The 57114-nt window shown below is 69.0% G+C and carries 48 protein-coding genes and 1 tRNA gene (1 of these 49 only partly in view); 27 read left to right on the top strand and 22 right to left on the bottom strand.

Annotation, left to right across the window (positions count from 1 at the left end):
- Positions 1–24: 24 nt before the first annotated feature.
- The 4 genes from U8331_RS10560 to U8331_RS10545 all read right to left on the bottom strand — a co-directional run bounded on the left by U8331_RS10560 (position 25) and on the right by U8331_RS10545 (position 2990).
- Entirely contained in the window at positions 25–1815 is a 1791-nt protein-coding gene (locus U8331_RS10560) for an acyl-CoA dehydrogenase C-terminal domain-containing protein (protein ID WP_481130994.1), read from the bottom strand.
- A 73-nt stretch (positions 1816–1888) separates the two neighbouring features.
- Positions 1889–2374, bottom strand: a complete 486-nt coding sequence (locus U8331_RS10555) for an LEA/WHy family protein (RefSeq protein ID WP_481130993.1) — start codon at positions 2372–2374, stop codon at positions 1889–1891.
- A gap of 72 nt (positions 2375–2446) precedes the next feature.
- Positions 2447–2680 (bottom strand): hypothetical protein, encoded by a 234-nt coding sequence (locus U8331_RS10550; protein ID WP_481130992.1) that lies wholly within the window; start codon positions 2678–2680, stop codon positions 2447–2449.
- 234 nt (positions 2681–2914) lie between these two features.
- A tRNA-Phe gene (locus U8331_RS10545) sits at positions 2915–2990 on the bottom strand.
- Positions 2991–3155: 165 nt separating this feature from the next.
- On the opposite strand from U8331_RS10545, the gene U8331_RS10540 reads away from it, so the two are divergent.
- Positions 3156–3611, top strand: coding sequence for a DUF6491 family protein (locus U8331_RS10540; RefSeq protein WP_481130991.1), 456 nt, complete (start codon positions 3156–3158; stop codon positions 3609–3611).
- Here U8331_RS10540 and U8331_RS10535 read toward each other — a convergent pair.
- The 4 genes from U8331_RS10535 to ftsY are packed head-to-tail and all read right to left on the bottom strand — an operon-like array spanning position 3590 to position 7661.
- Complete coding sequence (locus U8331_RS10535) at positions 3590–3862, bottom strand: oxidative damage protection protein (protein WP_481130990.1); 273 nt, start codon at positions 3860–3862, stop codon at positions 3590–3592. The genes U8331_RS10540 and U8331_RS10535 overlap by 22 nt on opposite strands.
- 18 nt (positions 3863–3880) lie before the next feature.
- Entirely contained in the window at positions 3881–4996 is a 1116-nt protein-coding gene (gene mutY, locus U8331_RS10530) for an A/G-specific adenine glycosylase (protein WP_481130989.1), read from the bottom strand.
- The gene (locus U8331_RS10525; protein ID WP_481130988.1) at positions 4989–6263 is read right to left on the bottom strand and encodes an AsmA family protein; all 1275 of its coding nucleotides are present in this window, start codon (positions 6261–6263) and stop codon (positions 4989–4991) included. The genes mutY and U8331_RS10525 overlap by 8 nt, the downstream gene beginning before the upstream one ends.
- Positions 6264–6275: 12 nt before the next feature.
- Positions 6276–7661, bottom strand: coding sequence for a signal recognition particle-docking protein FtsY (gene ftsY / locus U8331_RS10520; protein ID WP_481130987.1), 1386 nt, complete (start codon positions 7659–7661; stop codon positions 6276–6278).
- Between the two features lie 67 nt (positions 7662–7728).
- On the opposite strand from ftsY, the gene rsmD reads away from it, so the two are divergent.
- From rsmD to U8331_RS10485, 7 genes are all read left to right on the top strand, one after another.
- Complete coding sequence (gene rsmD / locus U8331_RS10515) at positions 7729–8415, top strand: 16S rRNA (guanine(966)-N(2))-methyltransferase RsmD (protein ID WP_481130986.1); 687 nt, start codon at positions 7729–7731, stop codon at positions 8413–8415.
- Positions 8412–8915: a pantetheine-phosphate adenylyltransferase gene (gene coaD / locus U8331_RS10510; protein WP_481130985.1), complete on the top strand. Its 504-nt coding sequence runs from the start codon at positions 8412–8414 to the stop codon at positions 8913–8915. The genes rsmD and coaD overlap by 4 nt, the downstream gene beginning before the upstream one ends.
- Positions 8912–9445, top strand: coding sequence for a hypothetical protein (locus tag U8331_RS10505; protein WP_481130984.1), 534 nt, complete (start codon positions 8912–8914; stop codon positions 9443–9445). Before coaD ends, U8331_RS10505 begins: the two co-directional genes overlap by 4 nt.
- A 177-nt stretch (positions 9446–9622) precedes the next feature.
- Positions 9623–9874 carry a YfhL family 4Fe-4S dicluster ferredoxin gene (locus U8331_RS10500; RefSeq protein ID WP_481130983.1) on the top strand — a complete coding sequence of 84 codons (252 nt, stop codon included), beginning with the start codon at positions 9623–9625 and terminating at the stop codon, positions 9872–9874.
- Positions 9875–9889: 15 nt separating this feature from the next.
- On the top strand, positions 9890–11614 hold the full coding sequence (gene ggt, locus U8331_RS10495) for a gamma-glutamyltransferase (protein ID WP_481130982.1): 1725 nt from the start codon (positions 9890–9892) through the stop codon (positions 11612–11614).
- 76 nt (positions 11615–11690) lie between these two features.
- A complete protein-coding gene (locus tag U8331_RS10490; protein WP_481130981.1) occupies positions 11691–12581 on the top strand; it encodes an MBL fold metallo-hydrolase in 891 nt (296 codons plus the stop codon).
- On the top strand, positions 12578–13303 hold the full coding sequence (locus U8331_RS10485) for a TMEM43 family protein (protein ID WP_481130980.1): 726 nt from the start codon (positions 12578–12580) through the stop codon (positions 13301–13303). Before U8331_RS10490 ends, U8331_RS10485 begins: the two co-directional genes overlap by 4 nt.
- A gap of 37 nt (positions 13304–13340) precedes the next feature.
- On the opposite strand, the gene U8331_RS10480 is transcribed toward U8331_RS10485, so the two are convergent.
- Both U8331_RS10480 and U8331_RS10475 read right to left on the bottom strand, forming a co-directional pair.
- Positions 13341–14849, bottom strand: a complete 1509-nt coding sequence (locus tag U8331_RS10480; protein WP_481130979.1) for a catalase — start codon at positions 14847–14849, stop codon at positions 13341–13343.
- A gap of 194 nt (positions 14850–15043) precedes the next feature.
- Positions 15044–16564, bottom strand: coding sequence for an aminotransferase class III-fold pyridoxal phosphate-dependent enzyme (locus U8331_RS10475; RefSeq protein WP_481130978.1), 1521 nt, complete (start codon positions 16562–16564; stop codon positions 15044–15046).
- 240 nt (positions 16565–16804) lie between these two features.
- Here U8331_RS10475 and queA point away from each other — a divergent pair, with 240 nt between their 5' ends.
- The 5 genes from queA (at position 16805) to secF (ending at position 22319) form a co-directional block, all read left to right on the top strand.
- Positions 16805–17857, top strand: coding sequence for a tRNA preQ1(34) S-adenosylmethionine ribosyltransferase-isomerase QueA (queA, locus tag U8331_RS10470; protein ID WP_481130977.1), 1053 nt, complete (start codon positions 16805–16807; stop codon positions 17855–17857).
- A 5-nt stretch (positions 17858–17862) separates the two neighbouring features.
- Positions 17863–18966, top strand: a complete 1104-nt coding sequence (gene tgt / locus U8331_RS10465) for a tRNA guanosine(34) transglycosylase Tgt (protein ID WP_481132958.1) — start codon at positions 17863–17865, stop codon at positions 18964–18966.
- A 107-nt stretch (positions 18967–19073) separates the two neighbouring features.
- Positions 19074–19409: a preprotein translocase subunit YajC gene (yajC, locus tag U8331_RS10460; RefSeq protein ID WP_481130976.1), complete on the top strand. Its 336-nt coding sequence runs from the start codon at positions 19074–19076 to the stop codon at positions 19407–19409.
- 56 nt (positions 19410–19465) lie between these two features.
- Complete coding sequence (gene secD / locus U8331_RS10455; RefSeq protein ID WP_481130975.1) at positions 19466–21331, top strand: protein translocase subunit SecD; 1866 nt, start codon at positions 19466–19468, stop codon at positions 21329–21331.
- A 19-nt stretch (positions 21332–21350) separates the two neighbouring features.
- A complete protein-coding gene (gene secF, locus U8331_RS10450) occupies positions 21351–22319 on the top strand; it encodes a protein translocase subunit SecF (protein ID WP_481130974.1) in 969 nt (322 codons plus the stop codon).
- Positions 22320–22633: 314 nt separating this feature from the next.
- On the opposite strand, the gene U8331_RS10445 is transcribed toward secF, so the two are convergent.
- Positions 22634–23461: an inositol monophosphatase family protein gene (locus U8331_RS10445; protein WP_481130973.1), complete on the bottom strand. Its 828-nt coding sequence runs from the start codon at positions 23459–23461 to the stop codon at positions 22634–22636.
- A 159-nt stretch (positions 23462–23620) separates the two neighbouring features.
- Here U8331_RS10445 and U8331_RS10440 point away from each other — a divergent pair, with 159 nt between their 5' ends.
- The 3 genes from U8331_RS10440 (at position 23621) to U8331_RS10430 (ending at position 27606) form a co-directional block, all read left to right on the top strand.
- Positions 23621–24376, top strand: a complete 756-nt coding sequence (locus U8331_RS10440; RefSeq protein WP_481132957.1) for an RNA methyltransferase — start codon at positions 23621–23623, stop codon at positions 24374–24376.
- Between the two features lie 135 nt (positions 24377–24511).
- Positions 24512–25426, top strand: a complete 915-nt coding sequence (locus U8331_RS10435) for a phosphate/phosphite/phosphonate ABC transporter substrate-binding protein (protein ID WP_481132956.1) — start codon at positions 24512–24514, stop codon at positions 25424–25426.
- A complete protein-coding gene (locus tag U8331_RS10430) occupies positions 25423–27606 on the top strand; it encodes a putative bifunctional diguanylate cyclase/phosphodiesterase (RefSeq protein WP_481130972.1) in 2184 nt (727 codons plus the stop codon). The genes U8331_RS10435 and U8331_RS10430 overlap by 4 nt, the downstream gene beginning before the upstream one ends.
- Before the next feature lie 10 nt (positions 27607–27616).
- Here U8331_RS10430 and U8331_RS10425 read toward each other — a convergent pair whose 3' ends face one another.
- Complete coding sequence (locus U8331_RS10425; RefSeq protein WP_481130971.1) at positions 27617–28252, bottom strand: exopolysaccharide biosynthesis protein; 636 nt, start codon at positions 28250–28252, stop codon at positions 27617–27619.
- On the bottom strand, positions 28236–29585 hold the full coding sequence (locus tag U8331_RS10420) for a hemolysin family protein (RefSeq protein ID WP_481130970.1): 1350 nt from the start codon (positions 29583–29585) through the stop codon (positions 28236–28238). Before U8331_RS10420 ends, U8331_RS10425 begins: the two co-directional genes overlap by 17 nt.
- Before the next feature lie 306 nt (positions 29586–29891).
- Between U8331_RS10420 and U8331_RS10415 the strand changes: the two genes are divergently transcribed.
- Both U8331_RS10415 and U8331_RS10410 read left to right on the top strand, forming a co-directional pair.
- Positions 29892–30518, top strand: coding sequence for a DUF47 domain-containing protein (locus U8331_RS10415; RefSeq protein WP_481130969.1), 627 nt, complete (start codon positions 29892–29894; stop codon positions 30516–30518).
- 10 nt (positions 30519–30528) lie between these two features.
- A complete protein-coding gene (locus U8331_RS10410) occupies positions 30529–31656 on the top strand; it encodes an inorganic phosphate transporter (protein WP_481130968.1) in 1128 nt (375 codons plus the stop codon).
- A 141-nt stretch (positions 31657–31797) separates the two neighbouring features.
- Here the strand turns inward: U8331_RS10410 and U8331_RS10405 are convergent, their stop codons facing one another.
- The gene (locus tag U8331_RS10405; protein WP_481130967.1) at positions 31798–32208 is read right to left on the bottom strand and encodes a hypothetical protein; all 411 of its coding nucleotides are present in this window, start codon (positions 32206–32208) and stop codon (positions 31798–31800) included.
- A gap of 40 nt (positions 32209–32248) precedes the next feature.
- On the opposite strand from U8331_RS10405, the gene U8331_RS10400 reads away from it, so the two are divergent.
- Both U8331_RS10400 and U8331_RS10395 read left to right on the top strand, forming a co-directional pair.
- The gene (locus U8331_RS10400) at positions 32249–32581 is read left to right on the top strand and encodes an MGMT family protein (protein WP_481130966.1); all 333 of its coding nucleotides are present in this window, start codon (positions 32249–32251) and stop codon (positions 32579–32581) included.
- A gap of 121 nt (positions 32582–32702) precedes the next feature.
- Positions 32703–33359: a rhomboid family intramembrane serine protease gene (locus tag U8331_RS10395; protein ID WP_481130965.1), complete on the top strand. Its 657-nt coding sequence runs from the start codon at positions 32703–32705 to the stop codon at positions 33357–33359.
- A gap of 108 nt (positions 33360–33467) precedes the next feature.
- On the opposite strand, the gene U8331_RS10390 is transcribed toward U8331_RS10395, so the two are convergent.
- Positions 33468–35570, bottom strand: coding sequence for a M13 family metallopeptidase (locus tag U8331_RS10390; RefSeq protein ID WP_481130964.1), 2103 nt, complete (start codon positions 35568–35570; stop codon positions 33468–33470).
- Positions 35571–35842: 272 nt separating this feature from the next.
- On the opposite strand from U8331_RS10390, the gene U8331_RS10385 reads away from it, so the two are divergent.
- From U8331_RS10385 to U8331_RS10375, 3 genes are all read left to right on the top strand, one after another.
- Positions 35843–36760, top strand: a complete 918-nt coding sequence (locus U8331_RS10385) for an ABC transporter ATP-binding protein (RefSeq protein ID WP_481130963.1) — start codon at positions 35843–35845, stop codon at positions 36758–36760.
- Positions 36761–36772: 12 nt separating this feature from the next.
- Positions 36773–40393, top strand: coding sequence for an ABC transporter permease/M1 family aminopeptidase (locus U8331_RS10380; protein ID WP_481130962.1), 3621 nt, complete (start codon positions 36773–36775; stop codon positions 40391–40393).
- Positions 40394–40706: 313 nt separating this feature from the next.
- A complete protein-coding gene (locus U8331_RS10375) occupies positions 40707–42044 on the top strand; it encodes a DEAD/DEAH box helicase (RefSeq protein WP_481130961.1) in 1338 nt (445 codons plus the stop codon).
- Between the two features lie 71 nt (positions 42045–42115).
- On the opposite strand, the gene U8331_RS10370 is transcribed toward U8331_RS10375, so the two are convergent.
- From U8331_RS10370 to U8331_RS10355, 4 genes are all read right to left on the bottom strand, one after another.
- A complete protein-coding gene (locus tag U8331_RS10370; protein ID WP_481130960.1) occupies positions 42116–44044 on the bottom strand; it encodes an LTA synthase family protein in 1929 nt (642 codons plus the stop codon).
- Positions 44045–44158: 114 nt separating this feature from the next.
- On the bottom strand, positions 44159–44515 hold the full coding sequence (locus U8331_RS10365) for a diacylglycerol kinase (protein ID WP_481130959.1): 357 nt from the start codon (positions 44513–44515) through the stop codon (positions 44159–44161).
- 26 nt (positions 44516–44541) lie between these two features.
- The gene (locus tag U8331_RS10360) at positions 44542–46212 is read right to left on the bottom strand and encodes a phosphoethanolamine transferase (protein WP_481130958.1); all 1671 of its coding nucleotides are present in this window, start codon (positions 46210–46212) and stop codon (positions 44542–44544) included.
- Positions 46209–46892 carry a phosphatase PAP2 family protein gene (locus tag U8331_RS10355; RefSeq protein ID WP_481130957.1) on the bottom strand — a complete coding sequence of 228 codons (684 nt, stop codon included), beginning with the start codon at positions 46890–46892 and terminating at the stop codon, positions 46209–46211. Before U8331_RS10355 ends, U8331_RS10360 begins: the two co-directional genes overlap by 4 nt.
- A gap of 206 nt (positions 46893–47098) precedes the next feature.
- Here U8331_RS10355 and U8331_RS10350 point away from each other — a divergent pair, with 206 nt between their 5' ends.
- The 4 genes from U8331_RS10350 (at position 47099) to U8331_RS10335 (ending at position 53319) form a co-directional block, all read left to right on the top strand.
- On the top strand, positions 47099–47791 hold the full coding sequence (locus tag U8331_RS10350) for a response regulator transcription factor (RefSeq protein WP_481130956.1): 693 nt from the start codon (positions 47099–47101) through the stop codon (positions 47789–47791).
- Positions 47791–49077: a sensor histidine kinase gene (locus U8331_RS10345; RefSeq protein ID WP_481130955.1), complete on the top strand. Its 1287-nt coding sequence runs from the start codon at positions 47791–47793 to the stop codon at positions 49075–49077. The genes U8331_RS10350 and U8331_RS10345 overlap by 1 nt, the downstream gene beginning before the upstream one ends.
- A gap of 465 nt (positions 49078–49542) precedes the next feature.
- Positions 49543–50595, top strand: a complete 1053-nt coding sequence (locus U8331_RS10340; RefSeq protein WP_481130954.1) for a DUF3800 domain-containing protein — start codon at positions 49543–49545, stop codon at positions 50593–50595.
- Between the two features lie 99 nt (positions 50596–50694).
- The gene (locus U8331_RS10335; RefSeq protein ID WP_481130953.1) at positions 50695–53319 is read left to right on the top strand and encodes an AAA family ATPase; all 2625 of its coding nucleotides are present in this window, start codon (positions 50695–50697) and stop codon (positions 53317–53319) included.
- Positions 53320–53396: 77 nt separating this feature from the next.
- On the opposite strand, the gene U8331_RS10330 is transcribed toward U8331_RS10335, so the two are convergent.
- The 3 genes from U8331_RS10330 to U8331_RS10320 all read right to left on the bottom strand — a co-directional run.
- On the bottom strand, positions 53397–54911 hold the full coding sequence (locus tag U8331_RS10330) for an acetyl-CoA hydrolase/transferase family protein (RefSeq protein WP_481130952.1): 1515 nt from the start codon (positions 54909–54911) through the stop codon (positions 53397–53399).
- 152 nt (positions 54912–55063) lie between these two features.
- Positions 55064–56893, bottom strand: a complete 1830-nt coding sequence (locus tag U8331_RS10325) for a DUF885 domain-containing protein (RefSeq protein WP_481130951.1) — start codon at positions 56891–56893, stop codon at positions 55064–55066.
- A gap of 134 nt (positions 56894–57027) precedes the next feature.
- Positions 57028–57114, bottom strand: the 3' end of a protein-coding gene (locus tag U8331_RS10320; RefSeq protein ID WP_481130950.1) for a queuosine precursor transporter. 684 nt of this gene lie beyond the right edge of the window; 87 of the gene's 771 nt are visible here — the last part of the coding sequence; its start codon lies off the right edge, out of view; it ends in the stop codon at positions 57028–57030.

Below are 57114 nucleotides of genomic sequence, written 5' to 3'. Positions count from 1 at the left end.
CGCCGGGTGCGCGGATCGGCAGGCTCAGGCGTCGAAGTGCGCGGCGTCGAGCGACATCAGCGGGCCGGCACCGCTGCGGATCGCCGCCGCGTGGGCGAGCGTACGCGGCAGGATGCGCTGGAAGTAGAACCGTGCGGTGTCGCGCTTGGACGCCTTGAACGCCTCGGACCGGTCGGATGCCTCGGCGGCCGCCACGCTGCGCGCCCACCAGTAGGCGAGCGTCATGTAACCCGAGTACATCAGGTAGTCGTACGACGCGGCGCCGACCTCCTCCGGATTGCCGGCGGCGGCCTTGGCGACGGAGACGGTCAGCGCCTCCCACTGCGTCGCGTGCTCCGCCAGCGGGCCGACCAGGTCGGAGACTGCCGGGTTGGCGGCGTTGTCCCGGCAGAAGGCGGCGATCATCGTACCGAATGCCTTCAGCCCGGCGCCCTGCAGCTTCAGTACCTTGCGTCCGACCAGGTCCAGCGCCTGGATGCCGGTGGTGCCTTCATAGAGCGTGGTGATGCGCGCATCGCGGGCGAGTTGCTCCATGCCGTGCTCGGCAATGTAGCCGTGCCCGCCGAAACACTGCAGCGCGTGGTAGGTGCATTCGATGCCCCATTCGGTGAGGCACGCCTTGACGATCGGTGTCATGAACTCGACCAGCGCGTGCGCCTGCTCGCGTTCGGCCGGATCGGCCGCGCCTTCGCTGGCATCGACCATCAGCCCGGCGTGGTACGCCATCACCCGGCCGCCCTCGACCAGCGCCTTGCAGGTCAGCAGCATGCGGCGCACGTCGGGGTGGACGATGATCGGGTCGGCCGGCTTCTCCGGCAGCTTCGGACCCGAGAGCGAGCGCGACTGCAGCCGTTCGCGCGAGTAGGCCAGTGCGTTCTGCAGCGCGCGCTCGGAGAGCCCGAGCCCCTGCAGCCCCACCGCCAGCCGCGCGGCATTCATCATGGTGAACATGTGCGACATGCCCTTGTGCGGCTGCCCCACCAGGTAGCCCTCGGCGCCGTCGAAGTTCATCACGCACGTGGCCGAGCCGTGGATGCCCATCTTGTGCTCGAGGCTGCCGCACGTGACGGCGTTGCGCTCGCCGACGGTGCCGTCGCGCGACACCCGGGACCTGGGCACCACGAACAGCGAAATGCCCTTGCTGCCGGCCGGTGCATCGGGCAACCGGGCCAGCACCAGGTGGACGATGTTCTCCGCCATGTCGTGCTCGCCGGCGGTGATGAAGATCTTGGTGCCGGAGATCGAATACGTGCCGTCGGGGCCGGGTTCCGCACGGGTCTTGAGCAGGCCGAGGTCGGTACCGCAGTGCGGTTCGGTCAGGCACATGGTGCCGGTCCAGCGGCCTTCCACCAGCGGCTTGAGGAATACCTCGCGCTGCCAGTCCTCGCCGTGGTGGCGCAGGGCTTCGCTGGCGCCGTGGCCGAGCAGCGGGAAATTGCCCCAGGCCAGGTTGGCGCTGTCGATCATTTCCTTTTGCACGAAACCCAGCACCTGCGGCAGGCCCTGGCCGCCGAACTCGGCCGCCGCGGTCAGGCCGGCCCAGCCGCCTTCGACGTACTGCGCATAGGCTTCCTTGAAGCCGGTCGGCGTGGTCACCGCGCCGCTGGCCCTGTCGTGCGTGCAGCCTTCGCGGTCGCCGACCTCGTTGAGCGGCGCCAGCACCGCTTCGGCAAAGCGCGCGGCCTCTTCCAGCACCGCGTCGACCAGTTCGCGGCCGACCTCCTCATGGCCGAGCCGCGGCAGGGCCTGTTCGATGCCGAGCACGTCATGGAGCGCGAACTGCATGTCGCGCAGCGGGGCTTTGTACTGGCTCATCGATGACCTCGTTGCATGTTTTGCCTGCACGCTGCGATACGGCGCACCGGCGTGTCGGTTTGTGATGGAAGGGTCAGCGCATCACGCCGGGCAGGCCGGGCGCGGGGCTCAGCGCGCTGCGGCGGGACAGGCCGTCGAACACGCGCTGGCGTTCCTCGTCGGGCGTGGCGGTGATGGAACCTTCCAGCGCGTAGCCGAGGCTGCGCCCCGCGGCCAATGCCTCCGCCACCGCGAGCTTTGCGCCCGCGGCCGGTGCCAGGGACACCTGCACCACGTCGGCCGACTCCGGTCCGATCACGATGGCCGGCTGCGCCTGCAGCGCGCCGGCGTCATGGCTGTCGATCTCGAGCTCGAGCCGCAGGGCATCGAAACGCATGGGAATGCTGCTGAAGTTCTCAAGCCGCAGGTCGACCGACCAGTGGCCGTCCGCGCCCACGGTCAGTTGCTGGATCCGCGCCGTCGGCTCGGAGACCCGCCGCACCGGACCACTCGCGCAACCGGCCAGCAGCAACGCCGCGACCGCCAGCACCGTCCACCGCCTCCAGGCCTTCCCCCTCATGCCGAACGCTCCCGTCTTGTGGAGCGTCGAGGATACTACGCCGCATGGTGCACGCCGATGGGCGGCGGTGCGTCAGCGGGAGCACTCCGGCGATGGCTGCCCGACCTCGCCGCTGGCGGCCAGCCGGTCGAGCGGATCGAACACGCGCACGCAGATCGGAACGCACTGCGCGGTGGACTGGAGGCGTGCATCGCGCAAAGCCGCCGTCCATGCCTGATAGAGCGTCGGGTGACGACGTTCGGATGCGGCGCTGGGGACGAGATCGCCGCAGCGGTCACTCTTGCGCAGCTCGATTCGATACTTCATGGGGGGGCACCGGAGCAGGGCCCGCCGGAACCGCCGCGGACCATCCGCTGCGCGCTTCGGCTCCGCGTTTCGAGGCGCGGTGTGGGCGGACACAGGATGCGAGTGACGCGCGTCACATTGCGTCGGTGCAATCCGCGTCGGGCCGTAGGGGATTTCCTACAGCAGCTCCAGAAACAGAAAACCCCGCGTCGGCGTTGGGCCTTGCGGGGTCTTGGATCGCGTTGCCACCAGAGATGGTGGCCGGGGAGGGAATCGAACCCCCGACACGGGGATTTTCAATCCCCTGCTCTACCAACTGAGCTACCCGGCCACAACACGGTCGGGCCGTGCGAGGAGCGGCATGATACTGGCCGGCGCAGGAGCTGGCAAGGCCGGATGCCGACTGAACGCACCAGTGACCGCAGGGTGCAGCCCAACCGACGCACGGCGCATCATGGGACGCACACATGAGACGCCTTGCGGCGAAGGAGTGGACATGAAGCACTTCGTTCTGGCCCTGGCGACGACGGCTTCGCTCGCCGCCTGCGCCACCGGCCCCCGCCTGAGCGATACCGAGCGCCTGTCGCTGTATCGCGAGCACGCCGGTGAGCCGGTCAACAGCTTCCGGTACACGCAGACCTTGATGGGCTGGACCCCGCTCGGCGACAGCGCGCTCGCGGTGCAGACGCGGCCCACCCAGGCCTACCTGCTTGAGCTGGGCGGCCCCTGCCCGAACCTGGAGTTCGCCCACGGCATCACGATCACCAACCAGTTCGGCAGCGTGCAGAGCCGGTTCGACGACGTGGTGCCGCTGGGCAGCGGGTCGATGCAGATTCCCTGCCGGATCGAGGAAATCCGCCCGGTCGACGTGAAGGCGCTGGACGCCGCGGAGGACCGGATGCTCGAACAGGTCGAGATGGTCGAGCGCGGTCAGGCCGACGGCGGGACGTAGCCCGCGGGCCTCTCGGCGTCGCCACCAAACAGGAACTTGAGCATCTCGCGTTCGAGGAAGGCGCGATGCTCGGGGTTCATCGGCGACAGGCGGTTTTCGTTGATGAGCATGGTCTGGTGCGCGAGCCACGCGGACCAGGCCGGCTTGCCCACGTGGGCGTACACCCGCTTGCCGGCCTCGCCCGGCCATGGCACGAAGTCGAGGCCTTCGGTTTCCCGTTTTTCGTATTCGCAGTAGACGGAGCGGGGCATGGCGGTTCCTGTGAGCAGTCAGGTGCCGCTTTCGAGCAGGCGGCGGATCGGTGCGGGGATGCCGAGGGTGTCCAGCTGGGCCGGGTCCACCCAGCGCAGCTCGGGATTGTCGCCGACCACGGCGCGCGGGGCGATGCCGCGCCACCGCAGTGGCCGCAGTTCCAGTCTGTAGTGGCTGAAGGCATGGGCGACCGGTGCCAGACCTGTGGCGGCACCGGCATCGCCTTCCACGTGGCGGGCGAACCAGGCGAGCGCCGCAGCCTCGTCGTCGGCCTGGGGCAACGTCCACAGCGATGCCCAGATGCCGGCGGGAGGCCGGCGCTGCAGGAGGATGCGGCCCTGGGCATCCTCCAGCCACAGCACCTGCGCGTACCGCTGTGGGGTCGGCTTTCCCGGCTTGGGGGTGGGCAGTTCGGCAATACGGCCTTCGATACGTGCGATGCAGTCGTCCTGCAGCGGGCAGAGCACGCACGCGGGGTCGCTGCGGGTGCACAGGGTGGCGCCGAGGTCCATCTGCGCCTGGGTGTAGTCGGCCATGTGCCGGTCGGCGAGGGCGGCGCTCTGCACATGCGTGTGCGCGTGTTGCCACAGGTTCTTTTCGATGGTTGAACTGCCCGGCCAACCGGCAATGCCGTGATAGCGGGCCAGCACCCGCTTGACGTTGCCGTCGAGGATCGCGTGGCGGTCGCCCCAGGCTTGGGATAGGATCGCGGCGGCCGTACTGCGGCCGATGCCCGGCAGCGCGACGAGCGCGTCCAGGTCGCGCGGAAGCTCGCCGCCATGCATTTCCATGCAGCGGCGCGCGGTGGCATGGAGGTTCCGCGCCCGGGCGTAGTAGCCCAGGCCGGACCACAGCGCGAGCACCTGGTCGAGATCCGCGGCGGCGAGGGCCGGAAGGTCCGGAAGTGCGGCGACGAAGCGCTCGAAATAGGGCGTCGCGGTCGCCACCTGCGTCTGCTGCAGCATGATCTCCGACAACCACACCCGGTAGGGCGTGCGCGGGTGCTGCCACGGCAGGTCGTGGCGGCCACTGTGGTCGAACCAGGCGAGCAGGCGCGCGGCGAAATCGTCCGGGGCGGGGTTGGCGCCGCGTTCGGATGGCTGCGATCCGCCGGCGTCCACGCTTTCACTCATCGTCTTCGCCATCGTCGAACTCGATCGAAACGCCTTCCAGCGTTGCGCCGGGCACCTCCAGCGTCGGGGTTAGCAGCGAGCCGTCGATCGGCGGCAGCGGTGTCCCGGTGGCGATCGCGTCGACCCACGCCAGCACGCGCGGCAAGCGGAACCGCGCATCGAGGCGGGTAGCGCCCCTTTGCAGTTGCAGCGCGGTGTTCCCCGACAGGTCCGGCGCGCCGGCATAGTCGAGCACGAACGGCAGTGGCCCCGGCAGTCCGGCGAGCGGCGCTGGCAATGCCGGCCAAGCCTGCGGCCAGTGGGCGAGCGCGCCGTCCAGCTGCAGCACCATCGCGACATCCCAGGCGAAGCGGCCGCGGGCGTCCAGGTGCGGCACTGGTCCATCGCCTCGCACTGCCACTGTGAGCGGCGCGACGAGCAGGCGTCCGTCGCTGTACCGCACCGGCCCGGCGATGCCGAACGCGAAGTGAAGCGGCGCGCCTGAACCCAGGTGCCGCGCGTCGGCGCCGAGGCGGAACCGGTCCAGCCCCAGGCCGTCGTCGCCCTCGTGCAGGCGGCCGGAGAAGGTCGGTCGCATCGGCATCCGCCACTCCGGCGTGATCACGCTGGCGATGCCGGATGCGCCCACGCCGGCATCCATCGCGATCCGGGACAACGCCACCTGCAGGTCGAACGGAACGGCGGTGTTGCCGTTGCGGAAGCGTCCGCCAACCCGGGCCGCCACGGGCTGCCGGGGATGCAGCGAGGCCAGTTCGACGTTGACGCGATCGACCGACCAGCCGTCGCCAAGCACCTCGCCATCGGTGATGTGCAGGCCATCGGTGAGCGTGGGAATGCGCACCGGGTCCTGCGACGGCGGACGCCCTTCGCGCCAGCGCTGGAACGCGGCGAGGTCGAATCGGGGGGCATCCAGCTCCACCCGTTGCACGGTCAGGTCGGCGCCGTGCGCCCGCAAGGTCGACCACGGCAGCGACAGATGGACGCGCTCGGCACGCAGCAGGGTCGCCGGTGCACCCGGCTCGCGCGCGACAAGGTCACGCACCACGAGCGTCGGGGTGCCGCGCAGGCGGTATTCGCTGACACCGCCGGCGGTGATTTCCAGGCCGAGCGCGGCGCCGGCCCGGTCAAGGACAAGGCCCGCCACCCGGGCGGGTTGCGCCACCCACAGCAGTGCCACGGCGATCAGCGCCAGCAGCACGGCGCATATCCCCCAGGCCAGCGCGCGGCGGCTGACGCGGCGGTTTCGCGGCTCCGTCGCGGTGTTCAACGGGCGACCCGGCTAGGCGCCGAGCGTCTCCGGCAGGAGCGCGTCGACAAAAGCCTCGGCGTCGAATACGCGCAGATCCTCGGGGCGCTCGCCGATGCCGGCGAAGCGGATTGGAATGCCGAACTCGCGCGCGAGTGCGAACACCACGCCGCCCTTGGCGGTGCCGTCGAGCTTGGTCACCACCAGGCCGGTCACGCCGACCGCGGCGTGGAACTGGCGCAGCTGGCTCAGCGCGTTCTGGCCGGTGGTGCCGTCGATCACCATCAGCACCTCGTGCGGTGCGGACGGGTCGATCTTCTGCAGCACCCGTTTGATCTTGCCCAGCTCGGCCATCAATCCCTGCTGGGTGTGCAGCCGGCCGGCGCTGTCGGCGATCAGTACGCCGGTGCGGCGTGCGGTGGCGGCCTGCAGCGCGTCGAACGCGACCGAAGCGGCGTCGGCGTTCTGGCCCTGTGCGATCACGGTCACGCCGTTGCGCTCGCCCCACGCCTGCAGTTGCGCGACCGCCGCGGCACGGAAGGTGTCGCCGGCGGCCAGCATCAGCGGGCGTCCCTCGTCCTTGAAGCGCCGCGCCAGCTTGCCGATGGTGGTGGTCTTGCCGACGCCGTTGACGCCGACGGTCAGCATTACGAACGGCCTGTCCTGTCGCGGTATCTGCAGCGGCACCGCGACCGGGCGCAGCAGGGCCAGCAGTTGCTCGCGCAGGGCGGCGAGCAGGGCCTGCGCGTCGGCGAACTCGCGCGACTTCATCCGCCGGCGCAGCCCTTCCACCAGTTCGGTGGTGGCGGCCACGCCCACGTCGGCGGTGATCAGCGCGGTCTCGATCTGGTCGAGCAGGTCGTCGTCGAGCTTGGGATTGGCGTAGAACAGCCCGCCAAAGCTGCGGGCGAATGCGCTGCCGCGCAGGCGTTCGCGCCAGCCCGGCTTGCCGGCCGGCGCGGCGGGTTTTTCGGAAACCGACGGCGCGATGCCTGGGTCCGGCTCGGCGGGTGAACTTTCGGGAGCGGCGGCTGCCGGCCGCGGAGGCGCGGGCGTCGTCACCGATACCGGCGGCAGAGCGGGTGCCGATGCGGGCGCCGATGCGGGCTTGGCGTCCTCATCGTGGACAGGAAAAATCGGCGCGGAGGCCGGCACCGGGGCCGGCACGGGGGCGGCCTGCGTTTCCAGCGCGCTCACCACCAGCGTCGTGTCGGCAGCGGTGTCCCGCGTGAAGTCGGGGTTGCTGCCGTGCCGCTCCGCCACGTGCTCCGGTTCGTCCGCTGCGGGTGTGACCCCGTCCTGCGCGACATCGGCCTGGGCCGGTGCGCCCGGAAACGCGGCCGCCAGCTCCTCGGCGCTATAGCGCCGATCGGAAGGACTCGCGGATTCGGGCTTCTTGCGACGGAAAAAACTGACCATCGAGTGGCGGCTCGGGACATGTTGGACAATGGCCGCACATGCTAGCACCGGCCTCCAGACCGCTCCGATGAAGAAACCCCCGTCCAGAACCGCCGGCCGACCCGCCAGCGTCCGGCATCCCGCACAAGGCCAGGTGCGCCTGATCGGCGGCCGCTGGCGTGGCAGCAAGCTGCCGGTGGCGGACGTGGCCGGGCTGCGTCCGACTGCCGACCGCGTCCGGGAGACTCTGTTCAACTGGCTGGCGCCGGCGCTGCCGGGCGCGCGGGTGCTCGATCTGTTCGCCGGCAGCGGCGCGCTCGGCCTGGAGGCGCTGTCGCGTGGCGCGGTTTCGGCGGTGCTGGTCGAACGCGACCGCATGCTGGCCGAGGGGCTGCTCGACGTTACGAGGCGGCTGCCGGGCGGGGAGGCGGCCACCGTGGTGCAGGCCGATGCACTGGCATGGCTGCCTGCGCAACCGCGCGGGGCCTTCGATATCGCCTTCGTCGACCCGCCGTTCGCCGCCGGGCTCTGGAGCGACGTGCTGCCGGCATTGACGCCGTTGGTCGCCGACACCGGCTGGCTCTACGTGGAGACACCGCTGGAGGCGCGGGTGGCCGTGCCATCGGGCTGGAACATGCATCGCGAAGGTCGCACCCGCGAGGTCCGCTACGCCCTCTACCGCCGCCCGCCGGCTTCGGACCGGACTGCCGCTGATACACTGCCCGGCGACCCGGCAGGCCCGGATGGCCGCCCCACCGAACCCGTCTCCGAATGACCCTGGCCCGCCACCGTATCGCCGTCTATCCCGGCACTTTCGACCCGATCACCAACGGTCACATCGACCTGGTCGACCGGGCCGCGCAGCTGTTCGACCGGTTGGTCATCGGCGTGGCGGAAAGTCCGGCCAAGCGGCCCGCGCTCGATCTCGACCTGCGGGTACGACTGGCGCGCGAAGCGGTGGCCCACCACCCGCACGTGGAGGTGCGCGGCTTCCATTCGCTGCTGGCCCACTTTGTGTCGGAAGTCGGCGCCGGCGTACTGCTGCGCGGCCTGCGCGCGGTGTCGGATTTCGAGTACGAGTTCCAGCTGGCCAGCATGAACCGCCACCTGATCCCGGACGTCGAGACCCTGTTCCTGACCCCCGCCGAACAGTACGGATTCATTTCCTCGTCGCTGGTACGCGAAATCTCCCGCCTCGGCGGCGACGTTTCCGGTTTCGTGCCACCGGCGGTGGCCGACGCGTTGCAGGCCCAATGGCGGCGCACCCAAGCATGATTTTCCAGACCCAGAAGGGGAACCCGATGAAGACCACCACCCGCCTGCTGTTGATCGCCTGCCTTTCGCTGCCGATGCTCGCCGCCTGCCAGAAGGAGGAAGCACCCGCCGACACCGTCGCCGAAGCCAAGCCCGCGGTGACCCGCCCGGCCGACAACAACGACGAGCAGGCCTGGGGCCTGTACCTGTCCGACGTGGTCACCCGCAACATGGGCGACATCAACAACAACCCGTACCTCTACTACCTGCCGTCCTCCGAGTCGGCCGGCTTCGAGGGTGCGCACGAGCGCCTGAAGGAAGAGATCGAAGTCGCGATGCAGCGCGGCATCGTCGAAGGCAACCTGATCGCGTTCGGCTCGCCGGAGTCGGCGATGATGGCCGACATCATCGTCGGCGCGTTCGGCAAGGTGGACGCGGGTTCGATGAAGGGTGTCAAGCTGCTCTTCATCGGCGACGCCGCCGACAACGAGCGCGTGCGCGCGGCGGTCGAACCGGCCGGCGTGACCTACCAGTTCATCGAAGCCAAGTAATGCCAGTGCCCGCGCCCGGCGGTCGGGCGCGGGTCTTGCCGGTCGCGCCCCTTGCCGGGCGGCGCCCGGTACAGCACCGGATGGCCGCGGTTCTCCTCCGGGAGGTCCGCGGACACGGTTTTCCAGGAGCGGCGATCCGGCAAGGCACAGGTCTTCCTGCCGCCAGCCGCGTACCCCATGTCCCTCAAGATCAACGAACTCTGCGTCAACTGCGACGTCTGTGAACCGGCCTGCCCGAACCAGGCGATCGCGCAGGGCGAAACCATCTACGTGATCGACCCGGCGCGCTGCACCGAGTGCGTCGGCCATTTCGACGAACCCCAGTGCGTGGTGGTCTGTCCGGTCGAATGCATCGATCCGGATCCCGACATCCCCGAATCCCACGAACAATTGCTGGCCAAGCTGGCGCGTCTGCAGCAGAGTCCGTAACCACAGGAGCGAGCGATGCACATGGCAATGCGACCGGTAATGCTGACCGGCCTTCTGGCGTCCGCCGTACTGGCGGGCTGCACCACGAACGCACCGGCCGGCGAGCCGCCGCGGCAGGCGGAGGCCACCCCGCCCGGCGCCGCCATCGCCAGTGCCCATTCGCTCGCTACCGAGGCCGGCCTGGAGATGATCCGCGCCGGCGGCAATGCGTTCGACGCCGCGGTGGCAGTGTCGTCCACCCTGTCGGTGGTCGAGCCGATCAGTTCAGGCCTCGGTGGTGGCGGGTTCTTCCTGCTGCACGACGCCGCCAGCGGGCGCGATGTCTTCGTCGACGCACGCGAAACCGCGCCGGCGGCCGCGACGCCCGAAGCCTATCTTGACGCGGACGGCGACCTCGACCGCGACCGGGCGACCAACGGCCCGTGGTCGGCCGGCATCCCGGGCCTGCCGGCGGCGCTGGTCCACCTGGCCGGCGAATTCGGCGAACTGCCGCTGTCGACCACGCTGGCGCCGGCGATCCGCATCGCACGCGAGGGCTTCCCGGTCTACGAGCGGCTCGAAAAGGGCTACGCGCGCCGCAGCGAGGTGATGGAGCGGTACCGCGGCACCCGCGCGGTGTTCCTGGCCGATGGCGACCCCCCGCAGGTCGGCGAGACCCTGCGCCAGCCGGACCTGGCGCGCACGCTCGAGCTGTTGGCCGAACGCGGCTTCGACGGCTTCTACCGAGGCGACGTCGGCGACGGGCTGCTGGCGGCCGTGGCCGAAGAGGGCGGCCGCTGGACCGCCGACGAGCTGGCCGGCTACCGGGTGCGAGAGCGCGAACCGATCGAGTTCGACTACGACGGCTGGCACGTGGTCACCGCGCCGCCGCCGTCATCCGGCGGCGTGGCCCTGGCGCAGATGCTGCAGATCCTCGAGCCGTGGGACCTGGCCGCGCTGGATGAAGCCAAGCGCACCCACCTGGTGGTCGAGGCGATGCGCCGCGCCTATCGCGACCGCACGATCTATCTCGGCGATCCCGACTTCGTCGAGATGCCGCTCGACCTGTTGACCGATCCCCGTTACGCGGCCGGTCTGCGCGCCACCATCCACCCTGACAAGGCGACGCCCAGCGCGCTGATCTCGGGCCAGCCGGTGCCGCTGGAAGACGAGGAGACCACCCATTTCTCGATCATCGACGGCGAAGGCAACCGCGTCTCGGCGACCCAGACCGTCAACCTGCTGTACGGCTCCGGCCTGGTCGCGCCCGGTACCGGGGTGATCCTCAACAACGAGATGGATGACTTCGCGCTCAAGCCGGGCACGCCCAACGCGTTCGGCGTGATGGGCTTCGAGGCCAACGCGGTGGAGCCGGGCAAGCGCATGCTCAGCTCGATGACGCCGAGCTTCATCGAGTCGCAGGACAAGGTGGCCATCCTCGGCGCGCCCGGAGGCAGCCGGATCATCACCGAAGTGCTGGTGGGCATCCTCGGCTACGACGCCGGCTTGGACGCCCAGCAGGTCGCCGCGCTGCCGCGCTTCCACCACCAATGGCTGCCCGACGTCATCTCGGCCGAACCGGACGCGCTGTCTTCCGACGTGATCGGGACGCTGGAGGCGATGGGCCACACGGTCAACGCGGACGAAGGCACCTGGGGCAACCTGCAGACCGTCGCCTGGGACAAGCGCACCAACACCCTGTCCGGCGGTACCGACCCGCGCAATCCGGTGGGCGAGGCCGAGGTGCTGCTGGAGCCGTAGCGCGGTTTCGCTTCCGCGTCCGATCGCCGATCATTGCGTGCACTGCAGCGTCGCTGCGACTGTCATGGGAGCGGGCATGAAACTCTGGTCGCTGATGGGCAACAGCCAGAAGCTGGACGGCGGCGCCATGTTCGGCAATGCGCCACGCGCGATGTGGAGCAAGTGGGCGCCGCCCGACGAACTCAACCGCATCGAGCTGGCCTGCCGCGCCCTGCTGGCCACCCCGCTGGCGGGGAAGACGGTGCTGTTCGAGACCGGCATTGGCGCCTTCTTCGAGCCGAAGCTGCGCGAGCGCTACGGGGTGGTCGAGGAGCGCCACGTACTGCTCGACTCGCTCGCCGAGGCCGGTTTCGCACCGGAGGACATCGGCGTCGTCGTGCTGTCGCACCTGCACTTCGACCATGCCGGCGGACTGCTCGCGCCGTATGCGGAAGGCGAGCCGCCGCGGCTCGTGTTCCCCAACGCCAGCTACGTCATCGGCCGCGAACACTGGGAGCGGGCGCAGGCGCCGCATCCGCGCGACCGCGCAAGCTTCATCCCCGAGTTGCCGGGCCTGATCGAGGCGACCGGACGGCTGGAACTGGTCGACGGCGAGTTCTCGCGGACGCTTGGCGAAGCGGTGCGTTTCGACTTCAGCCATGGCCACACGCCGGGGCTGATGCTGTCGGAGATCGTCGGGCCGGAACGTGCGGATGGACAGCCCCACGGCGGCGTGGTGTTCTGCGCCGACCTGATCCCCGGCCGGCCCTGGGTGCACGTGCCGATCACGATGGGGTACGACCGCAACGCCGAGTTGCTGATCGACGAGAAGCAGGCGTTCCTGGCCGACAAGCTCGAACGCAACGTCCACCTGTTCTTTACCCATGACCCGGGTTGTGCGCTCGCGCAGGTGACGCGCGACGAGCGGGGCCGTTACGGCACCGTGCACGAAGTGGCCCACCTGCGGGCGAGGTCGCTGTCGGCATGAGGCCGGCCGCGTGGCTCGCGGCGCTGTGGCTGGCCGCGGGCGCGGCGCTCGCGCAGGCGCCGGCCGCGCTCGAGCCGGAGGGTCCGCCGCGCTCCGGCGGCGAGTTGCTGGATCGCGAATTCGGCGTCGGTACCGATCAGTTCGGCCTCGACCGCCGGGTCGAGATGTACCAGTGGCTGCGCGTCGGTGAAGACCGCTACCAGCGCGAGTGGAAGGCCGCGCTGGTGGACTCGTCGGGTTTCGCGCCCGGCCATGAAAACCCGGCGTCGATCCCGCTCGAGGGACGCCGCTGGTGGGCCGACAGCGCGACACTCGATGGCAGGCCATTGGACACCCGGGTGCTGAAGATCATCGGCCGCTGGGAGGATTTCCGCCCCGGCTTTTCGCGCCTGCCGGGCAATCTGTCGGCGACGTTCCAGCCCGAAGGCGACGGCCTGATCAGCTCCGAGAATCCACTGGATCCGCAGATCGGCGACCTGCGGGTGAGCTGGCGCGAACTCGTGTTGCCTCCACTCGCCGGCAAGGTCGAGCTGGTCGACGGCGCCTGGCGGGTGGCCGCCCCGGTTGCCGCCCCTGCAACGCCCGCCGCCCGGCGCACGGCCGAGCCCGCCCGCGCCGTGCCGGCAGCCGACAAGCCCGGTCCGCGCTGGTGGCCGTGGCTGATCGGCTTCGCCGCCGCGGCCGCGCTGGGCGCCTGGATGCGCAAACGCCCGGGCCGCTGAACCGCGGCCCGGACGTCGGAAGCACGTCCGCAGCCGGTCAGCCTTCGCCCATGCCTTCGGCGGGCATTGGCGCGCTGCCTTGGCGGACCTTGTCCTCGATCCGCTGGCCGACCTGCGGGTCGATGTTCTTCCAGTACTCGAACGCGCGCTCCAGCACCGGGCTGCGCACGCCGCCCAGCAAGCTGCCGGACACCTGCTCGACCAGCGCATCGCGCTGGGCGTCGTCGAACACCTGGCGCACCAGCGTGCCGGCCTGGCCGAAGTCGTCGTCCCCGGCATGCAGGGTATAGGCGCTGCGGACCATGTCGCCGTCGGTTTCCCAGCCGTCATCGACCGGGCCGCTCCGGTCGGCCCACGGCCGGCCGCCACTGTTGGGCGCGTGCACCGGTGCGTTGCCGCTGTGGTGGTAGGCCATCTGGCCGTCGAACAGGTAGCTGTTGACCGGGCACTTGGGCTGGTTGACCGGCAGCTGGTGGAAGTTGGTGCCGATCCGGTTGCGCTGCGCGTCGGCATAGGCGAACGCGCGGCCCAGCAGCATCTTGTCCGGCGAAAGACCAATCCCCGGCACCGTGTTGCCCGGCGAGAACGCCGCCTGTTCGATCTGGGCGAAGAAGTTCTCGGGGTTGCGGTTGAGCGTCATCGTGCCGACCGGGATCAGCGGGTAGTCGGCATGCGGCCACACCTTGGTGAGGTCGAACGGGTTGAAGCGATAGTTGGCCGCGTCCGCGTACGGCATCACCTGCACCGACAACCGCCAGCTCGGGTGCTCGCCGCGGGCGATCGCCGCGAACAGGTCGCTGCGATGGAAGTCGGCGTCGCGCCCCGCCATCTCGGCGGCCTGGGCGTTGCTGAAGAACTCCATGCCCTGCTCGGTGTGGAAGTGGTACTTGACCCAGAACTTCTCGCCGGCGGCGTTGATCCACATGTAGGTGTGGGAGCCGTAGCCGTTCATGTGGCGCCAGGTGCGCGGCAGGCCGCGGATGCCCATCACGTAGGTGACCTGGTGGGCGGACTCGGGGTTGCTGGTCCAGAAGTCCCACTGCATGTGGTTGTCGCGCAGCCCGGAGTCGGGCAGGCGCTTCTGGCTGCGGATGAAGTGCGGGAACTTCATCGGGTCGCGCAGGAAGAAGACCGGGGTGTTGTTGCCGACCAGGTCGTAGTTGCCCTCGTCGGTGTAGAACTTCAGCGAGAAGCCGCGCACGTCGCGCCAGGTGTCGGGGCTGCCCTGTTCGCCGGCGACGGTGGAAAAGCGCGCCAGCATGTCGGTCTTCGCGCCCGGCTGGAACAGCGCCGCCTTCGTGTACCTGGACACGTCCGCGGTGGCCTCGAACACGCCGAACGCGCCGGCACCCTTGGCGTGCGGCTGGCGCTCGGGCACCTTCTCGCGGTTGAAGTGCGCCATCTGCTCGAGGAAGTGCACGTCGTGCAGCAGGATCGGACCGTTGGGGCCGATGGTCAGCGAGTGGCGGTCACTGGGGGCCGGCGCGCCGGTTCCGGTGGTCGAACCGGTCGTGTGTCCGGGTTTGCGCGTGTCGTTCTGGCTCATGGGGGAGGCTCCTGGGTGGCGGCGGCTGCCTGGGTGTTCCTACATTGCCCGCGTCTATCGATTTACTCCATTCGATTTGTCATATCACTGCGATAGCCAGCGTCTTGCCGGCCCATCCTGGAACCGGGGTGCGGCACCCAAGAAAAAGGCCGGGACATGCCCGGCCTTTTCGGTACCTCGATCATGGGGGGCGCTCAGGCCGCCGCGGCCTGGCTGGCGCGTGGGCCTTCCTTCAACGCGCGCCCGACCATCGCCACCAGCAGGTCGAGTTCTTCGCTGGTCATGGTGAAGGTCGGGGTGAAGCGCAGCGAGTTGGTGCCGCCGTGGATCACGCCGATGCCGTGCTCGCGCAGCCACTCCTCGGTGGAGTCGGCGCCGTAGCACTTGAACTCCGGCGAGAGCTCGCAGGAGAACAGCAGGCCTGTGCCCTGGACCTTGGTGATCAGCCCGCCCAGCTCTGCCTTGAGCTTCTCCAGCTTTTCGATCGCCTCGGCGCCGCGCGCGCGGATGTTCTCGCGGACCTGCGGAGTCACCATCGACAGCACCGCGCAGGCGGTGTCGAGCGCGCGCGGGTTGGTGGTCATGGTGTTGCCGTACAGGCCCTTGCGGTAGATCCCGGCCGCGCGTTCGCCCACCGCGAGCACCGACAGCGGGTATTGGCCGGCGTTGAGCGCCTTGGAGTAGGTCTCCATGTCCGGCGCCTCGACATTCTCGAAGCCGGGGTAGTCGACGATCGACAGCACGCCGTTGGCGCGCAGGCCGGCCTGGATCGAGTCGACCAGCAGCAGCGAGCCGTGGTCCTTCGTCAGCCGGCGGGCGGCGTTGTAGAAGTCGACCGGCACGCTGCGGCCCGGATCGCCTTCGCCCATCACCGGCTCCAGGAACATCGCCTCGATGAACCAGCCGTTGGCGTCGGCATCGGCGAATACCTGTTCCAGCGCGCCGATGTCGTACGGCTGGACGGCGATGACGCTGTCCTCGCCGCGGTAGCTGGCCAGGTACTGCAGGTAGGTCTTGCGGGTGGAATCCGAATACAGCGCCGGACGGTCGGTACGGCCGTGGAAGCCGCCCTTGACCACCACGCGCTTGATCGCGCGGCCGGCATGACGACCGCCTTCGTCGGTCATCGTCCTGGCGTTGGTGTCGGCGATGCGGGCGGCGAGGGTGACCGACTCCGAGCCCGAGTTGAGGCACAGGAAGTGGCTGTAGGGGCAGTCGCGGCCGAGGCCGATCGCCTCGCGCAGCATGCTGTTGAAGCGCAGCTGCGACAGGCTCGGGGTCATGATGTTGGCCATCGCCTGCGGCTTGGCCATCGCCTCGATCACCTGCGCCGGGGTGTGGCCGAAACCGAGCATGCCGTAGCCGCCCGAGTCGTGCAGCACCGCGCCCTTGAGGGTGACGATCCACGGACCGCGCGCGGCGAGGGCGACATACGGGTTGACCGCGTCATCCTGGTAGAAGTTGACGTAGCCGGCCTGGATGGCCTCGGCCTGGGCGCGCTCGTCGAGGTCGAGCAGGGCCGCGGCGTCGCTGCCCAGCGCGCCGTCCCTGATGCGGCCGTACTCGGCCACCGCGGCATCGACGGCCCCGGCCAGTTCCACGTTGCCGGCGAAGCGGGCGAGGGTGGCGTCGTCGAGGCCGACCGTGCGGCGTTCGCCACCGTGGGCGCGCAGCGGCGCGAGCTTGGCGACGATGGAATCGGAAGCGCTGGACATTCGGGTCGGTTCTCCTGTGGTGCGGAAAACGCCCGGAACGCACAGGCCGGGTCTGCAGCGGCGCCACCCGGCGCCCATAACCCCGTTTGGATGAATCCCGTGGTCCGGCGTTTTCCGTTAAAAAACAATCGTTTGCGCGATTCTATCACGCGCGGTTCGCGGGCATAACCCCCGCCACGGCTACACTGTGCCGTTTCCCCGCGCCGCCCCGGCAGGGCCGGCGCACCGAGAGCCAGCTGCTTGAAGAAGTCCGATTTCATCTACCACCTGCCGCCCGGGCTGATCGCCCAGGCGCCGCTGCCGGAGCGTTCGGCCAGCCGGCTGCTGGTCGTGCCACCGGCGCCGGCGGCGTTCGCCGACCGCGTGTTCTCCGAACTGCCGGACCTGCTCCAGCCCGGCGACCTGCTGGTGTTCAACGACACCCGGGTGATCCCGGCGCGGCTGTTCGGCACCAAGCAGACCGGCGGCCGGGTCGAGATCCTGATCGAACGGCTGCTCGGTGGCATGGAGGCGCGTGCCCAGCTGGGGGTCAGCAAGTCGCCCAAAGCGGGTGCGCGGATCGCGCTCGATGCCGGCGGCGAGGCCGAGGTGCTCGGGCGCGACGGCGAGTTCTACCGCCTGCGTTTCCACGTGCCCGAAGGGCTGGAGCAATGGTTGCTGCATGCCGGCCGGTTGCCGTTGCCGCCGTACATCCAGCGGGAGCCGGGCGCCGACGATGCCGAGCGCTACCAGACCGTGTTCGCCCGCAACACCGGCGCGGTCGCGGCGCCGACCGCCGGCCTGCATTTCGACCAGCCGCTGCTGGACGCGCTGACGGCCAAGGGCGTGCAGTCCGGCCACGTCACCCTCCACGTCGGCGCCGGTACCTTCCAGCCGGTGCGGGTCGATGACCTGTCCGAGCACGTGATGCACAGCGAGTGGATCAACGTCGGTGCGGAGCTGGTCGAACGGGTCCGTCGCACGCGCGCCGCCGGCGGGCGCGTGATCGCCGTCGGTACCACCGTGGTGCGCGCGCTGGAATCGGCGATGCAGCGCACCGCAGCCAATCCGGACGGCGAGTTGCGCCCGTTCGCCGGCGAGAGCCGGCTCTTCATCCTGCCCGGTTACCGGATGCGCTCGGTCGACGCGATGGTCACCAACTTCCACCTGCCCGAGAGCACCCTGCTGATGATGGTCTCCGCGTTTGCCGGCAAGGACCGGATCCTCGCCGCCTACGCGCACGCGATCGCCGAACGCTATCGGTTCTTCTCCTACGGAGACGCGATGCTGCTGTTCCCGGAGGCCCACCCGTGAGCCGGATGTCCTTCGAACTGCTCGACACCGACGGCGCCGCCCGCCGCGGCCGGCTCGCCTTTCCGCGCGGCACGGTCGAAACCCCGGCGTTCATGCCGGTCGGCACCTACGGTTCGGTCAAGGGCGTGCTGCCGCATCAGGTACGCGAGCTGGGCGCCGAGATCATCCTCGGCAACACCTTCCACCTGTACCTGCGACCGGGGCTGGAGGTGATCGAGGCGCACGGCGGGCTGCACGGGTTCGAGCGCTGGGACGGGCCGATCCTGACCGACTCCGGCGGCTTCCAGGTGTTCTCGCTGGCGCACAAGCGCACGATCACCGAGCAGGGCGTCACCTTCGCCGCGCCGACCGACGGCAGCCAGGTGTTCCTCGGTCCCGAGGAGAGCATGCGGATCCAGAAGGTGCTCGGCTCGGACATCGTGATGATCTTCGACGAGTGCACGCCGTACCCGGCGACCGAGGAGGTCGCGCGCAGCTCGATGGAGTTGAGCCTGCGCTGGGCCGAGCGCTCCAAGCGCGCGCACGAGGGCAACGACGCGGCGCTGTTCGGCATCGTCCAGGGCGGCGTCCACCACGGGCTGCGGACCCGTTCGGCGGAAGCGCTCAAGGAGATCGGTTTCGACGGCTACGCGATCGGCGGCCTCGCGGTCGGCGAACCCGAGGCCGAGCGCAATGCGATGCTCGAGCACACCACGCCGCAGCTGCCGGAAGACCGTCCGCGGTACCTGATGGGCGTCGGCCGGCCGGAGGACCTGGTCGAAGCGGTGGCCCGCGGCGTCGACATGTTCGACTGCGTGATGCCGACCCGCAACGCCCGCAACGGCCACTTCTTCACCCGCGAGGGCGTGGTCCGCATCCGCAACTCGAAATACGAGAAGGACCTGCGGCCGATCGAGGAGGGCTGCGACTGCCACGCCTGCGCGGGCGGTTTCAGCCGCAGCTACCTGCGCCACCTGGACCGCTGCAACGAGATGCTCGGCCCGATGCTGGGCACCCTGCACAACCTGCGCCACTACCAGCGGCTGATGGCCGGCATGCGCGAGGCGATCGGGCAGGGAACCTTCGGCGCCTTCCGCGAGTCCTTCTACGCGGCCCGCAGGCCGGGCTGACCACCCGCCCGTGCCGGCCCGCCCGGCCGGCGCCAGCAACGGCAAAGGCCGGCGCCACCGCCGTGGCATAATCCCCGGCTTATTTTCAGTCCTTCACGGATACCGACATGAACCTGCTCGACCTCGTGATCGCCCCCGCCCACGCCCAGACCGCGGCCCAGCCGGGCGGCTTCGGCATGTCGCTGCTGTTCCCGATCCTGCTGATCGGCGTGATGTACTTCCTGATGATCCGCCCGCAGATGAAGCGCGCCAAGGAGCACAAGGCGATGCTGGAGAAGCTCTCGCGCGGCGACGAGGTGCTGACCAACGGCGGCATCGCCGGCACCGTGGTCGACCTGGGCGACAACTTCATCACCGTCGAGATCGCCGACAACGTGCGCATCCGCGTGCAGAAGGGCGCCATCGCCAATGTCCTGCCCAAGGGCACCTTGAAGTCGGCCTGAGCCGTCTCCAACCCATTTGACCAACGGCGGCCGGGGAGCTGCCGCAGGGGCAATCGATGCTGACTTACGCGCGCTGGAAATACGTCGTACTGGTGCTGGCCATCCTGCTGAGCACGCTGTACGCGTTGCCCAACCTGTACCAGAAGGATCCGTCGGTGCAGATCACCGCCAACCGCGGTGCGACCGTGGACGCCGCGCTGGTGGAGCGCGTCGAGACGACGCTCGAGCAGGCCGGGGTGCCGGTCAAGGGTGTCGAGCTCGCCGATGACGGCGTGCTGGTCCGGCTGCCCAACGCCGAACAGCAGACGCGGGCATCCGACGCGCTCGAGCCGATGCTCGGCAGCGACTACGTGTCGGCGCTCAACCTCGCCTCGACCGTGCCTGACTGGCTGACCGCGCTGGGAGCCGAGGGCATGTCGCTCGGCTTGGACCTGCAGGGCGGCGTCCACTTCCTGATGCAGGTCGACCAGGCGGCCGCGCTAGACAAGCACCTGACCGCGATCGTCGAGGACATCCGGGTGGTGCTGCGCGACGCACGGGTGCGCTACGAGTCGGTCACCCGGCGCCCGGACAACAGCGTCGTGGTCACCCTGGCCGATGCTTCCGCGCTCGACCAGGCCCGGCAGCAGATCGCCACCAGCCAGCCGGCGCTGACCGCCGAGGTGGAGGGGCGCACCATCACCGTGCGGATTCCCGAGGCCGAGCTGCAGCGCATGGCGACCGCGGCGCTGGAGCAGAACCTCGGCACCCTGCGCAACCGCATCAACGCACTGGGCGTCGCCGAGCCGCTGATCCAGCGGCAGGGCAGCGACCGCATCGTCGTCGAGCTGGCCGGCGTGCAGGACACCGCCGAGGCCAAGCGCCTGATCGGCGCGACCGCCACCCTCGAGTACCGCGCGGTGGTCGAGGGCAACGCCTACGACGCCGTCGCCAGCGGCAACGTCCCGCCGCAGGCCAAGGTCTACTACCGCAAGGAGCTCGGACCGGACGGCAAGCCGATCCCGATCCTGCTCAACAAGCGCGTGATCGCCTCCGGCGACCAGTTGATCGGCGCGACCTCCGGCGTCGACCCGCAGTCGGGTACGCCCTCGGTCTCGGTGCGGCTGGACGCGTCGGGTGGCCAGCGCATGTTCGACTTCACCAGCCAGAACGTCGGCAAGCCGATGGCGGTGGTGTACATCGACCGCATCCCCGAGGTGCGGATGGTCAACGGCGAGGAAGTCCGCACCACCCGCGTCAGCGAGGAGGTGATCTCGGTCGCGACCATCAACGGCGTCTTCAGCAAGGAGTTCCAGACCACCGGCCTGGACAGCGCCAAGGAAGCGGCGGACCTGGCGCTGCTGCTGCGCTCGGGCTCGCTGGCCGCGCCGATGGATTTCGTCGAGGAGCGCGTCGTCGGCCCGAGCTTGGGCAAGGAGAACATCGAGCGCGGCCTGACCGCCGTGGCGTACTCGTTCTGCTTCGCGCTGCTGTTCTTCCTCGTCTACTACCGCATGTTCGGCCTGATCACCTGCGCCGCGCTGCTGCTCAACATCCTGATGCTGGTCGCGGTGATGTCGCTGTTCGGCGCCACCCTGACCCTGCCGGGCCTGGCCGGCATCGCGCTGACGGTGGGCCTGTCGGTGGACGCCAACGTGCTGATCAACGAACGCATACGCGAGGAGCTGCGCGCCGGTATGCCGGCCAAGACCGCCATCGCGACCGGCTACGAGAAGGCCACCGGCACCATCACCGACGCCAACATGACCGCCGTCCTCGCCGGCGTCGCGCTGTTCGCGTTCGGCACCGGCCCGGTGAAGGGCTTCGCGGTCGCGCTGATCGTCGGCATCGTCACGTCGATGTACACCGCGGTGTCGGCATCGCGCGCGATGGCCACGCTGATCTACGGCTGGCGCAAGAAGCTCAAGTCCATCGCGATCTGACGAGACACGGGAAACGACCATGAAACCTCTGACCTTTTTCCCGGCCGAGCCCAGGATCAACTTCCTGCGGATGAAGTGGGTGGCGTTCGTGATCGCGGCCCTGATGGTCGCGACCTCCATCGGCGCCGTCGCCACCAAGGGCTTCAACTTCGCGCTGGACTTCACCGGCGGCACGGTCACCGAACTGCGCTTCGACAAGCCGGTCGACATCAACGACGCGCGTGGCCGCCTGGCCGAGGCCGGTTTCGGCGACGCCCAGGTCATTTCGTTCGGCTCCGGCAACGACCTGCTGGTCCGGATGCAGCTGGACGGCGTGGACGACGCCGAGGACAACGTCGCCGCCAATGCCCAGGCGGCCCAGCAGATCACCCGCGCGGTGTCGACGCCGGACAATCCCGGCACCGTCGTGAGCAGCGCCTTCGTGGGTCCCCAGGTCGGCCAGGAGCTCGCGCTCAACGGCATCTGGGCGGTGATCTTCGTCGTCGTCGGCTTCCTGATCTACATCTCGTTCCGGTTCGAGAAGAAGTTCGCCATCGCCGCGGTGATCGCCTCGCTGCAGGACGTGGTGATCGTGCTGGGCTGGTTCGCGCTCACCGGCCACGAGTTCGACCTGACCGTGCTGGCCGGCGTGCTGTCGGTGCTGGGCTTCTCGATCAACGACACCATCGTCGTGTTCGACCGCATCCGCGACAACTTCCGTTCGATGCGCGCCGACCCCGACCAGATCATCAACGCGTCGATCAACCAGACACTGTCGCGGACGGTGATCACCTCGTTCGTGGCCTTCCTGACCGTGCTGGCGCTGTACCTGTACGGCGGCGGCTCGCTGCGCGGCATGGCCGAGTCGCAGATGATCGGCGTGGTCGTGGGTACGCTGTCTTCGATCTTCGTGGCGGCGCCGTTGTTGACCCTCGGGTTCCTGAAGGTCACCAAGCAGGACCTGCTGCCGAAGGCCAAGGACGAGGCGGCGCTGGCTCGCCGGCCCTGATCGACGTTTGCCACGGGTAAGAAAAAGGCCACGCGATCGCGTGGCCTTTTCTGTGTCCGGACGGGAGCGGGTTACGCGGGGGCGGGTACGGCTGTAGGAGCGGCTTCAGCCGCGATCATGGAGTGGGTGCGGGCGAACGATTGCCGGATCGCGGCTGAAGCCGCTCCTACAACAGCCCGAATCCCAACCGGGGCCCGAACCCATCGAAAAACCCGAACCGAACCTGGGTCCAGATCCAGGTCCAGTTCCGGATCCGGCTCCATACCGCTGCGCGCGAAAGCACGCCGGCAGGCGCTCACCTGCCCCGGAATCCGTCATTCGAACGCCGCGGCATACCCGGTATTCACGATCCGCTGCTGCAGCAGCTCGGCGACCTTGATGTTGCCTGCCAGCAGCGGACGGGTGTCGGGACTGCGGGCGTCCATCGGGCCGGTCGATCGGCCCCGGTAGTCCGATACCTTGCCGCCTGCCTCGCGAACCATCAGCGCGCCGGCGGCAATATCCCACGGCTTCACCCCGGCTTCGAAATACGCGTCGGCACGGCCGCAGGCGACGTAGGCCAGGTCGAGCGCGGCCGAACCGGTGCGGCGGATGTCCTCGATCTCCACCAGCAGCGTGTCGAGGCACTTGAGCTGCGCGCTGGCGCGCTTGCGCTCGCGGGGCGGGAAGCCGGTGAGGACGATCGCGCCGTCCAGGTCCTTGCGGTCGGCGACGCGGATGCGCTTGTCGTTGAGGGTCGCGCCGCTGCCACGGCTGGCGGTGAACAGCTCATTGCGCAGCGGGTCGAAGATCACTCCGTGGACCGGCTCGCCGTTCTCGACCAGCGCCAGCGAGACGCAGAAGTGGGGGATGCCGCGGAGATAGTTGCTGGTGCCGTCGAGCGGATCGATCACCCAGGTGAAGCGGCTGCCGGTTTTCGACTTCACCGAGCCGCCTTCCTCGCCCAGGATCGCGTAATCCGGCGTGGAGCGGCGGAACTCCTTGATGATCTCCTTCTCGGCCAGTCCGTCGACCTCGCTGGCGAAGTCCAGCCGGTCCTTCTCGACCACGTTCAGCGCATCGAGCTTGTGCATGTGGCGCAACAGCACGTTGCCGGCGGCACGGGCGGCCTTGACCATGAGGGTGACGGCGGGTTTCTGCATGGCAAACGGCCTCGACTTGCTGAGCGAACAGGGGCGGACTGGCGGGGAGAAAGAGCGGGCCGGCGATTGCACGACGGGGTCGTGGCCGGCCGCGCAGTTTACCATTGCACCATGAGCACCAAGTCGACACCGGCCACCCCCGGGGCCGAAGCCCAGCCGATGCCCGGCGAAGCGGCAGCAGGCCACCTGCGGATCGTGCTGGTGGGCACCCAGCACCCCGGCAACATCGGTTCGGCCGCCCGCGCGCTGAAAACGATGGGGCTCGCACGGCTCGTCCTGGTCGCGCCGGAAAAGGCCCCGAACGCCGAATCCGCGGCGCTGGCGGCCGGCGCGGACGACGTACTGGACAGCGCGGCCCGGTTCGACACTCTGGCCGCGGCGGTCGCTGATTGCCGGCTGGTGCTGGGGTGCACCGCCCGCAGCCGCCGGGTCCAGCTCGAGGAACTGCTGCCACGGGACGCGGCAGGACGCGCCGTGGCCGCCGCGGACGGCGGCGACGAGGTCGCGGTGGTCTTCGGCCGGGAGCGGACCGGGCTGGACAACGACGAGTTGCAGCTCTGCCATGCCGCGGTGCACATCCCCGCCAATCCCGGCTACAGCTCGCTGAACCTGGCCGCGGCCGTGCAGGTGCTGGCCTACGAGCTGCGGCTGGCGATGCTGGCGCGTACCGCCCCGGCCGAGCCCGCGCCGCCGCGCGACCCGCCGGCCTCCCACGCACAGCTGGAAGGCCTGTTCGCCCAGTTGGGCGAGGCGCTCGACGATATCGACTTCCACAAGGGGCGCGCGCCCGAGTCTGCCATGCGCAAGTTGCGTCGCCTGTTCCTGCGCGCCGACCTCGACGAACGCGAGGTCCGCCTGCTGCGCGGCATCCTGTCGGACGCCCAGCGCATGGCCATGCTCGCCCGGCGCGGCTGACCGCCGCGTCGCCCGCCGTCGGAAAAGGCGACGGGCCGGGCCATCGGTGGCCGTGGGGCGGCAGTATCGGCCGCGCCGCGTTTGAATTAGGCTCCGCCTGCCCGGTCGTCGGGTGTCCGCGAGCTTCCCGCTTTGATCCCACGCCTGCGCCGACTGGCCGTCCTGCTGCTCGCCCTTGCCTGGCTGGCCACGCCGGCGCTGGCGGCCGACGACGGCGTGCTGGTGCTCGGCCGCATCAGCGACGATCCCAGGTCGCACCACGAGCAGCTCAAGCCGCTGCTGGACTACGTGGTGCCGCGGATGGCGGACGTGGGGATCCGGGAAGGCCGCATCCTGATGGCGCGCGATCCGCAGCAGATGGCCAGCTACCTGCGCCGCGGCCGCGTCGACTGGGTCACCGAGACCGCCGGCACCGGCATGCTGCTGCGCGAACGGGCCGGCGTCGAGCCGCTGCTGCTGACCGAGCGCGACGGCACCAGCCAATACCACACGGTGTTCTTCGCCCGACGCGACAGCGGCATCGAGTCGCTGGGAGACCTGCGCGGGCGCTGCATCGCCTTCCAGCGTCCCTCGTCCACCAGCGCCTATTTCGCCCCCGCCGGCGAGCTGCTTGCCCACGGCATCGCGCTGGAGATACTGCTGTCTCCGGACGATGTGATCGATTCGCCGGCGCTGGGCTACCTGTTCGCCCGGTCCGAACTCAACATCTCGACCTGGGTCCATAAGCGGCTGGTGGACGCCGGTGTGATGAGCAACCTCGACTGGGACAACCCGCGCCGGATGCCGGAGGCGTTCCGCCGCGACTTCCGGGTGATCGGCCGCACCGCGGAGTACCCGCGCGCGGTCGAGCTGGTACGGCGCGACATGGATCCGCGGGTCCGCGCGCGGCTGCAGGAGGTACTGGTCGAAGCCGCCAGCGACCCCGCCGCGCGCGAGGCGATGCTGCGCTTCTTCAAGACCACCCGTTTCCTGCCGGTCGACCCGGCCTCCAGTGAAGCCCTGCAACGGCTGCAGGCCGGCGTCGCCCGGGTCCGGGCGGAAGTCGAATGAAACTGAAGCTGCGTCCCGGGCTGCACGGGCAGTTCCTGCTCGTGATGGCGATCGGTCTGGTCGGCATGGCGGCGCTGATCGCGCTGCTGCTTCATCGCGAACAGCGGATGCAGGCGGCGGTCGAGGGTCTCAGCCGCGGAGCGATCCAGTCGCTGGCCGGCGAGAGCCTGCGGCGTCGCAGCGAGGGCATGGTCGCGCAGCTGGCCGACTCGCTCGCCAACCCGCTGTACTACTTCGACCTCGACGCGATCGGCACGCTCGGCCGCACCGCGATGCGGCAGCCGGATGCGCGCTACGTGTATGTGTTCGATGCCGATGGCAACGTCCTGCACGACGGCAGCCACGACATCCCGGGCTACGGCGAGCCGATGGACGACGCCTTCGCCTACGAGGCGGTCCGCGCACGCGGGCTGCACACGCAATTCAGCGACACCACCATGGACGTGGCCGCGCCGATCATGATCGGCAGCGAGCGGCTGGGCGGGGTACGGGTGGGGTATGACCTGGTCGGTTTCCGCGGGGTCCAGGACCAGGCGGTCGGCGCCTTGCGGTCGCAGCTGGACGATCTGGGGCGGCGCAACCTCACCTGGCTCGGCCTGTTCGGGGCCGGCCTGCTGCTGCTCGGGCTGGTGGTGTCGCTGCTGGTGCGGCGTTCGCTGGTCCAGCCCATCCGCCATCTTGCCGATGCCGCCCGCGAAGTCGAGGCGGGCCGGTTCGAAGCCCGGCTCCCGGCCACCGCTCGCGCCGACGAGCTGGGCGACCTGATGCGTGCGTTCGGACAGATGCGCGAGAGCGTGGCGCGCCACGACCGCGACATCCGCCGGATGGCCTACACCGACGCACTCACCGGGCTGGCCAACCGGCTGGCGTTCCGCGAGGCGCTCGACAGCCACCTGCTGCGACTGCACGGCGCGGGGCGGCAGCTGGCACTGCTGTTCGCCGACATCGACGACTTCAAGCGCATCAACGACACGCTCGGTCACGACGCCGGCGACGACGTCCTGCTGCAGTTCGCCAGCCGCATACGCAGCACGGTCGAGCGGCTCGGCGGCGAGCACGCGATGCTGGCCCGTTTCGGCGGCGACGAGTTCGTGATCCTGGTGGAGGCGCAGGGCGGCGCCATCGACGCGCGCACGGTTGCCGCCCGGCTCGCCGAAGCGCTGGTCGACGAGCTGGGCGCGCCGTTGCTGCTGCAGGGGCGGCAGGTGTTCCTCGGCACCTCGGTGGGCATCACCCTGTTCCCCGAGGACGCCGCCAGCGCCACGTCGCTGATGAAGAACGGCGACATCGCGATGTACCAGGCCAAGGTCGCGGGCAAGAACTGCTTCCGCTTCTACAGCCGGGCGATGGACCAGGCGGTCGAGCGCCGCATGCACCTGGAGCAGGAGCTGCGTGGTGCCTGGGCGCGCGGCGAGCTGAGCCTGGTCTACCAGCCGATCTACCGCCTTTACGACGGCGCGATGGTCGGCGCCGAGGCGCTGTTGCGCTGGCGCCACCCGGAGCAGGGGGTGATTGCGCCCTCGGTGTTCATCGACGTGGCCGAGCAGAGTGGCCTGATCGAGATCATCGGTCCGCAGGTGTTGCGCGCCGCCTGCGCCGATGCGGTGAGCTGGCAACGCGTCCGCACCGGCGGCGAGCCGCTGTTCGTGTCGGTCAACGTCTCGCCGCGGCAGCTGCGCAGCGGCGACTTGCCGCAGGTGGTCGCCGCGTGCCTGCGCGACAGTGGGCTGGCGCCGCAGCAACTGCATGTCGAGCTGACCGAGACCGCGGTCATCGGCGACGAGGTCCTCGCCAGCAAACTGCTGACGCGCCTGCGCGACACCGGGGTGAAGGTCTGGCTGGACGACTTCGGCACCGGGTTCTCCGGGCTCAGCCACCTGCGCCGGGTGCCGGTGGACGGGGTCAAGATCGACCGCAGCTTCGTCGCCGACATCCTGCACGATCCGGACGACCTGGCGTTGACCACCGCGATCATCGCGATGGCGCACTCGCTCGGCATCATCGTGGTGGCCGAAGGGGTGGAGAAGGAAGGCCAGTGCACGCTCCTGCGCGAGCGTGGCTGCGACCAGGCGCAGGGGTTCTGGCTGGGCGAGCCGATGGCGCTGGACGCGTTCATGGCCATGCTCCGGACCCGGCGGCCGCTGCCGTTGCCGGCCGACGAGGCGCCGCTGGGAGCCTGAGTCCTCGAGGTCAGACCAGCAGGTCGACCCAGCCCGCCGCCATCGCCGCCAACTGCCCTGAAAGCACCCCGAACACCGCCACCGCGACGGCGCCGGCGACCCAGGCCACGGCCATCAACCGCCCGTCGCGTTCCAGCAGCGCGAGCGCGAACAGCAACAGCAACGCGCCGAACAGGAAGTTGGTAAAGGGGATCGGCAGCGACAGCAGGATGCCCAGCAGCACCAGCAGCAGGCCGGTCACCGCGCTGGCCAGCCGGCGGTCCAGCATGGCGCTCGCGCGGGGTCGGACGACGCGCTCCAGGCGGGTCAGCCATGGCGCCAGCAGGTCGCGGAAACGCACCATCGAATGCCGGTGGGGCCCGTGGCGGGCCACGAAACGCGGCAGCCACGGCGTGGCCAGCCCGATCAGCAGCTGAGCGCCGACCAGCACCACCAGCGGCCCGCTGATGGCGCCGCCCACGCCGGGGATCGGGATGAAGGCGGGCAGGGTGGAGACGAACAGCAGCATGCCGAACGAGCGCCGTCCCAGGCCGGCGAACACGTCCCCGAGTTTCAGCACCTCCTCCGGCGCGCCGACGGCGAACGCATCGAGCAGGGCCCGGGTACCGGCTTCGTGGAGCGCTTCGTGCCTAGGCGCTGAAGTCATCGGCGTCGGGATCCTGCACAGCCTCGCGATCCAGCAGCAGCTTGTCGATGCGTGGTCCGTCCAGGTCCACCACCTCGATCCGCCACCCCGGCCATGAGAACACCTCGCCGACGTTCGGGATGCGACCGAAGTGGGCGATCACCATGCCGGCGGCGGTGTGGAAGTCGTGCTCGTTCTCGCCGGGAACCGCGTCGCCGAGCAGTTCCCGCAGGTCCTCCACGTGCAGCGAGCCGTCGATCAGCCAGGAGCCGTCGGCACGCTCGACCACCGGCGAGTGGCCGTCGTCGTCGTGGTCGGCCGCCGGGCCCATGCCCGACTGCACACGGCCGATCACCGCGCTCATGACGTCGTTGACCGAAACCACGCCGGTGACGTCGCCATACTCGTCGACCACCAGCGCCAGTGACTGCTGCTCTTCGCGCAGGATCTCCAGCAGCTTCATCGCGTGGGTCGACTCGGACACGAACAGCGCCTCGCGCATGTTGCCGAACAGATCGATCGGCACGCCCGGCGCGAGTGCGCGCAGCAGCGACTTGGCCTCGACCACGCCGACGACGTTCTGGTCGTCGCCGCGCATCACCGGGAAGCGCGAGAACGGCGAATTGCGCATGACCTCGAGGTTGTCGTCCAGCGGGGCGTCGGCGTCGAGCCAGGAGATGCGCGTGCGCGGCGTCATCAGGCTGTCGGTGGTGCGATCGCCCAGGCCGAGCACGCGGTTGACCATCTTGCGTTCGTCGGCGTCGATCACGCCCTGCTCGTGGCTCTCGCTCACCAGCAGGCGGATTTCCTCTTCGCTGATCGCGCTGCGCGCGTCGTCGCGGATGCCCAGCAGGCGCAGCACCGCGCGGTTGATCCAGCCCAGTGCCAGCACCACCGGCTTGGCCGCGCTGGATACCGCCGCCAGGGGAATGGACACCGCGCAGGCGATGCGTTCCGGGTCGGTCAGCGCCAGCCGCTTGGGGATGAGTTCGCCGAAGATGACCTGGGCGGCGGTGATCAGCCCCACCGCGGTGCCGATGCCGATGCCCTCGGCGTATTCGTCCGCGTTGGGCCACATGCCCTGCAGCCAGCCGGCGATGGTCAGGCCGATCGCCTCGCCGCCGAACACGCCGGTGAGCACGCCGATCAGGGTGATGCCGATCTGGACGGTCGACAGCAGGTTGTCGGGGTGCTCGGCCAGCGCCAGCGCCTTGCGCGCCGCGCGGCTCGGGCGTGACGGGTCCTCGGCCAGTTGCTTCAGGCGCAGTTTGCGCGAAGTCATCAGGGCCATCTCCGACATCGCGAAGAAGGCGTTGAGGACGATCAGGGCCGCGACGATCAGCAGCTCCAGCACGGGGCGGCTCCTGGTCGGCAGGGGAGGCGGTGGCACCACGGGCGCGGGAAGCGCGCGGGGCCGGCAGGCGGCGGTCTAGGGTCGTCGTCCATTGAGTGGGCGGAAATCGGAGCGGGCGCACCGGGATCGGCGCCGGGCGATGTTAGCAGCTTGCCCGGGCGCGTCCGGATGAAGCCGGTGAAGCGTGCCCGTCACGAAACCGTCATAATCGCGGTTGCAGCGTGTCCCCGGACGCGCCACACATCGCACCCCTTCGCATTCCACCCTTCTGCCACGCAGCCCGCCGCGGCACGACGAGGTCATTCCATGTTCTCCCTGCAAACCATGTTCGGCCAAGGCAACCAGTTCTACACGCTGCTCGAGGACTCGGCGGTCGCCGCGCACGACAGCACCAAGGCCCTGCACGGGATGCTGAGGGGCTCGGACCGGCAGCCGGCTCTGGATGCCTTCAAGTTGGCCCGCCAGCGCGAGCGCGAGGCGTCCGACAAGATCAGCCAGACCCTGGTCGACAGCTTCATCACCCCGATCGAGCGCGAGGACATCGAGGCGCTGGGTTCGGCGCTCTACAAGATTCCCAAGCAGGTCGAGAAGTTCGCCGACCGCTACTCGCTGGCGATCCAGCACCTGGAACACATCGACTTCGCCCCGCGCGCGGCCATGCTGGAGCAGGCGTCGTCGGTGGTTGTGGAGATGGTCCGCGCGCTGCCGAAGATGAAGCTCGAGCAGATGAAGGCGCTCAGCGACAAGCTGCGTGCGCTGGAGAACGAGGCCGACCGGCTGATGCTGGAGCTGTACCGCGACATCTACTCGGGCAAGCTCGATCCGCTGCAGATGTTCCTGCTCAAGGAGTTCTTCGAGATCCTCGAAAAGGCGATCGACCGCTGCCGCGAGGCGGGCGTGGTGGCCTACGAAATCGTGCTGAAGAACTCCTGAGGACGGCAGGATGCTTACCCTGGTCCTGACGGTGGTGCTCGTTGCGCTGGTCTTCGAGTACATCAACGGCTTCCACGACACCGCCAACTCGATCGCCACGGTGGTCGCGACCAAGGTGCTGTCGCCGATGCAGGCGGTGGCCCTCGCCGCCAGCACCAACCTGATCGGTGCGCTGTGGGGCACCGCGGTGGCCAAGACGATCGCCTCCGGCCTGATCGACGCCGGCGTGGTCGACGTCACCTCGCAGCTGATCCTGTGCGCACTGCTGGGCGGCATCGTCTGGAACCTCATTACCTGGTGGCTGGGCTTGCCGTCGTCGTCCTCGCACGCGCTGATCGGCGGCCTCGTCGGCGCCGCGCTGGCGGCGGCCAGCAACAATGTCGACGCCGTCATCTTCAACGAGCCGGCCGACCCCTGGTACAAGAGCGCCGGCGTGCTGTGGAAGGTGATCGTGCCGATGGTCAGCTCGCCGGTGCTCGGTTTCACCGCGGGCTTCCTGCTGATGGGCGTGCTGTTCGCCATCATCTCCGGCATGGCGAGCAGCGGCGGGCTACTGGCCCGGCTGGCGCGGCCGCGGTGGGTGAACTCGTTCTTCGGCAAGGCGCAGCTGGCCAGTGCCGGCTATATGGGCTTCGCGCACGGCATGAACGATGCCCAGAAGACGATGGGCATCATCGCGCTGGCGCTGGTGGCGGCGCAGGCCGACGGCACCCTCGACAACCTGCCGGGCTTCCTCGCGTTCCTGCACCCCTCGCCGGGAGCCCTGGCCGACGGCGATATCGACCTGTGGATCAAGCTGACCTGCGCGCTGGTGATGGCGGCGGGAACCGCGGCCGGTGGCTGGCGCATCATCAAGACGCTGGGCCACAAGCTGGTGAAGCTGCACCCGATCCACGGCTTCGCCGCGGAAGCCAGCGCCGCCTCGGTGATCACCCTGGCCAGCTCGCTGGGCATCCCGGTCTCGACCACCCACAACATCTCATCGGCCATCATGGGCGTCGGCACGGCCAAGCGCTTCAACGCGATCAAGTGGACCGTCGTCGAGAAGATGATCTGGGCGTGGATCCTCACGATCCCGATGGCCGGCGGCATCGCCTACCTGCTGTTCCGCCTGTTGGCATCGGTCGGCTGGGCGTAGGTTCCGCTCGCGTCCCGCGCCTTCTGCCGGGGCGCCTGCAGGAGCGGCTTCAGCCGCGATCCTGGAACCGGCGGCGTGGGACGATCATCCGATCGCCGCTGGGCCTGCGCCCGCGACGCCCATCGGACAGCGGGCCTCGACCTACAGCAGGTCGCCGTCGGCCGACAGCGCACGTTCCATCCGGTCGCCGAGGCCGCCGATCTCCAGTACCAGGCGGTGCACCTCGGCGGCGTCAAGGCCTTCGAACGGGCGGTTTTCGCACAGCTGCAGGTACGGCACCCCGTCGAGGTCGCCAATCGCCAGGTAACCGACCCGGCTCTGCCAGTTGAATACCAGCGCCCGCCGGGCATCCAGGCCGGTGGTCGGCGCGACGGCCGTGCTCACCCGCAGGTACGGGCGGGCATCGTCGTCCTCCAGTTCCGACAGGAAGATCGCCTGGTGCCGGGTGCCCTGTTCAAGCGACAGCTCGATGCAGAGCACGCCCTCGTCCTGCACCGACATGCGGAAGCCGGCCTGGGCCAGCTGCTGGCGGATCTGGTCGAAACTGGGCATCGTGCGCGCCTCCGGTGCGGGACGCCTATCATCCCCTCCGATGGAGAACGACGCCACCGCCCGCATCCTCGCCGCGATCCGCGCCGTTCCACGGGGGCAGGTGGCCGGCTATGGCGAGATCGCACGGCGCGCCGGCCTGCCGGGACGCGCGCGGATGGTGGCCCGTCTGCTGAGCGGCAACGAGGACGAGCGGCTGCCTTGGCACCGCATCCTGCGCTCGGACGGGCGCATCGCCTTCCCGCCGGATTCGCCCCAATTCGCCGAGCAGAGTCAGCGGCTGCGTGCCGAGGGGGTATGGGTCGAGAATGGCCGGGTGCGCGGCCAGCGCGCGGCAGCGACGATGGACGAACAGGTCTGGGGGCTCCCCCGCTGAGGAGGTGAGCCGCGGCCGGTGCCCCGCGCATCGCCGCCTGCCTGCTCGCAAACGCCAGCCAGGTCCGCGAGGCCTGGTTTCACAGCCGACCGGCTACCATGCGCGCAACTTTGGAGGTGCGATGTTTTCCAACCTGCCGCCCGTCACCAAGGGCCTGCTGATCGCCAACGGCGTGGTGTTCCTGCTGCAGATGGTGCTGGGCGACCTGGCGCTGGCGTCGTTCATGCTGTGGCCGCTCGGCAGCGGCGGCGACGCGTACGCCCCGACCGGGTTCCTGCCGTGGCAGTTGCTGACCTACGGCTTCATGCACGGCAGCTTCGCCCATCTGCTGTTCAACATGCTCGCGCTGCTGATGTTCGGCGCGCCGCTGGAGCACACCTGGGGCGAGAAGCGTTTCCTCACCTATTTCCTGGTCTGCATCGTCGGTGCCGCGGTGTGCCAGCTGGCGGTCGGCGCGTGGACGATGTCGGAGGGCGGCGCGGCGTATCCGACCGTCGGCGCGTCCGGTGGCGTGTTCGGCCTGTTGCTGGCGTACGGCATGCTGTTCCCGCACCAGCGGGTGATGCTGCTGATCCCGCCGATCCCGATGAAGGCGCGCACGCTGGTGATCGTCTACGGCGTGGCGGAGCTGCTGCTGGGTTTCACCGGCTGGCAGCCGGGGGTGGCGCACTTCGCGCACCTGGGCGGAATGCTGTTCGGCTGGTTGCTGATCCGCTACTGGCGCGGGCAGCCGCCATTCGGCAAGCGTCGGCCACCGCGGCCGCGCATCGTCCGCTGAGGCAGGCCAAAAGACGAAGGCCCGGGACAGTGCCCGGGCCTTCGCCTTCCGACCGACGAGGACGGTCGATCCCTGCGCCCGGACCCATGGGCCGGGCGCGTTTTCCACTTACCAGATCACGACCTGCTGGTCGTCGCCACGCACCATCGCGTCGCCGGCTTCGCACTCGAACGCCGCGGCGAACTGCGGCATGTTCGACGGTGCGCCGATCGCACGGAAGTTGGCCGGCGCGTGCGGGTCGGTGGTCAGGCGCACGTTGAGCTCTTCGTCGGTGAAGTTGCGGCGCCACACGGTGGCCCAGTTGGCGAAGAAGCGCTGGTCGCGCGTCATGCCGTCGGTCATCGGGTCCTCGGTGCCCTCGGTCGCCTTCTTCATCGCGTCGTAGGCGATCGCCAGGCCGCCCAGGTCGGCGATGTTCTCGCCCAGGGTCAGCTTGCCGTTGACGTTCTTGCCCGGCATCGCCTCGTAGGCGTCGAACTGCGCGACCAGCTTGTCGGTCAGGCCCGAGAAGCCCTTCGCGTCGGCTTCGGTCCACCAGTTCTCGAAGTTGCCCTTGGCGTCGAAGCGGCTGCCCTGGTCGTCGTAGCCGTGGATCATCTCGTGGCCGATCACCGCGCCGATGCCGCCATAGTTCATCGCGTCGCTGGCTTCCGGATCGAAGAACGGCGGCTGCAGGATGGCGGCGGGGAACACGATCTCGTTGGCCAGCGGGTTGTAGTAGGCGTTGACCGTCTGCGGGCTCATGCCCCACTCGGTCTTGTCCACCGGCTCGCCGATCTTGCCGAGGTTCCACTTGTAGTTGAACTCGTTGGCGGCCAGCACGTTGCCGATGTAGCTGTCACGGCCGGTCTCCAGGCCGCTCCAGTCACGCCACTTGTCCGGGTAGCCGACCTTCGGGGTGAAGCTGGCCCACTTCTCCATCGCCTGCTTCTTGGTCTCCTCGCTCATCCACTCCAGGCCTTCCAGGTGCACCTTGAGCGAATCGCTGAGGTTCTTGACCAGCGTCTCCATGCGCTCCTTGGATTCGGGCGAGAAGGCGACCTTGACGTACATCTGGCCCAGCGCCTCGCCGGCCTCGCTCTCGATGGTGTCGAGCACGCGCTTGCCGCGCTCCTTCAGCTCCTTCTGGCCACGCATGGTCTGACTGTAGAAGTTGAAGTTCTCCTGCACGAACGCGTCCGACAGGTACGGCGATGCGCCGTCGACCGTGTGGAAGCGCAGGTAGGCCTGCCAGTCCTCGACCGGCACGTCGGCCAGCATTTCGCTGAATTCCTGGTGGAATGCCGGGATCGCCAGCGAGAACATCTCCGGGGTGTCCACGCCCTGAGACTCGAAGAAGCGGGTCCACGAGAAGTTCGGCGTCAGCTTGTCGGCGTCGGCCGGCGACACCGGGTTGTAGTACAGCGAGACGTCGCGCGAGAGCTCCTCGCTGGACTTGGACGCCTCCGCCAGGCGGGTCTCGAACGCGACCACGTCGGCGGCCTGTCCGGCAGCCTGGTCGGCCGGAACGCCCGAAAGCTCCAGCACCTTGGCGACGTGCTTCTCGTAGGCTTCGAGCTTGTCCTTCTTGTCGGCGTCGAAGTAGTACGACTTGTCCGGCAGGCCCAGGCCGCCCTGGCCGGCGTAGGCGATGTTCATGTCGGAGTTCTTGAAGTCGGCCTCGGGGCCGAACGAGAACAGGAAGTTCTCGCCGCGCGCGGCGCTGGTGCGCAGGTACTCGGCAACGGCGTCCTGGCTGTCGAGCGCGGCGATCGCGTCGAGGCGGTCCTGCAGCGGCTTGATGCCCTGGGCGTTGATCTGCTCGGCGTTCATGCCGGTCGCCCAGAAGTCGCCGACGATGTCCTGCACGCCGGTGGCACCGTCGTTGGCCGCCGCCTGTTCGGCCAACTGGCGCTGGACCGCGGTGGAGCGTTCGTCGAGCATCTCGAACGCGCCCCAGCTGGTGCGGTCGCCCGGGATCTCGTTGGCGGCCAGCCACTTGCCGTTGACGTAGCCACCGAAATCGGTGCACACGTCCTTGCTGGTGTCGAGCTGGTCGACGGTGAAGCGGTTGACCGGCGGCAGGGTGCTTTCGTCGAGGGTCAGTGCGGTGGCGTCGGTGGCCGGCGCGGCATCGGCCGCGGTGTCGGCCGGCGCGGCGTCCTCGTTGGAGCAGGCGGCGACGACGGTGGCGATGGCGAGGGACAGCAGCAGGACTTGCGGTTTGTTCACGTGTGGCTCCGGCCGGGATGGCGTTGGAAATGACGGCCCGGGCGGACGCCGGGACCGGACGACGTTAAACCTGCGCGGTCCAGCCGGCGGGTGTCGAAGGTCATGCCCCGCGGCAGCTGAATGCGCGTCCGCGGAAACGGGGGAATCGCTGGGGGGTGCCGCGCGTGCGACCCGCCATTGGTCACGGGTGACGTTTTGCCCATGTTGGCCGGTCGGCGCTGTCACTACGATCGCTCGGGCCGCGATCGGCGGTCACTCCGACAGGGATGTACATGCTCACCATCCGCGACCTCTCCAAGACCTACGCCAACGGCGTGCGCGCGCTCGACGGCGTCAGCCTCGACGTGCCGCGCGGCATGTTCGGCCTGCTCGGCCCCAACGGCGCCGGCAAGTCGTCGCTGATGCGCACGCTGGCCACCCTGCAGGAGGCCGACGGTGGCAGTGTGACCCTGGCCGGCGAGGGCGGGGCGGTAATCGACGTGCTGCGCGACAAGGACGCGGTGCGGCGCCAGCTGGGCTACCTGCCGCAGGACTTCGGCGTCTACCCGAAGGTCAGCGCGCTCGACCTGCTGGAACACTTCGCCGTGCTCAAGGGCCTGACCGCGCGCAGGCAGCGCCGCGAGGTGGTCGACGGGCTGCTGCAGCAGGTCAACCTGTGGGACGCGCGCAAGCGCAACCTCGGCACGTTCTCCGGCGGCATGCGCCAGCGCTTCGGCATCGCCCAGGCGCTGCTGGGCGACCCGCGGCTGGTGATCGTCGACGAGCCGACCGCCGGCCTCGACCCGGAGGAGCGCAACCGCTTCCTCAACCTGCTGGCCGAGATCGGCGAGAACGTCGCGGTGATCCTGTCGACCCACATCGTCGAGGACGTGACCGACCTGTGCCCGACGATGGCGATCATGAACAAGGGCCAGGTGCTGCTGACCGGACGCCCGTCCGACGCGATCGATGCGCTGGCCAGCCAGGTCTGGCGCAAGCAGGTGGCCAAGGCCGCGCTGGCCGACTACGAGGGCCGCCACACGGTGCTGTCGACCCGGCTGGTGGCCGGCAACCCGGTGATCCACGTGTTCGCGCCGGAGCGGCCGGAGGAAGGGTTCGAGCAGGTCGCGCCGGACCTGGAGGACGTGTACTTCCAGCGCCTGCGCCAGCAGGCCGCCCGTGCGCCGCAAGCCGCCGCCGTTGCGGCCTGACGGAGCACCGACATGACCTTCGAATTCTTCCGCTTCGAACTGCGGCAGCAGTTGCGTGCGCCGCTGCTGTGGCTGATGGCGCTGATGTTCGGCCTGTTCGCGTTCGGCGCGTCCAGCTCCGACGCGGTGGTGGTCGGCAACGCGATCGGCAACGTCGACCGCAACGCGCCGACGGTGATCGTCCGCTTCCTCGGCATGTTCTCGATCCTCGGGCTGCTGGTGATCGTCAGCTTTATCAGCGGCGCGCTGCTGCGTGACTTCGAGCTGGGCACCGCCGACCTGTTCTTCTCCAGCCCGATGCGCAAGCGCGACTTCCTGCTGGGACGCTTCCTCGCCGCGGTGACCGCGTGCATGGTGATCTACCTCGTGGTCGCGGTCGGGCTGATGATCGGGCCGACCATGCCGTGGGTGGACCCGGAGCGGCTCGGGCCGTTCTCGCTGGCGCCGTATGGCTGGGGCTTCGCGGTGCTGGTGGTGCCGAACCTGATCTTCAGCGGCGCGCTGCTGGCGCTGCTGGCGGTGACCACCCGCAGCGTGCTGGTGGTGTACCTCGGGGTGATCGGCTTCTTCATCCTCAATTCGGTGGCCGGCGTGCTCACCGCCGACCTCGACAACGTCTGGCTGGCCACCCTGATCGACCCGCTGGGCATGACCGCGCTGGACCGGACCACGCGCTACTGGTCGGCCGACCAGATCAACCGCGAGCTGCCGGAACTGGCCGGCTACCTGCTGGCCAACCGCGTGCTGTGGCTGGCGCTGTCGGTGGCGCTGGTCGCGGCGGCGTTCGCGCTGTTCAAGCCGCAGCGCGCCGGCACCGGGCGCGGCTGGTCGCTGCGCCGGTCCGCGCGGCGCACGGGGGGTGCGCAGGGGAGCGCGACGGCACTGCCCGCGCGACCGAACGTGGCCGCGCCGCCGCGGGTGGCGCCGGCGACCGGCACAGCGGTCGCATGGTCGCAGTTCGTCCGGCAATGGCGGTTCGACACCGCCGACGTGTTCCGCAGCGTGCCGTTCCTGGTGATGCTGCTGTTCGGCGTCGCCAACTTCATTGCCAGCGCCAGCCTCGCCGACACCATGTTCGGCACCCGGGTGTACCCGGTGACGTCGCTGATGAACACCTCGCTGCAGAACAGCTACGACTTCATGCTGATCTTCATCGTGATGTTCTACGCCGGCGAGCTGGTGTGGAAGGAACGCGGCGCGCGGCTGGGCGAGGTGACCGACGCGATGCCGATGCCCAACTGGGTGCCGCTGGCGGCCAAGATGGCGGCGCTGGCGGCGGTGGTGCTGGCGTTCCAGGCGATTGGCGCGCTCGCCGCGGTCGGCTTCCAGCTGTTCAAGGGCTTCACCGCGATCGAGCCGGCGCTGTACCTGCAGGAGATCGTCCTCGGAGCGGTGCCGTTCGTGCTGATGGGCGGGCTGGCGCTGGTGCTGCAGGTGCTGAGCAACAACAAGTTCATCGGCTACGGCCTGCTGATCGCTTGGCTGGTGCTGCAGGGCACGCTGGGCTTCCTCGACTTCGACCACAACCTCTACAGCTACGCCTCGGCGTCGGCGGCGCCGTATTCGGACATGAACGGCTATGGCCATTTCCTCGCCGGGCGGCTGTGGTTCCAGTCGTATTGGGGCGCGTGCCTGCTGGCGTTGCTGCTGGTGTCAGCGGCGTTCTGGGTGCGCGGCGTGGCACCGAGCCGGCGCGAGCGGGTGCGGCTGGCGCGGCAACGGCTGGCCGGTGGCAACGGCTGGGCGCTGGCCGCGAGCATGGCGCTGTTCGCCGCGCTGGGCGGCTTCATCTTCTGGAACACCAACGTCCGCAACGAGTACCTGGCCGGCGATGACGCGCTCGACCGCCAGCAGCGCTACGAGGAGCTGTACCGCCAGTACGAGGGCTTGCCGCAGCCGCGCATCACCGCGGTGCGGACCGAGGTCGACCTGTACCCGCACGAGCAGCGGGTCAAGGTGAGCGGCCAGTACACGGTGACCAACCCGCACGACGTGCCGATCAGCGACCTGCACATCCAGTGGTACCCGGACGCCGGGCTGGACAAGCTCGGCTTCGGCGAGGCGGCGGTGACCCGAAACGACGAGCAGCTGGGCTACCGCATCTACCGGCTCGGCACGCCGATGCAGCCGGGCGACACGCGGCAGATGGACTTCTCCGTCAGCTACGCACGCGAGGGCTTCGGCAACGACCAGGGCTGGACCCAACTGGTCGACAACGGCACGTTCTTCAACTCCGAGGAGCTGCTGCCACACTTCGGCTACTCCGCCAGCCGCCAGATCAGCGACCGCAACGAGCGCCGCAAGCGTGGCATGGAGGAGCTGCCGCGCATGGCCAAGCTGGAGGACGAGGCCGCGCGTGCCAACACCTACATCAGCGACGACGCCGACTGGATCGACTTCAGCACCACCGTCTGCACCACGCCGGAGCAGATCGCGCTGGCGCCGGGCGTGCTGGAGAAGGAGTACGAGCGCGACGGCCGCCGCTGCTTCGACTACGCGATGCAGCGGCCGATGCTCAACTTCCACGCGACCCTGTCGGCGGCGTGGGAGGTGCGCAGGGGCGCTTACAAGGAAGGCACCGCCGACGAGCTGCCGATCGAGGTCTATTACGACCCCAAGCACCCGTTCAACGTCGACCGGATGATCGAGTCGGTGCAGAAGTCGCTGGCCTACTACGAGGCCAACTTCAGCCCATACCAGCACGAGCAGGTGCGGATCCTGGAGTTCCCCGGCTACAGCAGCTTCGCCCAGGCGTTCGCCGGCACGATCCCGTACTCGGAGTCGATCGGCTTCATCGCCGACCTGCGCGACGAGGACGCGATCGACTACGTGTTCTACGTCACCGCGCACGAGATCGCGCACCAGTGGTGGGCGCACCAGGTGATCGGCGCCGACGTGCAGGGCTCGACCGTGCTCAGCGAGTCGCTGGCGCAGTACTCGGCGTTGATGGTGATGGAGAAGGAATACGGCCGCGGGAAGATGCGCCGTTTCCTCAAGTACGAGCTGGACCGCTACCTGTCCGGCCGCGGCGGCGAGAGCATCGAGGAGCTGCCGCTGTACCGCGTCGAGAACCAGCCGTACATCCATTACCGCAAGGGCTCGCTGGTGTTCTACCGCCTGCGCGACGAGATCGGCGAGGAGGCGCTCAACCGCGCGCTGTCGCGCTTCATCGCCGACAAGGCCTACCAGCAGGCGCCGTTCACCACCTCGGCCGAGCTGCTGGAATACATCCGCGCCGAAGCCGGTCCGCAGCACAACCAGCTGATCACCGACCTGTTCGAGAAGATCAGCTTCTACGACAACCGCGTGCAGGGCGCGACGGCGGTCAAGCGCGAGGACGGCAAGTACGAAGTCACGCTCGACCTGCACGCCGCCAAGCGCTACGCCGACGGCGAGGGCAGGGAGACGCCGGCGCCGCTGGACGACTGGATCGAGGTCGGGGTGTTCGCGCGCGGGGCTTCGGGCGACGAGGCCGACGAGGAGGTGCTGTACCTCGAGCGCCACCACATCACCGGGGACGCGCCGACGCTGACGGTGGTGGTCGACAAGGTGCCGTACGAGGCCGGCTTCGATCCCTTCAACAAGCTCATCGACCGGGTGTCGGCCGACAACCGCAAGCGCATCTCGATGTAGCGGCTGAACGGGCGGCGCCACGCCAATGGCGCCGCCCCGGCCTTTGCCGTAAGATCCGCCCCGTTCAGCGCACGGCTGCCTACCCCGCAAGGGGCACGTTTCCCAGGTATGCCCTCGCACGGGTTGGCCAACAGGCCAAGACCCCCCGCCCCGAAAGGCGTGGTCCGGTGCGACTATCCCGCACGTCTTTCGTCGCGCCGACACGGCCCGGAGCATCCGGCGCCGTCACACAGAAATACTCGCAGCGCGGTTCAAGGGAACGCTCCGGGTCTTGCCGCACGCATGTGCGGTCCTCTCTACTCGGAGTTCCAACATGACTTTTGAAACCCTCGGGCTTGCGCCCGCGTTGCTGCGCGCGCTTTCCGAACAGGGCTACACCACGCCCACCCCGATCCAGACCCAGGCCATCCCGCTGGTGCTGGCCGGCCACGACCTGCTGGGCGGCGCCCAGACCGGTACCGGCAAGACCGCCGCGTTCGGCCTGCCGCTGCTCAACCATCTTGCAAAGCAGACCGCGCCCAACGGCCCGCGCAAGGTGCGCGCGCTGGTGCTGGTGCCGACCCGCGAGCTGGCGGTGCAGGTCAACGACAGCATCCGCTCCTACGGCAAGCACCTGCGGCTGAACTTCGGCACGATCTTCGGCGGCGCCGGCATGGGCCCGCAGGTCGACATGCTGCGTCGCGGCGTGGACGTGCTGGTGGCCACCCCGGGCCGGCTGATCGACCACATCGAGCGCGGCACCGCGCGCCTGGACGGCATCGAGATCCTGGTGCTGGACGAGGCCGACCGAATGCTCGACATGGGCTTTTTGCCGGCAATCAAGCGCATCCTCGGCAAGCTGCCGGCGCAGCGGCAGACGCTGCTGTTCTCGGCGACCTTCGAGGCGCAGCTCAAGCAGCTGGCGCTGCAGTTCATGCGCAATCCGCAGCAGGTGCAGGTGGCGGCCAACAACACCATCGCCGAGACCATCGCGCACCGCGCGCACCCGGTCGACGCAGGCCGCAAGCGCGACCTGCTCGTGGAGATCCTGGCCAAGCGCCCGGGCGAACAGGTGATCGTGTTCGGCCGCACCAAGCACGGCTGCAACCGGCTCGCCGAGCAGCTGGAGCAGTCCGGCCTGAAGGCGGTCGCGATCCACGGCAACAAGAGCCAGGCGCAGCGCCAGAAGGCGTTGAACCTGTTCAAGGCCGCCAAGGCGCGCGTGCTGGTGGCGACCGACGTCGCCGCGCGCGGCCTGGACATCCCGGACCTGCCGCTGGTGATCAACTACGACCTGCCGATGGTGGCCGAAGACTATGTGCACCGCATCGGCCGCACCGGCCGCAACGGTGCCAGCGGCGAGGCACTGTCGCTGGTGTCGCACGACGAGGGCGGGCTGCTGCGGCAGATCCAGAAGATACTCAAGAACGAGGTGGAGCTGGTGACCGTCGCCGGTTACGAGCCGAGCCGTCCGCTGCGGCTGGACGTGGCGCTGCCGAATCCGCGCCAGAACGCCGGCAACCGCGGGCCGCGCCCGGCGGGTCGCAACGCGGGCAACCGTGGACACGGCAAGCAGGCGGCTGCGCGCCAGGGCCATGCGCACGCAGGGCCGAAGCAGCGTGGCGGCGGTCAGGGGCGTGGTTCGCGTCGTGGTGGCGGTGGCGCTGCCTGACGACACCTGTTGCGTGACGGTTTGATGGGAGGCCGGCAGAAATGTCGGCCTTCTTCTTTGCGTTGACCTTGTCAGGGCACGCGATACCACTGCTTCTCGTAGGCGAGCGATCCCCACAGTGCCTGCGCATGCGCGGTCTTCGCCAACGCCGGGTCCAGCGGGGCGGGTTGCAGGCGCCTGGTGACGAGGTCGTAGCGGAACTGCTGCGGCGGCTTCTGCGGTTGCATCACCACGACGTCGTCGCCCTGCATCCAGGCGAAGTTGGCGTCGTACTGCATGAGGGCGCGGCCGGGCAGGGCGGGCGTGGCGCGGGTGAGGTCGCGGCCGGTCATCGGGGTCGGTTCGTCGATGCCGACCAGGGACAGCAGGGTCGGGCCGAGGTCGATCTGGCTGGCGATGCGGTCGTCGCGGCGCGGGGTGATGCCGCCGCCGAGGATCAGCGCGGGAATGTGGAAGTTGTCGATCGGGACGAGGTCCCCGCCGAATACGCGCGAGTCGTGGTCGGCGACGACGAGGAACACGGTGTCGTCCCAGTAGTCGGAGGCCATCGCGCGCTCGAAGAACCGGCCGACGGCGTGGTCGGCGTACTTGGCGGCGTTGTTGCGGGTCTGCTTCGGCTGCTCGTACAGGGCGATGCGACCGTCGGGGAACTCGAACGGGTCGTGGTTGCTGGACGAGAACACCAGCCCGAAGAACGGTTTGCCGGCGTCGTGCAAGCGGTTGAACTCCTCGTCGGCGCGGGCGAACAGGTCTTCGTCGCTGACGCCCCATGAGCCGGTGAACTGCGAGTCGAGGTAATCCTTCTGCTCGATCACGCGGCCGAAGCCGTTGCCAAAGAAGAAGCCGCGCATGTTGTCGAAGTGGCTCTCGCCCCCGTAGTAGAAGGTGGTGTCGTAGCCGCGCGCCTTGAAGGTCCGGGCGAGGGTGTAAAAGTCGCGCTGGGCCCTGGGCTGCTTGACCACCGCCTGCGCCGGTGTGGGCGCGAAGCCGGCGACCACCGCCTCGATACCGCGCACGCTGCGGGTGCCGGTGGCGTACATGCGGGTGAAGGTCCACGCCTGCTTGCTGAGGCGGTCGAGGTGGGGAGACAGCGGGCGGCCGCCGAGGTGGCCGATGAACTGCGCGCCGAGGCTCTCCTCCAGCACGATGACGAGGTTTTTCGGCTCGCCGGTATACGCCGGCGTGCGGGCGGCGAGGGTGGGAATGCCGCCATCGTCGAAGGCGTCCGCGGGCAGGCCGGTGCCGGCGCGGACCGCGGCGATCACCTCGCCTTCGGGCAGCGCGCCATACAGGTCCATCGCGCTGTCCTCCTGCTGCAGCCATTGCCGGGCGGCATAGGCGAGCGCGTAGAAGGAGTTGAGCGGTAACTGGTTGACCACCGGATTGGCGCTGAAGGCGACCATCGCCGGGTTCAGCGGGCGGTGGCCGAGGGTGGAGCGGGTGCCCAGCGCCGAGAGGAAGAACACGAGCAGGGCGACCACGGCACGCTGCCAGACCGGTGCCGCCGGCCGGGCGCGTGCAAACAGGCCGCGAGCCGCCTTCCAGCTGACCCACAGCGCGGCCAGCACCGCCAGCGGCGCAAGGACCACCTGCAGCGGACGGCCGTTCCAGAGCGTCGAGAACACCTCGCGCGGATAGATCAGGTATTCGAGGAACAGGCGGTTCGGTCGCAGGCCGTACTCGCCCATGAACCCGGGCGTGGCCAGTTCCAGTTGCAGCAATAGCGCCATGCACGCCGACAGCCACAGCGACACTGCGATGTGCACGGGCGGGTACGCCGGCGCCAGCAGCACCAAGACCGCCGGCAACCCGAGCAACAGGCACATCGTGGCCACGTCCACCCGGACGCCCTGCAGCAGCACCGCCGTCCAGCCCTGCGCCTGGGCCACCTGGTCGAACTTCCACACCGCGAGGCCGAGCCGCGAAGCACTCAGCAGCACCAGCCCCGCCACGAAGAACCACAGCACCGGCCGGACCGGCGCGAACACTCTCGACGACATCAGCACACCCACACCACCTCAGCAAGGCTGCGGGGATGCTGGGCGGCGGCGGGTCGGAAGCCGGTGGGCGGGGTGTCGGAAAGGCGTCGGAACGGATGGCGCCCGGCGCGCGGGCTACAGCAGGATGCAGGCCCAGACCACGGCGGCCAGAAGCAGTGCCATGCTGACCGCGGCCGAAGCGGCGTCCTTGGCCAATCCGCTGAGCGCGTGGCGTTCGGCGCCGATCCGGTCGATCGCCGCCTCGATCGCGCTGTTGAGCAACTCCACGATCAGCACCAGCAGGACCGAAGCCATCAGCAGGGCGCGTTCGACGCCGCTGAACGGGCACGCGGCGGCGACTGCCAGTAGCGGGACGGCGAGCACCACCTCCTGGCGGAACGCGGCTTCGTTGCTCCAGCACGCACGCAGGCCGCGCCACGAGTTTCCCGCCGCGGCGAGGATGCGGTCCAGCCCGGCTCTGCGCGCCTTCATCGGCCGGTCCGCGGGGTTCCGGCCGCTCATCGGGGTGCTCCGCGGCGGCACGCGCCCACCAGGTCTCGCTCCGATACCCGCGCGAAGGTCTGCACGTCGAACAGCCCCAGCACGGTGGAGAACAGGGCGTCGTGGCTGGTCGGCCGCGTTGCTCTGTCGCGCAGGCACGGCAGGTCCAGTCCCGCACCCGCGGCGAACCGCGACGAGAACCACATCAGCATCGGAACCTGCAGTTGCTGCTGCGGCGCGATCGGGTAGGGCATGCCGTGCAGGTACAGCCCATTCTCGCCCAGCGACTCGCCGTGGTCGGACAGATACAGCAGCGCGGCGTCGTAGCCCTCCACTTCACGCAGCCGGGCAATCGCCTGCGACAGCACATGGTCGGTGTAGAGCACCGCGTTGTCGTAGGCGTTGACGATCTCCTCGCGCGAGCAGTGGCCCAGTTCGGCCGTTTCGCAGGCGGGCAGGAAGCGCTTGAACGCGGGCGGGTAGCGCTGGAAGTAGCTGGGGCCGTGATTGCCCAGCATGTGCAGGACGATGACCCTGTCGCCGGCGTCCGCTCCGGCCCGGCGCGGCAGGCCCGCCAGCAGGCCCTCGTCCAGGCAACGCAGGCCGTCGCACAGGGCGGGGTCGGCAGATGCGGCCGCCGACTCGAACTCCAGCCCTTCGCACACGCCCTTGCAGCCGCTCTGGTTGTCACGCCACGTCACGTTCACCCCGACGCGCTGCAGGACATGCAGCAAGGACTGGTGCGTGCGGATGCGATCCTCGTCGTAGTCTTCGCGTCCCCAGGGCGAGAACATGCACGGCAGCGAGACCTCGGTGCTGCTGCCGCAGGCCTGCACGTGCGGGAAGTTCACCACGTCCAGGCCCGCCAGTTCCGGCGTGGTCTGGCGCTCGTATCCGTTCAGGCCCCAGTTCTGCGCCCGTACGGTTTCGCCCACCACCAGTACCAGCAGGCGTGGCTTGCGGATGGCCGCCGCTGGCGCTTGGCGCGCATCCACCGCCACTGGCAGCAGGGGCGCGTCATGCGTGTGAGGGTGCGCGAGGGCAAGGTTGCCCAAGCCATACAGATAGTTGGCCGGCGTCACCAGATAGCGCGCCTCGTGCTGGTTGCGTAGCAGGGACGACAGGTCCTTGAACGAGATCGCGGCGCCCAGCATCAGCAGCACCCACATCGACAGCAGGAACCCGGCGCGCACCAGCAAGGCCCGCGACATCGGCCGGCGCACCAGTTCCACGCGCGAAAGCAACGCACACGGCACGCCCGCGAACACCAGCAGGTGCCGGCCGAGCCCGGGGGTGAACAACTCGCGCGACTCGGCCCAATCGGTATGCAACACGTTGCGCAGCATGTCGGCGTCCAGGTACACGCCGTAGGACTGCAGGTGGAAGGTCGCGCCGGCGGTGACCACCAGCAGCAGCGACAACGCCAGCTTGGCCCACGGCCGCGCCAGCAGCAGCCCCAGCAACAGCCCGTGCAGCCCGAACAGCAGCACGAACAACGCCACAGCCAGCCGCCACTGCGCCCAGCCATGGCCCAGTGCCGCCTGCCAGAACGGCCCGTTGGCGGTCAGCGCGAAGTAGCCGCTGGCCAGCATCACCAGCGCCTCCACCGTGCTCCGCGGCCGCCATCGTGCGACTGCGCGCCAAGCCTCTGCCCACAACGCTGGCCGGGCCAGCGGGATGCTGCTCATGCCGGCACCTCCGCGCGGCGCGAACGGAGCACCAAGCGCGACAGCCCCAATGCGATGAACCAGCAGATCGCCGCGCTGTACAGGTCGTGCGACAGGAAGTGCGCCCCGCGCAACTGCTGGTCGATGCCGAACAGCAACCCGAGCCCGAGTCCGGCCGCCAGCCCGCGTCTACGCCACCCGGGCCGTACCGCATCGAAAAAGAAGTACAGCGCCAACCACGCGTAGCCCGCGCTGGCGTGGCCGGCGGGGAAGCAGCGTCCCGGTGATTGCCCGCCGGCCTGCCACGGACGGTGGTAGGCGCGTGTGCCACCGTAGCGCGTGAGATCCCATGGACAATCCATGTGGCTGCCGACCTTCAGCGCCGAGACCAGTCCGGTGCCCAGCAACACTGCCAACGCCAGGTAGCCCAGCGGTCGGCGCCACGCGTGCCAGCCGGGATGCAGCAGCGACGCCAGCCACGTCAGTACCACGCCCAGCCACGCCGCGGTCGACGCATGGCGCGCGCCCGTGTGCAGTACCGCCCCGGTCAGCCAGTGCGACTGCAGCGCCCAACGCCCGCCTTCCCACGCATACAGCCAGTCGGCCAGCCACAGGTCGCCGCGCAGACCCAGCAGCCAGACCGACAGCAACGCCAACGCGGCCAACGGCCACACCCACAACGCCACGTCTTTGGAACCCATGCACGCACCACCACGACCGAACACGCTGCGCATGCTCGGGATGGCCACGTCGGAAGCCGGTGCCCGTCACGTCGGAGCCGCGTGCGTGCGGCGTCGGAGCGCCGTCGGACGCCTGTGGGGTTTCGGTTAACCTGCCGCCGACGGATTTCCGACATGCCGAGCCGCACACTGCACGGCGGCCGAAGGCCGGACACCACGGACTGCCCATGCGCCTGCTGGTCATCGAAGACAACCGCAACCTGGTCGCCAACCTGTTCGCCTACTTCGAGGCGCGCGGCCATGTGCTGGATGCCGCGCCCGACGGCATCACCGGCCTGCACCTGGCGCTGACCCAGCCCTATGACGCGCTGATCCTCGACTGGATGCTGCCGCGCATGGACGGCCCGGAGGTGCTGCGCAAGCTGCGCGACGAGGGCGACAGCGACATGCCGGTGATCATGCTGACCGCGCGCGACGAGTTGCCCGACAAGCTCGCCGGCTTCCGCGCCGGCGCCGACGACTACCTGACCAAGCCGTTCGACCTGCCCGAACTGGAAGTTCGGCTGGAGAGTCTGCAGGCCCGTATCCAGGGCCGCGCGCGCAGCCGTGTGCTGGAGGTGGAGGACCTGCGGCTGGACCTGTCGACGCTGGAGGCCAGCCGCGGCGACGCCCCGGTGCACCTGTTCCCGGCGGGCCGCAAGCTGCTGGAGGTGCTGATGCGCGCCAGCCCCGCCGTGGTCACCCGCGAGCAGCTCGAACGCGCGCTGTGGGGCGACGAGCCGCCCGACGGCGACATGCTGCGCTCCCACATCTACGAGCTCCGGCGCGAAGTGGACGGGCCGTTCCCGGTCAAGCTGATCCAGACCGTGCCGCGCGTGGGCTACCGGCTTGCGCGCGTGGCCACGGCGGACGGGCGCTGATGAAATCGCTGCGCCCGCGCAGCCTGCGCCACCGCATCGTGCTCTGGCTGCTGGCGTTCGCCACCGCGCTGACGGTGGCGGTGATCGCCCAGGGCACGGTGGTGGTCGAGTACGTCGAGCGCATCGCGTGGAAGTCGATGCTGGCGGTCGAGCTCGACCACTTCATCGACCGCAGCCGTGACCAGCCCGGCTACCGCTGGGACGACACCGACGGCTTCACGGTCTACGTCGGCGCCGACGACCCGGACCTGCCGCCGGAACTGCGCGGGTTGGACGAGGGCCTGCACGACGAACTGCGCATCGGCGGCGTCAGCCACGCGGTGCTGGTGCATGACGACGCCGGCACCCGATACACGCTGGCGATGGACATCGAGGCGTTCGAGTCCGACGAATCCGGTTACGAGCTGCTGACCGTCATCGCCGCTGCGCTGTTGCTGCTGGCGATCGGCATCGCCGCGGTGTTCGGCGTGAGCCGGCTGCTGCGGCCGCTGAGCCGGCTGGCCCAGCGCATCGGCACGATGGACCCTGAACGCGGCGCCGGACGGATCGAACTGGAGCCGGGCGCCGGCTCGGAGCTGGTGGTGATCGCCGATGCCTTCAACGACTACCTGCAACGCAACGCGCAGTTCGTCGAACGCGAGCGTGCCTTCATCAACACCGCCAGCCACGAGCTGCGCACGCCGGTGGCGGTGATCAACGGTGCCGCCGAGCTGGCCCTGCAGGACGATGCCGATCCGGCGGCCACCCGGCACCAGTTGCGACGCATCCAGCGCAGCGCCCGCGACATGGAGCAGTTGATCGTGCTGCTGCTGGCGCTGGCCAAGGACCCGGCGCGGCTGGCGCGCACCGGCAAGCCGCTGGCGCTGGACGTGCTGCTGCCGCAGATCGTCGACGACCACCAGCACCTGACCGCCGGCAAGTCGTTGCAGCTGCGGCTGGCACCGCCGCCACCGTGCGAGATCAGCGCGCCACCGGGCATCGTCCGCGCCGCGATCGGCAACCTGCTGCGCAACGCGATCGAGAACAGCGACAGCGGCTGCATCGACATCCGCCTGCAGCCCGACGCCACGGTGGTGATCCACGACCCCGGCCACGGCATGAGCCCGGAGCAGATCAGCGCGGTCTACACCCGCATGGCGCGCGCCGGGGAGGGCACGGGCGAACCAACCGACTCGGGTATCGGGCTGGAGCTGATCACGCGGTTGTGCGAGCACTTCGGCTGGCGGTTGGAGTTGCAGTCGAACCCGGCGCACGGCACCACGGCGACACTTCAGTTCAGTGCCTGAGGCGTCGCCCGGGACGGGTTTTTCTATGTCAGGGCGGCAACTGATGTGCGGCGCTGCATGAGATGGCACTCGTCACTACCCGCCGCGAATCGCATACGGTTCTCCACCCGCTGGCCGTCGGTCCTGCGATCGGATGATGGAGGCGCTTTGCGCGATGTATTGCGCGGCTAAAGGGGCGCGGGAAGGCGGCGAGCTGACGGTTTACGCGCCGCGATCGCCGGCCGGCGGGGAATTGCTCCACCTCGATCAGGGCGTCCTGCCCTGACACGGGGCCGTCGGCCATCCAGGGCCGACTTTCCGCAACCTCCCCGCCGTCCGTCGCCCGCGAGTGGGTTGCGTCGGCTTCGCTGGCTGGGGTGTTTGCGGCAGTGTCCGCTTTCGGCCAGAAGCGGTCTTTGCACCATGTCCGAAGCCTCTACTGACCGTATCATCACCTGAATCCGTCTTGCTTTAGGGGGCTGGACCTTGGAGTGCTTCCGAATCGACGAAAGCGGCTACACAGGCTTTGACCTGCTGAACCCTGAGCAGCGGTTTCAAGGTGCGACAGCAATCGCCATCGACGACGACGAGGCCAGGCGCCTAATCCGAAAGCACTTTCCCAAGCTGCAGGCGGACGAGCTCAAGTACCGGGCCCTAGCGCGACGACCGGGCAACCGTCCCCGCCTGATGGCGCTGCAACGCGACTTGCTGGGCCACCACAAGTGCGTGACCTACGTCTGCGACAAGCGTTACCTGTTGCTGTTGATGTTCCTGAACTACGCCGTCGAGCCGTTCTACTACGAGCGCGGGATGGACTTCTACCAGGAGGGGCAGAACTACTCGCTGGCATCCCTGCTGTACACGGTGGGGCCGAGGCTTCTCGGGCCAGGCGCTCTCGACCGTCTGCTGGCAAGTTTCCAGCGCGCGGTGAAGGAAAAGAGCCCCGCGGCGCTCGCCGAACTGGTCCAGGCCGCGCGTGCCTCGCGCTGGCAGGAATTGCCGGAGGCACTGGGACCCTTGGCGCAGTTCGCCGCCCCCGAGTGCCTGCGAGCGATCGCCACACCCGGCGTCAGCACGGATGCCGCCCTGGTGGTGCTGCAGTCACTGGTCAGCCGGATGGAGGCCATGGCCGACGGTCCCTATCGGGTCGAGCACGACCAGTCGAAGAACCTGCTCACCTATCACGACTTGCTGCAGCGCTACATCCGCCACGAAGACGTGGTCACGTTCCGCCTGTCGGAGATCGCCAGCATTACTTTTCCGCTCAAGTTTCAGTCGGTGACACAGGTCGATTCCAGGAACAGTCCCGCCGTGCAATTGGCGGACGTGATGATTGGCGCGGCCATCGAAGCGGCGAACACGCTCACGGGTCAACGTGTCGGGGCGCTGGACGCCCGTGAGGTCATGGCGCTTTACGCCGATCACCAGCTGATCCACATGCTGCCCTCGACCGATTTCGATGAGCAGAAGCGGTTCCGCCAAGGAACGCAGGCGTCGCAGGTCATCGACTACTTCGAGGAGAACTTCCACAAGCCATAACCGCGCAGAGAAGCACCACCCGCCTGCGCCCGGGCACGGGTGGCCGATCAGCAACGCCAAGGACGCCGTTCGGAGCGTCCTTCTTTGTAGAGGAGCTGCATGGCAAGCATTCATTCGGAATACCACCGTTTCATGGCGCACCTGGCGCAGCGACACGTGCACGACGACGTGCGGCGGCTTGCACACCTGGTGCTTGATCATCTGCAGACACTGGCAGAGGTCGGTGCTGCGCGCCGCGGGCGATCCACGCGCCTGGCACCGCTGGCCATCGCGCATCTGGCGCAGATGCCTGTCGCGTACGACGGGGATGCCCGCGGTCCCGAGACCGGGCCGGCGCTCGGGAGACTGCACCAGCTCGACGTCGGACCGTTTCGCGGATTCATGCGGCAGGAGACGTTCGACCTCAGCCATGACATCACTCTGGTCTACGGTGCCAATGGCACCGGCAAGAGCAGCTTCTGCGAGGCCTTGGAAGTGGCGATGCTCGGTTCGATCAGCGAAGCGCAGGCCAAGCGGATCGACCAACGGACCTACTGCAACAACGCGCGCCTGCGCCGCCACGTCGCTCCGATCCTGTCATCCAAGGCGGCGGCTGAGGCGCAGGCCGTCCAGCCCGACGAAGCCGAATACCGCTTCTGCTTCATCGAGAAGAATCGTCTCGACGACTTCGCCCGCATCGCCGCGCGTACCCCGGGCGATCAGCGTCAGCTCATCGCAACCCTGTTCGGCGTGGACCAGTTCAGCGAGTTCGTGCGCGGTTTCAACCCCTCGCTCGATCAAGACTTGATGCTTGCTGGCGTCCAGGCGGCGCAGTTGGCACAGCGCCGCCTGCAGTTGGCGAACTCCGAGCAGACGATCGCCGCCTATCCGCAAAAGATCGCAGCGGTTGAAGGCCAGGAACAAGCCCTCGCGCAGCGCATGTTGCCCGGCGCGACCTACCAGGTCTGCGTGGACTGGCTGCTCGGTACGCCGCAGCAGCAGGGGCGGTTGCCGTACGTCCAGGCACAACTGGACGCCAAGCCGCCTGCCATTCACGAGGTGACCCAAGCCCGCCTGCAGGCGTTGCTGGCAGAGGCTTACCGCGTCCAGGGACTGTGGAACGCTTCGTCCGCACAACTCACGGCTCGCGCCGGCGAAGTGTCGTACGCGAAGCTCTACGAGGCGGTACTGGCCCTGGCTGACGGTGCGACCGCCTGTCCCGCCTGCGGCACTGGACTGGCTGCCGTGGCGCAAGATCCGTTCGCTAGGGCGCGGACGGGCTTGGACCAGCTCGCGCAACTGGCCGCCCTCCAGCAGCAGGAGACCGGGCTTCGGGCGCAGCTGAGCGAGACGGTCCGAGTGCTGTGGGACGAGATGCGCCGCGTGCTGGCGGCGGCTGCGGCCGCCTGTCCTGCCGAATTGCAGGGCGCGGGCCTTCCGCTGCTGCCTCCCACGGCTGCGGGCAACTGGCTCGGTGCGTGGGTCGACGGGGACCAGCGCGCCTGGCAAGCCTTGCTGCGGATCGCCCACATCATCGAGAGCTTCGACGCGCAGGCGCGTGACGTACATGCCCAGCGCGGCGCGCTGGCTCAGGAGCGGGACCGGCTGCAGCAGCACCAGTTGGAGATCGAACGGCTGCGCACCATGCGCACGACGGCCGATCAGGACCTGTCGGCCGCCCGCCAGACGGTGGCCCAATTCGATGAGGCGAACCGCGAACTGATCCAGGCTGTCGCGGCTGAAGTGCCGGTGGTGGCACACCATCAGCGAATCAAGGCTGCCTACGACGGTTTCCTGCCCGAGATCCAGGCCTACCTGACAGCTCTTCCGGGTGTGCTGCTGCAGGGGCTGGGAGAGCAGGCCCGCCATCTATACAACGCGTTCAACCGAGCCGATCCCCCCGGCGATCTGCTGCACGGGCTGTGGTTGCCGGTGGCGGAAAACGGAAAGATCGAGGTGGAGTTCGCCGGGGAGCCGGACATCCGCTACGACGCGCTCATCGTCTTCAGCGAAGGGCACATCAAATGCTTGGGCCTGGCGATTCTACTCGCCAAGAACATCGCGCAGGGCTGCCCCGTGGTCATCTTCGATGACGTCGTCAACGCGATCGACGACGACCACCGCGATGGCATCTGGCGCACATTCTTCGAGGACGGTCTGCTCGACGGCAAGCAGGTCATTCTCACCTCGCACGCCGAGGAATTCCTGCACCGTATCCAGCAGGAGTTGGGCGTCCGGCGCGCTTCTGCCATTAAACGCTACAAGTTCCTCCCGCATCATGGGGAGCACGAACTGCGCGTCGACAGCGACCCGCCGACGAAGAACTATGTTCTCCTGGCCCAGCAGGCGTTGGCGGCCGACGAGAAGCGCGAGGCACTGCGCCAGGCTCGGCCGGCGCTGGAGAGTCTGACGGACCGCCTCTGGACATGGCTGGGCCGGCGGGTGGACGGTCGAATCGACATCAAGCTGGGTGGGCCCCGCTCGCCCTGGGAGTTGAATAACAAGTGCAGCAAGCTGCGATCGGCGGTCGATCGGATCGCGGCACAGCACGTCGGTGCGTCGCAGGCGGTCGCCGCGCTCGCTGCACTGCTCAATGTCAGCGGCGCGAGTATCGAGTGGGGGTACCTCAACAGCGGCGTACACGACGCCCAGCGTGACCATGAATTTGACCGTGCCACTGTGCGCACAATCGTGGAATCCGTCACTGCATTAGACGCAGCACTAGAAGCGTTGCAGAACCGCTGAGCAACCGCCTTAGGCCGTCCGAGATAAGGTGACTGAGAGATGTCGATCCCAACCAGCATCCTAGACTCATGCCCGGCTCAGACCACCCGCATCGACCCCGTCTCCACAAACCGCCGATGCCACGACAGCGCCTCGTCCAGCAGGTGCGGGGTGTGCTTGCCGTAGCTCTCCCGGCTCGCGCGGTCGAAGTAGTCCTGCAGCATCGGCTTGAAGTCCGGATGCGCACAGCGCTCGATGATCAGTTTCGCGCGTTGCTTCGGCGCCAGCCCGCGCAGGTCGGCCAGGCCCTGTTCGGTCACGATCACCATCGTGTCATGCTCGGTGTGGTCGACGTGGCTGGCCATCGGCACGATGCCGGAGATCTTGCCGACCTTGGCCGCGCTGGGTGACATGAACACCGACAGGTAACCGTTGCGGGCGAAGTCGCCGCTGCCGCCGATGCCGTTCATGATCCGGCTGCCGGCGATGTGGGTGGAATTGACGTTGCCGTAGATGTCGGCCTCGATCATGCCGTTCATGGCGATGCAGCCGAGCCGGCGGATCAGTTCCGGGTGGTTGGAGATCTCCTGCGGCCGCAGCAGGATGCGCTCGCGGTAGAAGTCGACGTGGGCGTTGAACTCCTCGATGCCGGCCGGGCTCAGCGAGAACGAGGTCGCCGACGCCAACCGCAGGGTGCCGTTCTTCAGCAGCTCCAGCATGCCGTCCTGGATCACCTCGGTGTACGCCGCCAGGCCCTGGTAGCCGCCCCGCGCCAGGCCGGCGAGCACCGCGTTGGCGATGTTGCCCACGCCCGATTGCAGCGGCAGCAGTTTGTCGGTCAGGCGGCCGCGCTTGATCTCGTGGTCGAGGAAGTCGAGCAGGTGACCGGCGATCTGTTGCGACGCTTCGTCCGGCGGGCTGAAGGCGGAGTTGCGGTCGGGCGCGTCGGTTTCGACCACGGCGATGATCTTCGCCGGATCGACCTTCAGGTACGGCTCGCCGATGCGGTCGTCGGGCGCGGTCAGCGGGATCGGCTTGCGGTTCGGGGGCAGGGCGGTGCCGTAGTAGATGTCGTGCATGCCCTCCAGCGCGGCCGGCTGCCAGCGGTTGACCTCGATGATCACCTTGCCGGCCTGGTCCAGCCAGGTCTTGTTGTTGCCGACCGAGGACGACGGGATCAGGCGCCCGTCCTCGCGGATGCCTGCGACCTCGATCACCGCCACGTCGATGTCGCCGAAGAAGCCGAACCAGGTGTGCTGGGCGACGTGGCTGAGGTGGATGTCGATGTAGTCGAGCGTGCCGGCGTTGATGCGCTCGCGCACGTTGGGGTCGGACTGGTAGGGCAGGCGCAGTTCCATGCCCTCGACCCTGGCCAGGGCGCCATCGAGTTCTGGCGCCGTCGACGCGCCGGTCAGGACCTTGATGCGGAACGGGTGGCCCTCGCCGGCGGCCTGCTCCATGCGCGCGGCCAGCGCCTGCGGCACGGCCTTGGGGTAACCGGCGCCGGTGAAGCCGCTCATCGCCACGGTCATGCCGGGTTGGATCAGTTGGGCGGCCTGTTGGGCGGTCATCAGCCGCTCGCGCAGGCGGGGGTCGAGGATGCGCTCTTGCATGGGAAGTCCCGTCGTTGCTGGGGGCTACCCGATTCTAGGCCGCGGGCCATGGGCGGACCGTTGCGTGGCTGGAACGGTCGATTCCGGCCAAAAAGAAAGGGCCGGCATTGCGGCCGGCCCTCCCGTGTGCACCGTTTTGCCGGGGTGCCGGCTCAGGCCTTTTCGCTTTCGATCCAGCGGTTGATCTTGTCCTCCAGCACGTCCAGCGGCACCGAGCCGTCCTTCAGCACTTCGGCGTGGAACTCGCGGATATCGAAGTCCTCGCCCAGCGCGGCCTCGGCCTTGTCGCGCATCTCCAGGATCTTCAGCTCGCCCATCTTGTAGGCCAGCGCCTGGCCGGGGATGGCCATGTAGCGCTCGGCCTCGGCGGTGGCCTGGGTCTCGGACTCGGCGGAGTTCTCCAGCATGTATTCGATGACCTGCTCGCGGGTCCAGCCCTTGCTGTGCAGACCGGTGTCGACCACCAGCCGGATCGCGCGCCACAGCTCGTTCTGCAGGTAGCCGAACTCGCTGTAGGGGTCGGTGTAGACGCCCAGGTCCTTGCCGAGCGATTCGGCGTACAGGCCCCAGCCCTCGGTGAAGGCGGTCTCGCCGCCGAAGCGGCGGAAGGTCGGCAGGCCGGTCAGCTCCTGCTGCAGGGCGATCTGGAAGTGGTGGCCGGGAATCGCCTCGTGGAGGAACAGGTCCTCGGCGTCCCAGGTCTTGCGGGTCGGCAGGTCGTAGGTGTTGACGTAGAAGATGCCGGGGCGGCTGCCGTCCTCGCTCGGGCGCATGTACGAGCCGCCGGCCGCCGACTGGGCGCGGAACGCCTCGACCGGGCGGATCTCGAAGGGTGCCTTCGGCGTTAGCGAGAACAGCTCCGGGATCTTCTGGTTGATCTTGTCCTCGAGGCCGCGGTAGTGCGCCAGCAGCGCCTCCTCGGACTCGAACGAGAACCGCGGGTCGGTCTGCATGAACTCGAAGAAGTCCTGCAGCGAGCCCTCGAAACCGACCTCGGCCATGACCTTGCGGATCTCGCCGTGGATGCGCTCCACCTCGTCCAGGCCGATCTGGTGGATCTGCGCGGGGCTCAGGTCGGTGGTGGTCGAGTTCTTCGCGCGGAAGGCGTACCACGCCTCGCCGTTGGGCAGCGCGGCCATGCCGGCGGTGTCGCGGGTGTGCGGCATGTAATCGTCGGCGATGTACTCGCGCAGCTCGCGGTAGGCCGGCATCAGCTGCTGCTCGATCAACGTGCGGTAGTCAGCGGTGATGCGCTCTTTCTCCTCCGCGCTGAAGGATTCGGGCATGTCGGCGATCGGCTTCCAGAACAGCGTGTCGGCGGCGTCGTCCTTGATCAGCGCGTCCAGCTGCGGCAGCACCTTCTCCATCAGCGCGCGCGGCTGCACCACGCCGGCTTCCACGCCCTGCTTCATGTTGGCGATGGCCTGGTCGAACAGCACCGGCACCTGCGAGGCGCGCTTGCTCCAGTTGTCGTAGTCCTCGACCGTCTCGAACGGCTGCGCGCCGGTGCCCGAGCCCAGCTGCACCACCGTGGAGGCGATGTTGTAGAACTGGTTGACCGGCTGCATCCAGCCCGGGAACTGCTCGCTGGCGAGCTCGTCCTTCGCGTTGCGCACGAAGATCTGGTAGCTCAGCAGGTCCTGGCCTTCCAGTCCGTCGGAGCCGACCGCCTCGATCTTCTCCAGCCAGCCGGCGGTGAAGTCGTGGGACCTGTCGCGGTACTCCTCGGACAGGAAGTTCGGCAGCTGGTCGTTGTAGCGCGGGTCGCCCTGGAAGGTCGCGGCCAACGGGTTGAGCTTGAGCATCTCTTCCCAGTACTGCGCGTACAGCTTGTCGAGCTGCGCGGCCTTGTCGGTGGCCTGCTCGCTGGTGGCGGCGCCCGCCTGGGCGGGGTCGGCCGCATTGCCGGGGCTGCAGCCGGCGAAGGCGGCGGCCATCGCGAGCACGAGCAGGGAGCGGGTGGCGTTGAGCGTCATCGTCATCTCCTTCGGTGCCCCGGGTCAGGGCAAACCCCGAGCCTCGCCGCTTGTGCCGGACGCAGGCATGGGCCAAAGGTCACCGGCACGGCCGCTCCGGCCGAGAAGCGGGCGGAGCGTCCGGAAAACGCGCCGGGGCGTCAGTCGGCGCCGGCCGCCTCGCGCAGCTCGCCCGCGCGATCGGCGCCGAGATAGCGCGTGATACCGCGCCGCATGAGGTAGATCAG

This window comes from Lysobacter sp. CC-YZS074, assembly GCF_056739745.1.
Note: the sequence above shows the minus strand (reverse complement) of the source record. Positions and strands in the feature narration are given on the sequence as shown.

Bases quoted from the DNA above. Each gene is read 5' to 3' on its own strand.
- U8331_RS10560 (WP_481130994.1), bottom strand. From the start codon at position 1,815: ATGAGCCAGTACAAAGCCCCGCTGCGCGACATGCAGTTCGCGCTCCAT.
- U8331_RS10555 (WP_481130993.1), bottom strand. From the start codon at position 2,374: ATGAGGGGGAAGGCCTGGAGGCGGTGGACGGTGCTGGCGGTCGCGGCG.
- U8331_RS10550 (WP_481130992.1), bottom strand. From the start codon at position 2,680: ATGAAGTATCGAATCGAGCTGCGCAAGAGTGACCGCTGCGGCGATCTC.
- U8331_RS10540 (WP_481130991.1), top strand. From the start codon at position 3,156: ATGAAGCACTTCGTTCTGGCCCTGGCGACGACGGCTTCGCTCGCCGCC.
- U8331_RS10535 (WP_481130990.1), bottom strand. From the start codon at position 3,862: ATGCCCCGCTCCGTCTACTGCGAATACGAAAAACGGGAAACCGAAGGC.
- mutY (WP_481130989.1), bottom strand. From the start codon at position 4,996: ATGAGTGAAAGCGTGGACGCCGGCGGATCGCAGCCATCCGAACGCGGC.
- ftsY (WP_481130987.1), bottom strand. From the start codon at position 7,661: ATGGTCAGTTTTTTCCGTCGCAAGAAGCCCGAATCCGCGAGTCCTTCC.
- rsmD (WP_481130986.1), top strand. From the start codon at position 7,729: ATGAAGAAACCCCCGTCCAGAACCGCCGGCCGACCCGCCAGCGTCCGG.
- coaD (WP_481130985.1), top strand. From the start codon at position 8,412: ATGACCCTGGCCCGCCACCGTATCGCCGTCTATCCCGGCACTTTCGAC.
- U8331_RS10505 (WP_481130984.1), top strand. From the start codon at position 8,912: ATGATTTTCCAGACCCAGAAGGGGAACCCGATGAAGACCACCACCCGC.
- U8331_RS10500 (WP_481130983.1), top strand. From the start codon at position 9,623: ATGTCCCTCAAGATCAACGAACTCTGCGTCAACTGCGACGTCTGTGAA.
- ggt (WP_481130982.1), top strand. From the start codon at position 9,890: ATGCACATGGCAATGCGACCGGTAATGCTGACCGGCCTTCTGGCGTCC.
- U8331_RS10490 (WP_481130981.1), top strand. From the start codon at position 11,691: ATGAAACTCTGGTCGCTGATGGGCAACAGCCAGAAGCTGGACGGCGGC.
- U8331_RS10485 (WP_481130980.1), top strand. From the start codon at position 12,578: ATGAGGCCGGCCGCGTGGCTCGCGGCGCTGTGGCTGGCCGCGGGCGCG.
- U8331_RS10480 (WP_481130979.1), bottom strand. From the start codon at position 14,849: ATGAGCCAGAACGACACGCGCAAACCCGGACACACGACCGGTTCGACC.
- U8331_RS10475 (WP_481130978.1), bottom strand. From the start codon at position 16,564: ATGTCCAGCGCTTCCGATTCCATCGTCGCCAAGCTCGCGCCGCTGCGC.
- tgt (WP_481132958.1), top strand. From the start codon at position 17,863: ATGTCCTTCGAACTGCTCGACACCGACGGCGCCGCCCGCCGCGGCCGG.
- yajC (WP_481130976.1), top strand. From the start codon at position 19,074: ATGAACCTGCTCGACCTCGTGATCGCCCCCGCCCACGCCCAGACCGCG.
- secD (WP_481130975.1), top strand. From the start codon at position 19,466: ATGCTGACTTACGCGCGCTGGAAATACGTCGTACTGGTGCTGGCCATC.
- secF (WP_481130974.1), top strand. From the start codon at position 21,351: ATGAAACCTCTGACCTTTTTCCCGGCCGAGCCCAGGATCAACTTCCTG.
- U8331_RS10445 (WP_481130973.1), bottom strand. From the start codon at position 23,461: ATGCAGAAACCCGCCGTCACCCTCATGGTCAAGGCCGCCCGTGCCGCC.
- U8331_RS10440 (WP_481132957.1), top strand. From the start codon at position 23,621: ATGCCCGGCGAAGCGGCAGCAGGCCACCTGCGGATCGTGCTGGTGGGC.
- U8331_RS10430 (WP_481130972.1), top strand. From the start codon at position 25,423: ATGAAACTGAAGCTGCGTCCCGGGCTGCACGGGCAGTTCCTGCTCGTG.
- U8331_RS10425 (WP_481130971.1), bottom strand. From the start codon at position 28,252: ATGACTTCAGCGCCTAGGCACGAAGCGCTCCACGAAGCCGGTACCCGG.
- U8331_RS10415 (WP_481130969.1), top strand. From the start codon at position 29,892: ATGTTCTCCCTGCAAACCATGTTCGGCCAAGGCAACCAGTTCTACACG.
- U8331_RS10410 (WP_481130968.1), top strand. From the start codon at position 30,529: ATGCTTACCCTGGTCCTGACGGTGGTGCTCGTTGCGCTGGTCTTCGAG.
- U8331_RS10405 (WP_481130967.1), bottom strand. From the start codon at position 32,208: ATGCCCAGTTTCGACCAGATCCGCCAGCAGCTGGCCCAGGCCGGCTTC.
- U8331_RS10400 (WP_481130966.1), top strand. From the start codon at position 32,249: ATGGAGAACGACGCCACCGCCCGCATCCTCGCCGCGATCCGCGCCGTT.
- U8331_RS10395 (WP_481130965.1), top strand. From the start codon at position 32,703: ATGTTTTCCAACCTGCCGCCCGTCACCAAGGGCCTGCTGATCGCCAAC.
- U8331_RS10385 (WP_481130963.1), top strand. From the start codon at position 35,843: ATGCTCACCATCCGCGACCTCTCCAAGACCTACGCCAACGGCGTGCGC.
- U8331_RS10380 (WP_481130962.1), top strand. From the start codon at position 36,773: ATGACCTTCGAATTCTTCCGCTTCGAACTGCGGCAGCAGTTGCGTGCG.
- U8331_RS10375 (WP_481130961.1), top strand. From the start codon at position 40,707: ATGACTTTTGAAACCCTCGGGCTTGCGCCCGCGTTGCTGCGCGCGCTT.
- U8331_RS10370 (WP_481130960.1), bottom strand. From the start codon at position 44,044: ATGTCGTCGAGAGTGTTCGCGCCGGTCCGGCCGGTGCTGTGGTTCTTC.
- U8331_RS10365 (WP_481130959.1), bottom strand. From the start codon at position 44,515: ATGAAGGCGCGCAGAGCCGGGCTGGACCGCATCCTCGCCGCGGCGGGA.
- U8331_RS10360 (WP_481130958.1), bottom strand. From the start codon at position 46,212: ATGAGCAGCATCCCGCTGGCCCGGCCAGCGTTGTGGGCAGAGGCTTGG.
- U8331_RS10355 (WP_481130957.1), bottom strand. From the start codon at position 46,892: ATGGGTTCCAAAGACGTGGCGTTGTGGGTGTGGCCGTTGGCCGCGTTG.
- U8331_RS10350 (WP_481130956.1), top strand. From the start codon at position 47,099: ATGCGCCTGCTGGTCATCGAAGACAACCGCAACCTGGTCGCCAACCTG.
- U8331_RS10345 (WP_481130955.1), top strand. From the start codon at position 47,791: ATGAAATCGCTGCGCCCGCGCAGCCTGCGCCACCGCATCGTGCTCTGG.
- U8331_RS10335 (WP_481130953.1), top strand. From the start codon at position 50,695: ATGGCAAGCATTCATTCGGAATACCACCGTTTCATGGCGCACCTGGCG.
- U8331_RS10330 (WP_481130952.1), bottom strand. From the start codon at position 54,911: ATGCAAGAGCGCATCCTCGACCCCCGCCTGCGCGAGCGGCTGATGACC.
- U8331_RS10325 (WP_481130951.1), bottom strand. From the start codon at position 56,893: ATGACGATGACGCTCAACGCCACCCGCTCCCTGCTCGTGCTCGCGATG.